Origin of the sequence: Paenibacillus nanensis, from assembly GCF_003583765.1 — a bacterium.
Classification (GTDB): domain Bacteria; phylum Bacillota; class Bacilli; order Paenibacillales; family Paenibacillaceae; genus Pristimantibacillus; species Pristimantibacillus nanensis.
Genome location: NZ_QXQA01000008.1, coordinates 1 through 57671 on the forward strand (window position 1 = coordinate 1; position 57671 = coordinate 57671).

At 50.9% G+C, this 57671-nt stretch carries 55 protein-coding genes (1 of these 55 running past the window's edge); 38 read left to right on the forward strand and 17 right to left on the reverse strand.

The annotated features are described in order from the left end of the window. The 4 genes from D3P08_RS13560 to D3P08_RS13575 all read right to left on the reverse strand — a co-directional run. On the reverse strand, positions 1-1174 hold a 1174-nt coding region (locus tag D3P08_RS13560), incomplete at its 3' end, for a GerAB/ArcD/ProY family transporter (RefSeq protein ID WP_119600239.1). Positions 1175-1199: 25 nt separating this feature from the next. After that, positions 1200-1424, reverse strand: a complete 225-nt coding sequence (locus D3P08_RS13565) for an uS13 family ribosomal protein (RefSeq protein ID WP_119600240.1) — start codon at positions 1422-1424, stop codon at positions 1200-1202. Continuing rightward, positions 1424-2602: a Ger(x)C family spore germination protein gene (locus tag D3P08_RS13570; protein ID WP_162848470.1), complete on the reverse strand. Its 1179-nt coding sequence runs from the start codon at positions 2600-2602 to the stop codon at positions 1424-1426. Before D3P08_RS13570 ends, D3P08_RS13565 begins: the two co-directional genes overlap by 1 nt. 7 nt (positions 2603-2609) lie before the next feature. After that, a complete protein-coding gene (locus D3P08_RS13575) occupies positions 2610-4157 on the reverse strand; it encodes a spore germination protein (protein WP_162848471.1) in 1548 nt (515 codons plus the stop codon). Between the two features lie 161 nt (positions 4158-4318). On the opposite strand from D3P08_RS13575, the gene D3P08_RS13580 reads away from it, so the two are divergent. The 10 genes from D3P08_RS13580 (at position 4319) to D3P08_RS13625 (ending at position 15291) form a co-directional block, all read left to right on the forward strand. Beyond that, positions 4319-5005: a hypothetical protein gene (locus D3P08_RS13580; protein WP_119600243.1), complete on the forward strand. Its 687-nt coding sequence runs from the start codon at positions 4319-4321 to the stop codon at positions 5003-5005. Positions 5006-5173: 168 nt separating this feature from the next. Further along, positions 5174-6739, forward strand: a complete 1566-nt coding sequence (locus tag D3P08_RS13585; RefSeq protein WP_162848472.1) for a M23 family metallopeptidase — start codon at positions 5174-5176, stop codon at positions 6737-6739. A 147-nt stretch (positions 6740-6886) separates the two neighbouring features. Further along, positions 6887-7375, forward strand: a complete 489-nt coding sequence (locus D3P08_RS13590; RefSeq protein WP_119600245.1) for a MerR family transcriptional regulator — start codon at positions 6887-6889, stop codon at positions 7373-7375. Positions 7376-7392: 17 nt separating this feature from the next. After that, on the forward strand, positions 7393-7833 hold the full coding sequence (locus tag D3P08_RS13595; protein ID WP_119600246.1) for an SRPBCC family protein: 441 nt from the start codon (positions 7393-7395) through the stop codon (positions 7831-7833). Then, positions 7830-9395 carry an MFS transporter gene (locus tag D3P08_RS13600; protein WP_240647502.1) on the forward strand — a complete coding sequence of 522 codons (1566 nt, stop codon included), beginning with the start codon at positions 7830-7832 and terminating at the stop codon, positions 9393-9395. Before D3P08_RS13595 ends, D3P08_RS13600 begins: the two co-directional genes overlap by 4 nt. 154 nt (positions 9396-9549) lie before the next feature. Beyond that, positions 9550-10296 carry a response regulator YycF gene (yycF, locus tag D3P08_RS13605; protein ID WP_119600247.1) on the forward strand — a complete coding sequence of 249 codons (747 nt, stop codon included), beginning with the start codon at positions 9550-9552 and terminating at the stop codon, positions 10294-10296. Next, the gene (gene walK, locus D3P08_RS13610; protein WP_119600248.1) at positions 10293-12140 is read left to right on the forward strand and encodes a cell wall metabolism sensor histidine kinase WalK; all 1848 of its coding nucleotides are present in this window, start codon (positions 10293-10295) and stop codon (positions 12138-12140) included. The genes yycF and walK overlap by 4 nt, the downstream gene beginning before the upstream one ends. Next, entirely contained in the window at positions 12137-13555 is a 1419-nt protein-coding gene (locus D3P08_RS13615) for a YycH family regulatory protein (protein WP_119600249.1), read from the forward strand. Before walK ends, D3P08_RS13615 begins: the two co-directional genes overlap by 4 nt. A 24-nt stretch (positions 13556-13579) precedes the next feature. Next, positions 13580-14347 carry a two-component system regulatory protein YycI gene (gene yycI / locus D3P08_RS13620; RefSeq protein WP_119600250.1) on the forward strand — a complete coding sequence of 256 codons (768 nt, stop codon included), beginning with the start codon at positions 13580-13582 and terminating at the stop codon, positions 14345-14347. A gap of 137 nt (positions 14348-14484) precedes the next feature. Next, complete coding sequence (locus D3P08_RS13625) at positions 14485-15291, forward strand: MBL fold metallo-hydrolase (protein WP_119600251.1); 807 nt, start codon at positions 14485-14487, stop codon at positions 15289-15291. Here D3P08_RS13625 and D3P08_RS13630 read toward each other — a convergent pair. Then, a complete protein-coding gene (locus D3P08_RS13630) occupies positions 15260-15481 on the reverse strand; it encodes a hypothetical protein (protein WP_119600252.1) in 222 nt (73 codons plus the stop codon). The two genes, D3P08_RS13625 and D3P08_RS13630, sit on opposite strands and share 32 nt — an antisense overlap. A 169-nt stretch (positions 15482-15650) precedes the next feature. Between D3P08_RS13630 and D3P08_RS13635 the strand changes: the two genes are divergently transcribed. Then, a complete protein-coding gene (locus D3P08_RS13635) occupies positions 15651-16994 on the forward strand; it encodes a S1C family serine protease (protein ID WP_119600253.1) in 1344 nt (447 codons plus the stop codon). An 82-nt stretch (positions 16995-17076) separates the two neighbouring features. On the opposite strand, the gene D3P08_RS13640 is transcribed toward D3P08_RS13635, so the two are convergent. Next, positions 17077-17838 (reverse strand): MBL fold metallo-hydrolase, encoded by a 762-nt coding sequence (locus tag D3P08_RS13640; RefSeq protein WP_119600254.1) that lies wholly within the window; start codon positions 17836-17838, stop codon positions 17077-17079. Between the two features lie 202 nt (positions 17839-18040). Between D3P08_RS13640 and D3P08_RS13645 the strand changes: the two genes are divergently transcribed. Then, positions 18041-18640: a TetR/AcrR family transcriptional regulator gene (locus D3P08_RS13645; protein ID WP_119600255.1), complete on the forward strand. Its 600-nt coding sequence runs from the start codon at positions 18041-18043 to the stop codon at positions 18638-18640. 81 nt (positions 18641-18721) lie between these two features. On the opposite strand, the gene D3P08_RS13650 is transcribed toward D3P08_RS13645, so the two are convergent. After that, positions 18722-19480: an SDR family oxidoreductase gene (locus D3P08_RS13650; protein ID WP_119600256.1), complete on the reverse strand. Its 759-nt coding sequence runs from the start codon at positions 19478-19480 to the stop codon at positions 18722-18724. A gap of 229 nt (positions 19481-19709) precedes the next feature. On the opposite strand from D3P08_RS13650, the gene D3P08_RS13655 reads away from it, so the two are divergent. After that, entirely contained in the window at positions 19710-20303 is a 594-nt protein-coding gene (locus tag D3P08_RS13655; RefSeq protein ID WP_119600257.1) for a TetR/AcrR family transcriptional regulator, read from the forward strand. A 155-nt stretch (positions 20304-20458) separates the two neighbouring features. Then, positions 20459-20626, forward strand: coding sequence for a CxxH/CxxC protein (locus D3P08_RS13660; RefSeq protein WP_119600258.1), 168 nt, complete (start codon positions 20459-20461; stop codon positions 20624-20626). Positions 20627-20677: 51 nt separating this feature from the next. Here the strand turns inward: D3P08_RS13660 and D3P08_RS13665 are convergent, their stop codons facing one another. Continuing rightward, positions 20678-21058: a DnaJ family domain-containing protein gene (locus tag D3P08_RS13665; RefSeq protein ID WP_119600259.1), complete on the reverse strand. Its 381-nt coding sequence runs from the start codon at positions 21056-21058 to the stop codon at positions 20678-20680. Positions 21059-21251: 193 nt separating this feature from the next. Between D3P08_RS13665 and D3P08_RS13670 the strand changes: the two genes are divergently transcribed. The 3 genes from D3P08_RS13670 to D3P08_RS13680 are packed head-to-tail and all read left to right on the forward strand — an operon-like array spanning position 21252 to position 23423. Beyond that, a complete protein-coding gene (locus D3P08_RS13670) occupies positions 21252-22067 on the forward strand; it encodes a lipoate--protein ligase family protein (protein ID WP_240647505.1) in 816 nt (271 codons plus the stop codon). A 56-nt stretch (positions 22068-22123) separates the two neighbouring features. Then, positions 22124-22603 carry a 23S rRNA (pseudouridine(1915)-N(3))-methyltransferase RlmH gene (gene rlmH, locus D3P08_RS13675; RefSeq protein WP_119600260.1) on the forward strand — a complete coding sequence of 160 codons (480 nt, stop codon included), beginning with the start codon at positions 22124-22126 and terminating at the stop codon, positions 22601-22603. A gap of 55 nt (positions 22604-22658) precedes the next feature. Continuing rightward, positions 22659-23423 carry a formylglycine-generating enzyme family protein gene (locus tag D3P08_RS13680; protein ID WP_338068722.1) on the forward strand — a complete coding sequence of 255 codons (765 nt, stop codon included), beginning with the start codon at positions 22659-22661 and terminating at the stop codon, positions 23421-23423. Positions 23424-23864: 441 nt separating this feature from the next. Here D3P08_RS13680 and D3P08_RS13685 read toward each other — a convergent pair whose 3' ends face one another. The 3 genes from D3P08_RS13685 to D3P08_RS13695 form a co-directional block, all read right to left on the reverse strand. Further along, positions 23865-24758 carry a CPBP family intramembrane glutamic endopeptidase gene (locus D3P08_RS13685; protein ID WP_206098962.1) on the reverse strand — a complete coding sequence of 298 codons (894 nt, stop codon included), beginning with the start codon at positions 24756-24758 and terminating at the stop codon, positions 23865-23867. Between the two features lie 149 nt (positions 24759-24907). Further along, a complete protein-coding gene (locus D3P08_RS13690) occupies positions 24908-25555 on the reverse strand; it encodes a response regulator (RefSeq protein WP_119600261.1) in 648 nt (215 codons plus the stop codon). Continuing rightward, positions 25542-26717, reverse strand: coding sequence for a sensor histidine kinase (locus D3P08_RS13695; RefSeq protein WP_162848473.1), 1176 nt, complete (start codon positions 26715-26717; stop codon positions 25542-25544). Before D3P08_RS13695 ends, D3P08_RS13690 begins: the two co-directional genes overlap by 14 nt. Before the next feature lie 221 nt (positions 26718-26938). Between D3P08_RS13695 and D3P08_RS13700 the strand changes: the two genes are divergently transcribed. The 14 genes from D3P08_RS13700 (at position 26939) to D3P08_RS13765 (ending at position 39537) form a co-directional block, all read left to right on the forward strand. Beyond that, positions 26939-27910, forward strand: coding sequence for a hypothetical protein (locus D3P08_RS13700; protein ID WP_119600262.1), 972 nt, complete (start codon positions 26939-26941; stop codon positions 27908-27910). 28 nt (positions 27911-27938) lie between these two features. Beyond that, entirely contained in the window at positions 27939-28661 is a 723-nt protein-coding gene (locus D3P08_RS13705) for an ABC transporter ATP-binding protein (RefSeq protein WP_162848474.1), read from the forward strand. After that, a complete protein-coding gene (locus tag D3P08_RS13710) occupies positions 28658-29380 on the forward strand; it encodes an ABC transporter permease (RefSeq protein ID WP_119600264.1) in 723 nt (240 codons plus the stop codon). The genes D3P08_RS13705 and D3P08_RS13710 overlap by 4 nt, the downstream gene beginning before the upstream one ends. Positions 29381-29383: 3 nt before the next feature. Next, positions 29384-30865, forward strand: a complete 1482-nt coding sequence (locus D3P08_RS13715; protein WP_119600265.1) for a sensor histidine kinase — start codon at positions 29384-29386, stop codon at positions 30863-30865. A 1-nt stretch (position 30866) separates the two neighbouring features. Continuing rightward, the gene (locus D3P08_RS13720; protein WP_119600266.1) at positions 30867-31583 is read left to right on the forward strand and encodes a response regulator transcription factor; all 717 of its coding nucleotides are present in this window, start codon (positions 30867-30869) and stop codon (positions 31581-31583) included. A gap of 347 nt (positions 31584-31930) precedes the next feature. Next, entirely contained in the window at positions 31931-32149 is a 219-nt protein-coding gene (locus D3P08_RS13725; protein ID WP_119600267.1) for an acyl carrier protein, read from the forward strand. 225 nt (positions 32150-32374) lie between these two features. Then, complete coding sequence (locus D3P08_RS13730) at positions 32375-33427, forward strand: ketoacyl-ACP synthase III (RefSeq protein WP_119600268.1); 1053 nt, start codon at positions 32375-32377, stop codon at positions 33425-33427. Continuing rightward, positions 33420-34181 carry an SDR family NAD(P)-dependent oxidoreductase gene (locus D3P08_RS13735; RefSeq protein WP_162848475.1) on the forward strand — a complete coding sequence of 254 codons (762 nt, stop codon included), beginning with the start codon at positions 33420-33422 and terminating at the stop codon, positions 34179-34181. Before D3P08_RS13730 ends, D3P08_RS13735 begins: the two co-directional genes overlap by 8 nt. Before the next feature lie 16 nt (positions 34182-34197). After that, positions 34198-34953 carry an SDR family NAD(P)-dependent oxidoreductase gene (locus D3P08_RS13740; protein ID WP_119600270.1) on the forward strand — a complete coding sequence of 252 codons (756 nt, stop codon included), beginning with the start codon at positions 34198-34200 and terminating at the stop codon, positions 34951-34953. A 17-nt stretch (positions 34954-34970) separates the two neighbouring features. Next, positions 34971-36509 (forward strand): amino acid adenylation domain-containing protein, encoded by a 1539-nt coding sequence (locus D3P08_RS13745; RefSeq protein ID WP_119600271.1) that lies wholly within the window; start codon positions 34971-34973, stop codon positions 36507-36509. Between the two features lie 198 nt (positions 36510-36707). Continuing rightward, on the forward strand, positions 36708-37604 hold the full coding sequence (locus D3P08_RS13750; protein WP_119600272.1) for a formyltransferase family protein: 897 nt from the start codon (positions 36708-36710) through the stop codon (positions 37602-37604). Continuing rightward, positions 37588-37818 (forward strand): phosphopantetheine-binding protein, encoded by a 231-nt coding sequence (locus D3P08_RS13755; protein ID WP_119600273.1) that lies wholly within the window; start codon positions 37588-37590, stop codon positions 37816-37818. Before D3P08_RS13750 ends, D3P08_RS13755 begins: the two co-directional genes overlap by 17 nt. Next, positions 37815-38888 (forward strand): 3-oxoacyl-ACP synthase III family protein, encoded by a 1074-nt coding sequence (locus D3P08_RS13760; RefSeq protein WP_119600274.1) that lies wholly within the window; start codon positions 37815-37817, stop codon positions 38886-38888. Before D3P08_RS13755 ends, D3P08_RS13760 begins: the two co-directional genes overlap by 4 nt. Further along, positions 38839-39537, forward strand: coding sequence for an MBL fold metallo-hydrolase (locus tag D3P08_RS13765; protein WP_147381807.1), 699 nt, complete (start codon positions 38839-38841; stop codon positions 39535-39537). The genes D3P08_RS13760 and D3P08_RS13765 overlap by 50 nt, the downstream gene beginning before the upstream one ends. Before the next feature lie 86 nt (positions 39538-39623). Here the strand turns inward: D3P08_RS13765 and D3P08_RS13770 are convergent, their stop codons facing one another. Next, positions 39624-40748, reverse strand: a complete 1125-nt coding sequence (locus tag D3P08_RS13770; protein ID WP_119600276.1) for a hypothetical protein — start codon at positions 40746-40748, stop codon at positions 39624-39626. 465 nt (positions 40749-41213) lie between these two features. On the opposite strand from D3P08_RS13770, the gene D3P08_RS13775 reads away from it, so the two are divergent. Next, on the forward strand, positions 41214-46397 hold the full coding sequence (locus D3P08_RS13775) for a rhamnogalacturonan lyase family protein (RefSeq protein WP_162848477.1): 5184 nt from the start codon (positions 41214-41216) through the stop codon (positions 46395-46397). Positions 46398-46486: 89 nt separating this feature from the next. On the opposite strand, the gene D3P08_RS13780 is transcribed toward D3P08_RS13775, so the two are convergent. Next, positions 46487-47578, reverse strand: coding sequence for a GntR family transcriptional regulator (locus D3P08_RS13780; protein ID WP_119600278.1), 1092 nt, complete (start codon positions 47576-47578; stop codon positions 46487-46489). Between the two features lie 352 nt (positions 47579-47930). On the opposite strand from D3P08_RS13780, the gene D3P08_RS13785 reads away from it, so the two are divergent. The 3 genes from D3P08_RS13785 to araA are packed head-to-tail and all read left to right on the forward strand — an operon-like array spanning position 47931 to position 51713. Then, complete coding sequence (locus tag D3P08_RS13785) at positions 47931-49547, forward strand: xylulokinase (protein ID WP_119600279.1); 1617 nt, start codon at positions 47931-47933, stop codon at positions 49545-49547. A gap of 2 nt (positions 49548-49549) precedes the next feature. Next, entirely contained in the window at positions 49550-50245 is a 696-nt protein-coding gene (locus D3P08_RS13790; RefSeq protein WP_119600280.1) for an L-ribulose-5-phosphate 4-epimerase, read from the forward strand. A 43-nt stretch (positions 50246-50288) separates the two neighbouring features. Next, the gene (gene araA / locus D3P08_RS13795; RefSeq protein ID WP_119600281.1) at positions 50289-51713 is read left to right on the forward strand and encodes an L-arabinose isomerase; all 1425 of its coding nucleotides are present in this window, start codon (positions 50289-50291) and stop codon (positions 51711-51713) included. Between the two features lie 170 nt (positions 51714-51883). Here the strand turns inward: araA and D3P08_RS13800 are convergent, their stop codons facing one another. The 3 genes from D3P08_RS13800 to D3P08_RS13810 all read right to left on the reverse strand — a co-directional run bounded on the left by D3P08_RS13800 (position 51884) and on the right by D3P08_RS13810 (position 53610). Next, a complete protein-coding gene (locus tag D3P08_RS13800) occupies positions 51884-52267 on the reverse strand; it encodes a VOC family protein (RefSeq protein ID WP_119600282.1) in 384 nt (127 codons plus the stop codon). Between the two features lie 47 nt (positions 52268-52314). Continuing rightward, positions 52315-52593, reverse strand: coding sequence for an ArsR/SmtB family transcription factor (locus tag D3P08_RS13805; protein WP_119600283.1), 279 nt, complete (start codon positions 52591-52593; stop codon positions 52315-52317). Positions 52594-52752: 159 nt separating this feature from the next. Continuing rightward, positions 52753-53610, reverse strand: coding sequence for a class II fructose-bisphosphate aldolase (locus D3P08_RS13810; RefSeq protein WP_119600284.1), 858 nt, complete (start codon positions 53608-53610; stop codon positions 52753-52755). Positions 53611-54015: 405 nt separating this feature from the next. Here D3P08_RS13810 and D3P08_RS13815 point away from each other — a divergent pair, with 405 nt between their 5' ends. From D3P08_RS13815 to D3P08_RS13825, 3 genes are read left to right on the forward strand one after another with little or no spacing between them, the layout of a single operon-like run. After that, complete coding sequence (locus D3P08_RS13815; RefSeq protein ID WP_240647509.1) at positions 54016-55020, forward strand: TAXI family TRAP transporter solute-binding subunit; 1005 nt, start codon at positions 54016-54018, stop codon at positions 55018-55020. Continuing rightward, the gene (locus D3P08_RS13820; RefSeq protein ID WP_119600286.1) at positions 55017-55583 is read left to right on the forward strand and encodes a DUF1850 domain-containing protein; all 567 of its coding nucleotides are present in this window, start codon (positions 55017-55019) and stop codon (positions 55581-55583) included. Before D3P08_RS13815 ends, D3P08_RS13820 begins: the two co-directional genes overlap by 4 nt. Positions 55584-55614: 31 nt before the next feature. Next, entirely contained in the window at positions 55615-57540 is a 1926-nt protein-coding gene (locus tag D3P08_RS13825; RefSeq protein ID WP_240647530.1) for a TRAP transporter permease, read from the forward strand. A gap of 89 nt (positions 57541-57629) precedes the next feature. On the opposite strand, the gene D3P08_RS13830 is transcribed toward D3P08_RS13825, so the two are convergent. Next, positions 57630-57671, reverse strand: the 3' end of a protein-coding gene (locus D3P08_RS13830; protein WP_119600288.1) for a MarR family winged helix-turn-helix transcriptional regulator. Its footprint extends 414 nt past the window's final position; the window shows 42 of its 456 coding nt (coding positions 415-456); its start codon lies beyond the right edge, outside the window; its stop codon occupies positions 57630-57632.

Below are 57671 nucleotides of genomic sequence, written 5' to 3' on the forward strand. Positions count from 1 at the left end.
CCGAACCCCCCGAACCCCCAGAGCTGCCTGAACCGCCTGAGCTTCCAGGCCCCCCAGAACGACCAGAACCTTCGGCATTGCCTGACTTAGCCGGCTTCCATTTGCCCCTTGCCAAGGCGACGACAAATAGGAGCATCGGAAGCGCGAAGTGGGCGCTGAAATAGATAAACGTGAGATGCGGCCCGTTGGTGACAAAGTCGGAGAAGCGCGGGATTCCCCAGAAGCTGACGGCGATGACCAGAACGGCCGTCGGCACGCTTATCACTTTATAGCTGGGGAGATTCATCCATTGGGCGAGGCCAATCGTCAGCCCATATAACGTGACACATGTGCGCACGAACACGTCAACGACCCAAAAAAACATAATGACCGCGTCAAACTGCTCAATGAATTCAAATAACGTGAGATAACGGGCCAAGGTCATAAACGGAAAGCTGAACATCGGCGTCGCATTGTTCAGAATAAAAATAATCAACATCAATATCCCCGTAAGGGTGAGAATCGTAGCCGCCAAAGATTGCAGCAATCTCTTCAAGGCATGCTGACTATCGGACAGAAACGGCAGATAAAAGGTCGTGTAAATATACATAGGCAGCCAAAGCTGCAAATACGCCGAGCTTCTTAGGATCGGCAGGATGCCGTTGCTCATGACCGGAAGCAAACGTCTAACTTCGATATCCTGGAAGAAAGGCAAGGCGAAGGTCAGTACAATGGTAAGCAGGAGAGGCATATAGAGAATGGCGACTCTGCCGATGACTTCGGCGCCGAGTCGAACCGCAAAAACACAGACGAAAAACAAGGAACAAATAATAAAAGCATGAGGGGTTTCTTTGAAAAAAAATTGGTTCATTAATTCGCCGAACTGCCTTGCCTGATATGCGTTTTCGAGCAGCGTGACAATTAGAAAGTACAAGCCGAGCAGCTTTCCGAGCCATTTCCCAAGGAGGAGAGGACTGTACTCGATCAGCGATTTGCCTGGGAAGGAGCGGTGGAGGCCGACAAGCACCATAATTAACAGCATAGGAAGAATCGCGGCGATTATGGGTGACAGCCACATATCGTTACGGGCTAGCCGGTAACAGAAGGATGGGGCGCCCATGATTGAAGTCGCGATAACCGCAAGAAACATTAAGCAAGCGAGCTGTACGGAAGACAGCTTCCCGCGTTCAAGCATAGGCGTAACGCCCCTTTCCTTGGAATCAGATGGTTTTGAAAACGATTTTAACGATAGGATCCATCATGTAATGAATCAACTGAATAGGTCCCGGCAAGTCGCGATTGAGAATCGAGAGAATAGCGATCACAAGACCTATTCCGTACATGGAGAAATAAGCGACGGCAACGCGTTTATTTTTCAGTGAATGGTAATCAAAATAGACCGTTACCGCCGCAAGGCACACAACAAGCAAGCAGAACAAAAGCATTATGGATTGTCCTCCTCCACAAGAGCGTCAGCCCAGCCTGTTAAGCCGGTTCTTCGTATGCGCAGCTTGATATGGTATTCGACTTCAACGTCACGAAGCAGTTCCCCCCAATCCGCTTTATCCGACAGCCACTCACTCGGATATTTTTGATGGAAAGCTTCCGCAAAACCAAGCACATCCGTCTGAGACTCCTTCGCCAGCTTGACCGCTTTTTCGATTCTTTGCTGCAAAAGCGCCGTAAAAGCATTCTCAATTTTTTTTATATCCTCGGGGCTCTGCGCGTTCAGAGTTGTCGAATTTTCCGTCAAATTACCGGCCGCCTCAAGATGCAGCTTAATTTTCCATTTGCCGTTATGTATGACCGGGGTTATCTTAGATCTGCTTTTGAAAATATTGATGGACGCGTAACCCTCGTCATTGATACGGCTGGTAATCGTCGCTTCATTAATCTCGTCACGCAGCCAGAGAAGACCGCGGGTCGCTTTTACGGAGTAAGTCTGTTTCATCTTCAAACCGTGAAAGGCCGCGGATCCTAATAATGCCGGGCTTTGTTTATTGCCGCTCTTTTTCATGCCGACGATCGGAATGAGCGCAGTGTGGGCTTCCTCCGACAAGCTGACCATCGTCTCGAGCAGCGTAATGTTCAAGCCGGTTTGAATGACGGCCATCTCGCGCAGCATTTCACCACTGTTACGTTCAATATCGGGCTGCCACTGTAAAATTTCCTCGGGCGAGCCTCTGCTCACGTACAAATTGGTCCGTTCCCTCGGTTGAGGATGGCGAGACAAGTAGTCTAGCGGCTCCGTGATGCCATGCCTGGCAAGTCTTTCGCTAATGATGAAGACATCCGCATGTCCCCAAAACAAATTTCGTGACAGCAGCTCCTGTAAACTGGCGGCAGCGTCTGCAGTGTCTTTTCCGACCGCGCTCTCGACGAGCGCTTTTGGCATGCCTTGCTGCTGTTCCCCCATTGAGCTTCCTGATTGGGAAGGATTGCCTGGCGAGAAGATTTGGACGGAGAGCCTGATCTGGTTGTTCTCCGTCAGATCAAAGCCTGCCGCCGTTACGATGGCCAAGTCGTTCACCTCAATTCGGTCCCAGCAGCCGGTCGTTAAAAGGGTGAAGGATGCACATAAAAGCAAAGTCATGATTTTGCGCAAGCCTGATGTCGTCAGCATGTTGACTTCATCCCTTTGTCTGTGGTCGTTTTGGTCTTGGGGCTTTAAGGCGCACCTTGTTCCGAATACCGCCGGTAAAGTGCGGTCTTTGATCATGCATCCATCGAGGCGATCTTACGATGGTATCTCCGAGCTGCGAGAAATGCAGAGGAGATAGCGGGGATAAATAAGGAACGCCGAAGGAACGCAAGGCGAGCAGATGAATCGTAATCAGCATCGAAATAAGCACGATGCCGTACAAACCAAGAATGCCGGCTCCGAACATGATCGGAAAGCGGATAATACGAAGCGCCATGCCAAGCGGGTAGCTTGGGATAAGGAACGAAGCGACGCCGGTAATCGCGACCACCATAATCATCGGCGACGAGACGATGCCGGCCGATATGGCCGCTTGCCCGATGACCAAAGCGCCGACGATACTGACAGCGGAACCGACTTGCTTCGGAAGCCGAATGCCGGCTTCCCGCAGCCCCTCGAAGGTGACCTCCATCAGCAGCGCCTCGAACAGCGCCGGGAAAGGAATCTGCTCCCGCGATTTCGCAATCGACAGCATGAGTGTGGTCGGCACCATCTCCTGGTGATAAGACAATACGGCGACGTAGATCGAGGGCATAAATACGGCAATAAACCCGAACATCATCCGAATCCATCGTATAGCGGTCGAAACGGGCGAACGCTGATAATAATCTTCAGGCGACACCATCAGAATAAACAGGGTGGTCGGCGCAATGAGAGCGATGGGAGAGCCGTTCACAAGCACGGCAACCCGCCCTTCCATCAGCGCGGCAGCCACAACATCGGGACGTTCCGTCGTCTGCAGCTGCGGGAAGGGAGAGAGAGGCTCATCCTCGATGAACTCCTCCACGAGCGCGTTGTCGGCCACAGCGTCAACGTCAATCCGTTTTAACCGTTCCTCCATCTCCGCGACAAGTCCGGGGTCCACGATGCCTTCCATATAAGCGATCGCGCAGGTCGTTTTTGTATAGCGCCCGATTTTTAGCTCCTTCAGCTTAAATGCAGGCGATTGCAGCCTGCGGCGCAGCATGACGGTGTTGGTGCGAAGCGTCTCGACAAAGCCCTCCCGGGGGCCGCGAATGACGCTTTCCGCCTCCGGTTCGTCAACGGAACGCGATTCCCATTTCGGCAGATTGAAGATATAAGCGGTTGACTGGCCGTTCATCAGCAGCAGCGTGCTGCCTTCCGCGATGTGATCGGACGCCTCCTCAATGGTCATGATGGATTGCGAAGGCTCAAGCGTGACCTCCATTAGAATGGAAGGCCATTCGGCGGGCGTATCGTCGCTGGTTCTCTGCTTAAGCGGCCTAACCAAAGAAGCGTCGATTTCTTGAATATTCGTCATACCGTCCACATACACCATGGCGAGCTCGGCCCCGTTCACCAGTTTGAAGGGACGAAAGACAATATCCGCTCCGTTCGCATACAGCTGTCTAAGGACGCCGATATCCTGATCAAGCTTGCCGCTTAGCTTCTGAGCCAGCAGCTCTCTTTGCTGCTGCAGAGCCTTGTCTATAGGTTGAGGAGGCTGAGAAGACATAACCAAATCCCTCCAAGTGGACATTTGCTGACAACTAGTGTGTGCTGAGTGCATGAAAAACATGTAATAATTTTCTTGCATCGCCAAAATATTCGGAATGCCTGTGTACCGAGTTGACCATAATGGTAGATAGAAGAGCACTTTTAGGAGTTGAGAGATGCATGTTTAGAAGATTAGCGTGGCTCGGAAAACTGATAGCGGCAGGGTTGATTATTAGCTTCCTGTCCATATGGACGACAGGTTATATTGTGACGAGCTACGTCGAAACGCTGCTGAAGCAATTCAATTTGCCGGTAGAGGTGCCGCCAATGGCGATGTCGGGTGTTTGGGGCAACCTATGGGGTAGCGACCCTCTCCTCGTGTCCGACGTTGAGAGCAAGGAAAACCAGACCGCGGATGAAGAAGCGGCGGGCGAACAGGCCGAGCCGGAGGCGGAAGAAGCGTTCGGCGAGATCGAGGAGGCGCCCATTACGGATATCGGCGGCGGCGGCGGCAGCCAAGCGGCAAGAGAAGCGGCAGAGGAGGCGCCCGTTGCGGGAACCGAAGAAGGCGCTGCCGGTGTGCCGGGGGAGGGTGCTGGCGGAGCTGAGGGTGAACCGGACGGCAGCGAGACGGCCGTTACGACGGAGGAGCTGGAGGCGGCGAAGGATGAAATGAGCCAAGAGGACAAGGAGCTGCTCTTCGATTTGATCATGTCCAAGCTGCCGGAAGAAGCCTGGCTTTCGATCTCCGAGTACATGGAAGAAGGCCTGACGGAGCAAGAATTGACAAGCGTCGAGCAGATTATGGCGCAACATCTCGACACGGAGGAATACGAGCAAATGATGGAGATTCTGAAAAAATATTAATATTACGTTATGATGGCAAAGGTTGCCCCATTTGTTAGGGCTGTGTTAAAGTATTAGGCGAGTGATCCGACGGGAGAATTCGCCTTTTTTCATGTCTGGAATACTCAAATTTCTAAGCACAAGTGCAAAAAGGAGACAATCATGACCGGTTTCAGGGACATGAGTCGCATGAAGAAAGTATGGGAACGTTCGGTTCAGTACTTTCGGAATATGCGCTCGAAAGACTTGAATGGGAAGACCGAGCAAGAAGCGGCAAACGTGATCGTTTCTACCTCACTTTGGCGGAAAAAGTCGACTCTGTGGATAGGCGGAGCGGCAGTTTTGGTCACAGTTGCCGGAGTAATCGGCTATCAGCAATATACCAAGTATGTAGAAAGCAATACATTCGAGTTTTATCACGTATATATGAACGGCGAAGTCATAGGAACGGTCGGAGCCCCGGATGAAGTGGACAGCTTGATCGCGGCCGAGACGGAGGAATTGAAGAAAGCGAATCCGGACATTAACATGGTGCTGGATACGGGTGAGATTACATACGAGGCTGACAAAGGATTCAAAGCAGTACCGGAGACGGAAGCGACGCTCGCGAAGCTGGAGGGGAAGTTCACTTCGCACGCGGTTGGCGTAGAGGTCAAGATTGACGGCAAGCTGATCGGCGTCGTGAAGGACCAGGCAACGGCCGACAGCATTCTGAAGCGGGTGCAGAGCAAGTTCGCACCGGAGCTGGCGGCTGCCGCGAAGAGTACGACAACCGTTTCGACATTGTCCTACAGCGAGGACGGCAAGGTGCAGGCATCTGCGGACGAGAAAGCAGCCGCGGAATTGACGGAGCCGGGCCGAGTGGTGACGGAGGTTAGTTTCGTAGAAGAAGTACAGGTTTCCAGCGTCGATGTCGCGCCAACCGAAATCGCGGAAGGCGAAGATGTCTACAAGAAAATTGTCGAGGGAAGCACGAAGCCGACCAAATATGTGGTCCAGGCGGGCGATTGTATCGGATGTATCGCGCAGAAGTTCGATATTTCCCCTCAAGTTATTTACGAGAACAATCCTTGGATCGAGGATGACAAGATTACGATCGGCGACGAGCTGGATTTAACGGTTCTAATGCCGGAGCTGACCGTCCGCACTGTGGAGAATGTGGTCGAGCTGGAGAGCATCGCGGCGCCGGTCGAGGTTCGCAAGAACGATAAGATGCGGGTTGGCGAGTCGAAGGTGATTAAAGAGGGCGTCGAGGGGACGCAGCGTCTGACGTACCGAGTGGAGAAGGAGAACGGCTACGTCGTCACCGAGGAGCTCACGAACAAGGAAGTGATCGTAGAGCCGATCACGGAAATCGTGGAGAAGGGCACGATGGTCGTTCTGGGCGAAGGCACGGGCAAGTTCATGATTCCGGTGAAGAATTACCGCATTACGAGCCGGTACGGCCAGCGTTGGGGCCGCCTGCATTCCGGTATCGACTTTATCGGCAACAAAAATATTCTCGCGTCGGACTCCGGGGTCGTCGAATTCGTAGGCAATCGGACAGGCACGGGCAAGACCATCATTATTAACCATCAGAATGGCTACAAGACGCTTTACGGTCACCTGAACTCCTATAACGTGAGCAAGGGCGACAAAGTCGAGAAGGGCGACAAAATCGGCATTATGGGCAACACCGGCAACTCGACCGGTACGCACCTGCACTTCGAGATTCACAAGAAGGGCACGCCGCAAAACCCGCTTAAGTACTTATAATATCTATTATAGAAGCGAAGAGAAGCATGGCTTGGACGCGAGGTCCGGGCCGTGCTTTTTTTGTTGCGCCCATACTTGAACCTTACGCGACGTCATGTTTTATAATACAAATACCGGTATATGTCGCGCGAAATAAAGGGGATGGTCATGAAACGGAATTGGAAAGTCGGGGGAGTTGCCCAAATAGCGGGTTTAACGGTTCGAACCTTACGCTACTATGATCAGATCGGATTGTATTCGCCATCCGGACATACCGATTCCGGGCATAGAATCTATACGGATGCCGATATAGCGCGCCTTCAGCAAATTTTAGCATTGAAGGAGCTGGGCTTGTCTCTGGAAAAGATTAAATCCGTGATGGATGGCAATCAGTTCAGCCTGCTCGATATCGTAACCATTCAAATTGCCAGCTTAAAAGAAAATATAAGCAGGCAGCAAAATCTTTTGCAGGAATTAGAGCACTTGGCTTGCCTGATACAGAAAAATGAAACGTTGTCTGTTCAAGATTTCACGACAATTTTGAGCGCCATGAGGACAAGCCATCATAATTACTTTGCCGAGCGGCAAGCGAGCTGGAACTCCTATCTCGATCAGCTCGGCGATTATCTTGGCGAATCATCGGAAGACGCTCCTTAAGGGAGGACAATACCGTTATGAACGAACGATCTGTAAAGCACAATACCTTTGTTATCGAGAAGCATTATAAAGCTACGCCAGAGCGGGTGTATTTCGCCTGGTCAGACCCGGCTGCAAAAGCCCAATGGTTTCCGAAAGCCGAGTTATTCGAATTTCGGGTTGGAGGCCGGGAATTTAACCGTGGCGGACCTACGAATGGTCCTATTTATACGTTCGACGCTTGCTACCAGGAGATTGTCCCCAATAGCCGCATCGTCTACACGTACACAATGGATCAAGGAGACATACGAATTTCAGTATCCATAACGACGGTCGAAATCAAGCAGTCCGGGAGCGGCACTCATCTCATTTATACGGAGCAAGGAGCCTTTCTTGACGGGTATGACACGCCGGAGCAGCGCAAGCACGGGACAAACCTGATGTTAGAAGCGCTGGGTAAACGGCTGGAGGAAGAGTGACAGAAGCGGGTCTTGGGAATAAGCGGTATGCCGGCGTAAGAGAATGGATAGGGCTAGCGGTACTTGCTCTGCCTGCGCTTCTTGTCTCCGTTGATCTATCGGTCATGATTCTTGCTTTGCCGCATATCAGCGCGGATCTAGGAGCCGATAGCGCCCAACAGTTGTGGATTATGGACATATACGGATTTATGCTTTCGGGATTTTTAATCACGATGGGCTCGCTGGGAGACCGGATCGGCCGCCGCAAGCTGCTGTTAGTCGGCGGGGTAGCCTTTGCGGCAGCCTCCTTGCTTGCCGCGTTCTCTGAGCATGCGGAGATGCTCATCGCCGCGCGCGCACTGCTCGGCATTGCAGGAGCGACTGTTGCGCCCTCGACTTTGGCTTTAATCAGCAACATGTTCCACGATCACAAGCAGCGCTCCCTCGCCATCGGGATATGGATGATGTGCTCCATGGGCGGCATGGCGCTAGGGCCGGTAATCGGCGGAATGATGCTGAACCACCTTTGGTGGGGCTCGGTATTCTTGCTTGCAGTCCCGGTTATGTTGATTTTAGTCCTAACCGGTCCGTTTCTGCTGCCCGAATATCGGCATCCGGCATCCGGACGGCTTGATTTAGGAAGTGTCTTATTATCGCTTCTGGCTATATTATCGGCGATATACGGGCTCAAAGAAATGGCTAAGCAAGGTCTGCAAATCGTGCCGTTGCTTCTTCTCTTAGCCGGTATCGTCTTCGGGGCGGTATTCGTTGCGCGGCAGAGAAGGCTCGCAGTTCCTTTACTGGACATGCGTTTGTTCGCGAACCGAGGCTTCAGCTCCGCGCTGGCTGGCATGTTCGGGATTACGCTGACGGGGGCTGTCATGCTTTTTATCGGGCAGTACCTTCAATTTGTACGAGGGATGTCGCCGTTTGAAGCAGGGCTCCATATGCTTCCGGGGGTCATTGCGTCGATGGCCGGGATGCTGCTATCCCCGCTCATCGCGCGCAGGATTCGCCCGGCTCGTCTCATCGGCACCGGTCTATTGCTTTCGGCTCTGGGATGCCTGCTGCTTACCCAGGCGGGGACTCAGGCGGGGCTCGCTTTTCTGGTCATCGGGTTTATTGGCTTTAACCTCGGTTCATCTCCGCTGCCCAGCCTGTCAAGCGATCTGGTTGTCGGCTCGGTGTCTCCCGAGAAGGCGGGATCGGCAGCCGCTATGCTGCAAACCAGCGGAGAATTTGCATTCGCGCTTGGCATCGCAGTCTTTGGCAGTATCGGAACAGCTGTGTACCGCAATCAGGTGGCAAGCGCGATTCCTGCGGACTTGCCGGACTCCGCGATTCAGGCTTCCCGTGATAGCTTGGCCGGCGCGGTAAGCGCGGCGAACGGGCTTCCCGAGGGAGCATACACGGAGCTGGTGAACGGAGCGCGCGAAGCTTTTATCAGCGGGATGCATGCCGTCGCGCTCTCGAGCGGCGTTATCATACTCGGCATTATCGTTCTTGTCGCGACACAGCTCCGTCATTTAAGGCCTATTGGAGAGAAGTCTGCTAACCAAGCTGACCGCATGCAAGAAGCATAGGAAGACAATAGAAAGAACCTCCCGCGCGGAGGTTTTTTCTATTGCGGGAGCGGCTTCTTTTAACTTGGAGATGAGGGAAGATTCATTGTGTAGGCGGTTGCTCCTTATGTTAGAATAGAGACAACAAATAGGACAACCGATAGGCGGTGAAACGATGCGCGGGAAAATACTAGTGGTCGACGATGAACAGCCGATAGCGGATATATTGAAGTTTAATTTGGAGAAGGAAGGCCATCAGGTGATCTGCGCGTTCGACGGCGGAGAAGCGGTGCGCCTTGCATTCGAGGAGCAGCCGGATTTGATTCTGCTCGATCTGATGCTGCCGGTGAAGGATGGCATGGATGTGTGCCGCGAGGTGCGGACGAAGCTGCATATGCCGATTATTATGCTGACGGCCAAAGATACGGAGATCGACAAGGTGCTTGGCCTTGAGCTTGGAGCGGACGATTATGTGACGAAGCCGTTCAGCACGCGGGAGCTGCTGGCGCGGGTGAAGGCGCATCTGCGGCGCCAGCAGAAGAACGGGCAGCATGACGCCGCGGCGGAAGGCGCACAGGAGGAGCAGTCCGAGCAGCAGGGGCTCCGGCTATTCAATTTGTTTATCGATACGGATATGTACGTTGTCTACAAAAACGGCGAGCCGCTCGACCTGACGCATCGGGAGTTCGAGCTGGTCCATTACATGGCGCGCAACAGCGGCAAGGTGATGACGCGGGAGCATCTGCTGCAGGCGGTATGGGGCTTCGAATATTTCGGCGACGTGCGCACGGTTGACGTGACCATTCGCCGTCTTCGGGAGAAGATCGAGGATGATCCGAGCCGGCCGGAATACATTATGACCAGACGAGGTCTTGGCTACATGATGCGCAATCCGAAGTCGGGAGGCTTCGGTTACGGATGAAGGCGCGGAGCTTCTTCCGCACGATTCAGGTCAAGCTGGTCATCATCTACCTGCTGCTTATTCTTGTTGCGATGCAGTTAATCGGCGTCTACTTCATCAGTACGGTCAAAAACTCGCTTATTACAAGCTTTACGAACAACCTGAAGGAGCAGGCGGACATCCTGTCCAAGTTCGCGGCGACAAGCCTTGCTCCGAATATGGAGGGCGAAGGCGGCTCGGCGGAAAATACGACCGAGGACTTGAACCTGGTTGTGCGCAACCTGTTCAGTATAAGCGGCGCGGAGGTCCAGGTGCTGGACGCGAACGCGACAGTCGTCGCGACGTCGGTGCAGGGGCATCAGTCGTATATCGGGCAGAAGAACAAGTCGCTTGCGGTCAGCCGCGCGCTGCAGAATATTCCCGATAATGAAGAAGAAATTATTGACGAGAACAATACGCGGAAGAAGATGGTGGCGCTTCCCGTTACGTATAACGACAAAGTCGTCGGCGCTGTCTATGTCGTCGCGTCCATGACGGAGCTGTATGAGACGGTTAACCGGGTGAACCAGATCTTCTTCTCGGGCACTTTGATTGCGCTTGGGCTGACGGGGGTGCTGGGCATCGTGCTCGCTCATACGATCACAAGTCCGATCCAGGGTCTGACCCGGCAGGCGGAAGCGGTGGCGGAAGGGCGGTTCGATCTGAAGGCGCCCGTTCTTGGCGATGACGAGATCGGCCGGCTCAGCATGGCGTTTAACGAGATGACAAGCCGGCTGAAAGAAGCGCTCTCGGCGAACGAAGAAGAGAATGAGAAGCTGGTATCGGTCCTCTCCAATATGAGCGACGGCGTCGTCGCGGCGGATGAGCGCGGCTATATTATTGTCTGGAACCGGCGCGCGCTTGAGCTGCTCGACGTCGAGACGTTCCAAGGCGTCGAGATGGCCAGTCTGCTAGGCCTCTCGCGCGATAAGCTGGCGGAAGTGCAGGCGGGCCGCGCCCGCACGATCCTCATTAACAGGGAGACCGCCGAGGAGGAAGAAAGCGGCGCGGACGGCAGCCTGCTGAAGGTAACGTTCACGCCGATTCATCGCAGAGACAAAGGCATCACAGGCACGATTGCGGTCTTGCAGGATGTCACCGAGCAGGAGAAGCTGGAGCAATCGCGCCGGCAGTTCGTTGCGAATGTGTCTCATGAGCTGCGCACGCCGCTGACCACGATTAAGAGCTACGCCGAAGCGCTCGAGGATGGTGCGCTTGAGGAGCGGGAGCTGTCGGAGCGGTTCGTCGGCGTGATCAGCAACGAGACGGAGCGGATGATTCGGCTTGTAACGGATCTGCTGCATCTGTCGCGGCTCGATTCCAACCAGGCGCCGCTGCGCCGGCGTCAGACGAATGTCCACGAGATGCTTGACGAAGTCGCGGACCGGTTCTCGTTCCAGCTGCGGCAGAAATCGATCAAAGCGACGGTTCAGGTCGACCGCGGCTTGAAGAAAGCTTGGCTCGACCGCGACCAGATTGACCAGGTTCTCGATAATCTGATCTCGAATGCGATCAAATATACGCTCGACGGCGGGAAGATTTATATGACTGCGAGAAAGACGGAGGATGACAGCCTGCTCGAAATTAGCGTCAAGGATACCGGCATCGGTATTCCGAAGAAGGATCTAAGCCGCATATTCGACCGGTTCTATCGGGTAGACAAGGCGAGGTCCCGCAATATGGGCGGAACGGGTCTCGGCTTGTCCATTGCGCGGGAAATCGTAAAGGCGCATGGCGGGACGATCTCGCTCCATTCCGAGCTGAATGAAGGCACAACCGTTACGTTTACGCTTCCGCTGCTGCAGGAAGGGGGCGAGAGCGCATGATGGAGAAAGTGAAGACGGCAGCGCTAATCGTGCTTGTCGCGCTCAGCCTGCTGCAGAGCTATCTGCTCGCGTACAGCATGCCGGGTCTCGGAGCGGCGGTACGGAGCGACTTGGACTATGTGAACGATGAGCAGTTAGGCACGCCGTCCAGCGTGGAGAGCGTTATTTTTCCGGAGGCGCTTGTTCTGCATAAAGGCGGGGACAAGCATACCGTGCTGTATCCCGGCACGCAGTTCTATGAGATGATCTTGAACCAGCGCATCGTCGGGCGAGAGTTCAAAGGCTTCCAGCGCAGTCCGGCGGATGTGCTCGATTGGGAGGACGTGCGCAAGAACGATATTGGCATCGAGCTGCTGTTCGAGAACGGGATCTCGATCGAGCTGCTGCAAAAGCTGTTGAAGCTGGAGGGCGATCTGCTGTTCCTGAACGAGCGAATCGACCGAATCTGGATATTGAAGACGGAGGGGACGGAGGAGGTCCGCACGTTCTTCTTCAGCAGCGAGGACGATATTGTCTATGAGTCTGTCCGCGCGGATTTGACGGTTAGAGACGTGCAGGATTACGTCGGCTTTGGCGAGCATCTTCCGGAGTATAAGGTGACGGCCGACGGGCTGTATATTCCGGCCGAGCCGTTCATGGCGACCGAGATGGTCTACCCGTACGAGACGTATACGCCGGAGCAGATGCAGCGCAGCTTGTTCTTCGACTCGAGCACGACTCGGGTATTCGAGGACCGCAGCGGCTCGCAGATCTTCACTGACGGCAAGCGCGGTCTGAAGGTGGAGCAGGACGGCATGTGGATCAGCTATACGAACCCGGCCGCCACAACAAGCAATGACACGCCGCTTAGCGAAAATGTGTATGCTTCGGTTGATTTTATTAACCAGCATGGCGGCTGGGACGGCATGTACCGGCTGGTCAGCGCATCGCCGGAGGAGAATCAGAAGGTGGTTTCCTTCCGCAAATATATTGAGCAGTATCCCGTTATCGACAGCTTGGCGTTCCAATACGGGTATATGAATCTGACGCTGCAGAAGGGCGTCGTGTCGGAATATGCGCGTTCGCTCATAACGCTGGGCTCCTTGTCGGAGTCGCGCACGCCGCGCTGGCTGCAGGGCGGCAAGATTCTGGAGGATACGCTGGAGAGCTATCCGCGGCGGGGCGAAGTAACCGCATTGTTCCCGGCGCTAAGGACAATACACATGGAAGAGAACAAGCTGCGATTCGTGCCTGTGTGGGCCGTCCGGCTGACCAGCGGCGCGGAAGAGGTGCTACTGGAGGCGTATCCGGCCGGCTATAAGCCGGAGCTCACGAATGACCAGCAGGCGGAAGGAACGGCGGATTCCGAGGATGCCAGCGCGTCAACCGCTAGGGAACAAGGAGATCGCGTCAGCGAAGAGTCAGAAGCGCAATAAGTAGCGTAAAGGGGGTGCAGGCGAATGGATTGGAGCCGGGCGAAAAGCGTGTTGATCATATCGTTCCTGATGCTGAACGTGCTGCTGGGTTATCAGCTGTGGCTCGATATCCGCGAGCAGCTGAATGTGAACATGAATACGGACGAGCTGCCGCAGGATAAGGTTCAGCTGATGGGACAGAAGCGGATTACGCTGTCCGCCAATCTGCCTGCCGGCACTCCAAAGCTCAGCGATTTAACGTATTTGCTGATCTCTGACAGCCGGAAGCTGACTCAGCCGGTTCCGCTGAAGGAGCCGATCGACAGCGCGCTCAACTTCAACAAGGCGGAGCTGGCCAAGGCGCTGGACGGTCAAATTCCGGACATCGAGTCTTACGCCTATGACCTGCATAACAGCAGAGACGGCGTGTTCGTCTGGTACCGGATCGTGGACGGACGGCCGATGTTCAATGTAAAGCTGGAGCTGTATACGAGCAATTTGAAGATTACGGGCTTTAAACAGGATCTCGTTGCGGATATTATCGAAGGCGAAGAGAAGCAGGTCATTCCCGCGGCGAAGGTCGTGGCGTCGCTGATCGAGACGTATTTGGAGGAAGGCTCGGACATTACGGATATTGAGCTCGGCTATCACGGCCAAATCTTCGATTCGGAGAAGCAGGTATCCGCACCTTCGTGGCGCGTTATTCTGGAAGACGGGGAAATCTTCTACGTGCATGCGATAAGCGGCGAGGTAGCGACGGAAGGCGGCGAGGAGGATTCGGCGGTGGGGAAGATGGGACAGCCGGGCCTTTAAAAAAAGCCAGAAATCTACAGCAGAAATTTGGGGAAATCAAGGTTACAATGGAGACAGGCAATGAAGTGTGAGTTCAGAAGGTCAAAAGCGGTCTTTTTGGACAACCTCTAAGTGGCCATGGGAGAGGACTGGACGTTTTGGGATTACAATTCACAGTATTAGCTAGCGGTTCAACCGGGAACGCCACCATCGTGAAGGGCAGCGAAAAGACGGTGCTGGTGGACGCGGGACTTAGTATGAAAAAAATCGAGGAGCTCATGAAGGAGCGCGGCGTATCCGGCCACGAGCTGGACGCGCTGTTCGTGACGCATGAGCATTCCGATCATATAAAAGGGCTCGGCGCGTTCGCGCGCAAGTATGAGCTCGCGATCTTTGCGAACGAGGCGACATGGGGCGCGATGGAGCGCCATATCGGAACGATCGAGCCGGAGAAGCGGGTGATTATGGAGACGGGCGAAGCGCTGGACTTCGGTCCGATGCGCGTGCAGTCGTATCCGATCTCCCATGACGCGGCGGAGCCGGTCGGCTATTGCTTCGAGGAGCATGGGGAGAAGCTGAGTCTGGCAACGGACCTTGGCTATGTCAGCGAGAAGGTGAAGCGGCAAATTATCGATTCCGACGTGCTCGTGCTGGAGTCCAACCACGATACGGAGATGCTCCGCATGGGCCGTTACCCGTGGAACATTAAGCGTCGGATCTTGAGCGACGTCGGCCATCTGTCCAACGTAGCGGCGGGCGAGGCGCTGATCGAGCTGATGACGGACCGCACGAAGCGGGTCTATCTGGCCCACCTGAGCTTGGATCACAATCAGATGGACCTGGCTATGCTAACCGTCAATTCTATATTGGAGAACCACGGAATATTTTATAAGCAGGATGAGTTTCCGCTTCGCAAGACCTTTCACGACCGGCCTACGCCATGGGATGAAGTGAAGCGGAAATAAGCGATTCAAGCTGGTTATCAAGCGCTTCGGCCTTGGCGGTAAGCTCCTCGCGGCTTAAGATGCCTTTCTCTATGAACAATTCTAGCATCGCGCTTAACGTGAGCACGGTGCGGTATTGATCCTCCTTCAGATCGGCAAGCTTAGCTGCCAGCTGCACATGCTCCCAGGCGGGCGACGGCATGGATTTCATCGATAATCGCTCCTTTAGCTTTATTTTTTAGCGGAATCGGCTGGACAATTTGAAAAAAATGTATGGCTATGGCTTTGAATCTATTATTATTGTAGTCATTTCTTCCGAAAACATTCCTAGATTAGAAAATTAGACTTAACAGGTCCGGAGCAGGGAGAGGAGCGATTCCATGAGCATTTTCGATGATGATTTTTATTCGACCAAGGTGTCCAGGCGTGCGGTGCGCGATAGCCAGCGCAGGGATAACCGAATGTCGTTCGGGGGCGGCGACCGGAAATGGTCGAGCCTGCGGATCGCTTTTATCTCCTCCTTCACCAGCGCCATTGCGGCTACGGTGTTGTTCGGCATCTTCACGGGCGGCTTCGGCGGGTTCGGGAGCGGCGGAGGCGGGTCTTCAGCGACAGCGGAAGCGGCTTTGACGGGAGATCCGTCAGAGAGAACGATCGTCGCGACGGCGAAAGTGAAGCCGGCTGTTGTCAGCGTCATCAACGAGCAGACCTTCGGATTCGGGCTCGGCGACGGATTACCGGAAGGGGAAGAAGAGGGCTCGGGCGTGCTGCGGGAAGCGGGCGTCGGTTCGGGCTTTATTATAGAGAAGAAGGACGGCAAGGCGTTTATCGTCACGAATTATCATGTGGTCACGGGCGCCGAAAGGGTGAAGATCGTCCTGACGACAGGAGAAGTGCGCGAGGCGAGCGTTGTAGGGCTTGACCAGATTACCGACCTGGCGGTGCTGGCGATTGACGATAAAGGCATCGAGACGGTCGCGGAGGTCGGCGATTCCTCGACGCTGCGCGCGGCGGAGTTCGTCATGGCGATCGGCAACCCGCTAGGCATGGGCGAGTCGATTACGATGGGCGTCGTCAGCGTCATCAAAGAGGTCGTGCCCGTCTCGCTCAACCAGAACGGCGTCATTGACTGGGAGCAGGAGGTCATACGGGTAGACGCGGCGATCAACCAAGGCAATAGCGGCGGTCCGCTGATCGACCTGAACGGCCGCGTGGTCGGCATCAACAGCATGAAGATCGCCGACTTCGGCGTCGAGAGCATCGGCTACGCCATTCCGATCAACAATGCGATGCCGATTGTGGAGAGCCTCATCGAGAAGGGCCATGTATCGCGCCCATACCTTGGCGTCTATACAATGGATCTGGAGCAGTATTGGGAGCAGCAGGATATGGAGGACTTCCTTGGCGAGGAAGCCGAGGGCTCGGACGGGGAGGGCACCGGAGAGGAAGCGGATGGCGCCGCTTCGGAAGATATCGTGCTGCCGGATGAGGTGCTCTCAGGCATTATCGTGCTCGAGGCTGTCGGTCCTGCGCTCGAAGCGGGGCTGCAGTTCAACGATGTCATCGTGAAGCTGGACGATCACAAGGTTGGCAGCACGAAGGAGCTTCGCAAATATTTGTACGGTTCGAAGGAAATCGGGGATGAGCTGGAAGTGACCTTCTACCGGGACGGCGAGTTGAAGACCGTGAAGGTGAAGCTGGCGGAAAGCGAGAAAGAGGAGTAATAGCACTCATTCGATAGAAGAGTATGGCCGGGAAGGAGCGTCTGGTAAGGCGCTGCTCCCGGCTTTTTTGTATCGCGATAAATTACTGAAAATGAATCGTCTCCCCATCCTCCGGAATGAACACGGACTCGGACAGCTGATGAGCTTGAACGTATTGCGACAGATCTTTTCGCGTGAGCGTGCAGTGGCTGATGGCGTCCAGATGGACGGCAACCATTTTGGTGGAAGGCGAGATTCGATGAATGCGGCGAATATCCTCGGGCGTCATCGTAATAATCGAGCCAAGCAGCAATTGTGCTCTGGGCGTATTCAGAATGCAAACTTGGGGCTTGTAGTGTTGGAAAACCTGCCGTATGGGCTCGGTTAATAGGCAGTCGCCTGCGATATATAGCGAGCCGTCATCAGGCGTGCTTAGTATAAAGCCGGATACAGGACCCAGCAGCTTCGCAACGATTCCTTTGGCATGTTGCCCGCTGATTCTCCGGAAATCGATTCCGCTCCATTGCTTTGTTTCCTCAATGGGATGGATGTGCAGGAAGCCGTAGGATGCGATCTTCTTCTGATCGGCGGGCTGGCAAAACACGGGGATGTCTTTGCGCAGCAGCTCTTTTGCCGTCTTATCAAAGTGGTCAAAATGCAGGTGAGTAATGAGAATCGCATCAATGCGGTCGAAAACATCCATCGCGACAGGCAGCGGCACAATCGGGTTTCGGCGTAAGGTTCTAGTAAAGGGAACCGGAGGCAGCCCTTCCTTTTCGCTCAGCATAGGGTCAACAAGGATGGTTTTGCCGTTTAACGTAATCAAGGAAGTCGCATTGCGGATGTGTTGAATCGTCAGGGTCATGGGCAGCATCTCCGTTATCTATAATGGGATTGTCTTAAAATAAGACCGACCGGTCTGTCTTTTAAGTTAACAGATATCCGCCGGCTATGCAACCTATTTTTGGCAGAGTATTTAAGGGATAGAGCTCTTCATGCTTGTCATCCTTATGCGCCTATGCTATTTTAAGACCAATCGGTATTTTTTTTGAATGGGGGTTCGGGGCGTGCGGAAAGGTCAAATTACTAAAGAAAGTATCATACGCGAGTCCGCGGTTTTATTTAATACAAAGGGTTATAACGGCGCTTCGTTGTCCGATATTATGGAGAAATGCGGGATACGCAAAGGCGGAATTTACAACCATTTCGGGAACAAGGATGAAATCGCGATCGCGGCGTTCGACTATTCGTTCTCGCAAATCGTGAAGTTTTTATCGGATGAGCTGGGGAATGCTTCGAACGCGAGAGAGAAGCTGCTTGCCGTGTGCCAGGTCTATATCGATTTGATCGAAAAGGATACGATTGCGGGAGGTTGTCCGCTGCTGAATACGGCCGTCGACAGCGATGATGGACATCCTGCTCTGAAGGAGCGGGCTCAGCAGGCGATGGGTTATTTTCTGGATGCGTTAAACAAGATTATTCTCGAAGGCGTGGACAGACAGGAGTTGAGAAAGGATATCTCCGTGGAGGAAGCGAGCACGTCTATTGTGGCCCTCATCGAAGGGGGCGTTATGCTCAGCAAGCTGTTCGGGGATAGCAAGTATATTAGGAGCTGCGTCAATCATGTGATGCAGTTTGTAGAGGATCGGTTGACCGTCAAGCCATAACGGTATGACGAATAAAAAAGAGCGAAACGGCACGTCTTGCAAAAACGAGCCGTCGCGCTCTTCCAAGTTAATGGCCGGCGATTAATAAGCGGTCCAGCCGGCGTCCGCCGTAATAACGGTACCGTTCACGAAGCTGGAATCGTCCGAAGCAAGGAACAGCGCCACTTTCGCGATCTCAGCAGGCTCGCCCGTGCGCGGGTTCAAGTTGATGCCGGACATAGCGCGTTCAGCGCCGAACGGATTCGGAGCCGTCATCGAAGCGGCAATATTCGTTGCCACGCCGCCTGGCGCAATCGCGTTGCAGCGGATGCCTGTTTTCGCGTATTGGTAGCCGACGTTTTTCGTGAGGCCGACAACGGCATGCTTAGCCGCCGTGTAGGCTGCGCCCGCTCTGGAGCCGAACAGACCGCCGGCGGATGCGACGTTGACGATTACGCCGCTTTGCTTCTCCAGGAAGATCGGAATCGCTTTGCGGATGGTGCGCATTGGGCCTGTAGTATTTACCGCAAAGACACGGTCCCACACCTCGTCCGTCAGGTCGCCTGCAGGGACGAAGTTGTCCATGATGCCCGCGTTGTTAATGAGGATGTCGAGCGTGCCGTACTCTTTCACTGCTGTATCGATCAGGTTTTGCACGTCGTCTTCTCTTGCCACGTTCGCTGCGACGGCAAGAGCCGTACCGCCTTTGGACGAGATTTCTTCCACAACCTTGCCTGCGGACTCCACGTTCAGGTCGGAGACGACAACCTTAGCGCCTTCCGCCGCGAATAGAAGCGCGATTTCTTTGCCCATGCCGGATGCCGCGCCTGTTACGACTGCTACTTTGCCTGCTAATTTCATGTTTGTTCCTCCTCATTCATTCGTGATTCGTGTTCGCTAAAAGAAGTTGGGATTATGAGAGGTATATAAGATGTTCAACAGTTGTACAATAGAGTACATCTGTTAATAAAATTATAATAGAATAGAAGAAAACGAAACAATATATAAAACGTTTTCAAATGTGCGATAACGGACAACTTGGGATGAGTTGTTGAATATTTTTTTGTGGAAAATAAGGGGGATCGAGCCTATGGTGAAGTCGGTGACGGACCGCCGCGTCCTGCGCAGCAAGCAGGCACTCAAAGAAGCGTTGTTATCGCTCATGGCGCGCAAAAGCTTTTCGTCTATTTCGATCACGGAAATCGTGGAGCTGGCGAACTATAACCGGGGGACATTTTATACCCATTACGAGAACAAGGAAGCGCTGCTGGATGATGTGCTGGGGGAGCTGATCGACGAGCTGATCGCGGCGTTCCGCGCGCCTTATGACAAGGTGGAGCTGTTCCGGGTCGATGAGATGTCGGCGAATTCGGTTAAGATCTTCGAGCATATCTACAGCCGAAAAGAGATTTACAGCGTGCTGTTCCACAGCGACGTGCTGCCGATGGTGAAGGAGAAGATGTTCGCCGCGATCAAGCGGATATCGATTGAGGATCTGGAGCATGCGCCTCAAGGCAAGCTCAATCCCGAGCTGATGCACGCGTATTCGATGCACGCGCTGATGGGGCTTGTTTTTTATTGGATTGAAGGCGGGTTCCAATATCCGCCGGAGTATATGCAGGAGCAGCTGGTGGAGATCCTGCATTATCGGCCTACGGCGGCACGGACGCATTTGAAGAAATAAGGGATGCGGCTTGTTGAAAGCAGATGGTTCGGGGAAGACTGAGGAGTGGAGCTTGCTTGGAGAAGAGAGCTTCACAGAAGCGGACAAGTTCTGCTATGCTGTTGGATAGGATACTTAGCCATCATACTAACTGAAGAATAGGAAGCGAATGTTGTATGTATTGTGTATGCAAACCGTGTATTGAATTTGCTTTGGAACGTTTCGTGGACGAATATGAAGACGCGCCGGACGTGGTCGATCTGAAGGAGACGCAGTTCGCGAACTGGGATCCGCCTCGGAAATGCGATTTCTGTGAAGATAAGGCGGCTTATTTGGTGGTTTAGCCGCAGGTGAGAGAAGGAACAACGGGGGGCCCGCGTTGTTCCTTTTGCTTTTTAGTCCATTCCCGTCAGCTTGTCGTGAATCTTATGCTCGTAATCGGCGAAGGCGGCAGACGCCGTCCATCCGCGATCGGACATGAGGGTCTGATAGCGGAGCTTCTTGGCCGACAGCTCTCGCTGAAGCTTCTGCCGTTCGTTATCGTTATGGCAAGCGGCAATGAGGTCGCCGAGCGTGATCATCTCTTTGCGAAGCTGCATTTCCTCTGGGAGCGCTCCGGCGTTTTTCAACAGCTTGTAGCTGAGACGAAGCTCCTCGGGAACGCCGGCCATATCATCGGGCGGCAGCGGCTTGCCTTTGCCGGGCAAATTATCGAATTCGCCCTTACGTTCGGCTTCGCGAATGCGTTCCTCCGCAATCATGCGTAAAATGTCCATCGGTTATCAGCTCCTTTGGCAACATTTTATCACATCAAGGGGTTGTTTTATGCGGGTGGCATTCATTGTAACAAGTACAATTTTTTACGTGATGAGAAGAGGACTGGGCGAGCCGTCTGACCGAATGGCGCATTTTGAATTTTTTGTTATACTGACACTACATAATCGTTTTCGGGGAGAGAAGGTGACCGCAATGAGCCAATTGCCGCAAAATATGATGATTCTGGACCGGATGAATGAGCTGGGATTATCCGATCCGCTATACGCCTTTGCGTTGGACGAGCTGCTATGTCGCAGGGCGGGACAGGGCGGACCTCCGGTTTGCCATATTTGGCGGTATCCGCAGGCCTTCGTGCTGGGCTCGCAGGATGTACGGCTGCCATACGCGCGGGAGGCGATGGACTGGCTGGAGTCGAACGGCTGGCCTGTCGTGGTGAGAAACTCAGGAGGAGCGGCCGTTCCGCTGGATGGCGGCGTGGTCAACCTGTCGCTTATATGGCCTAGCTCCAGTGAGGGGCATGCGGGTTATCGCTACGACTTCGAGACGATGTTCGGGTTGATTCGGGAAGCGCTGCTCGGCACGGGACGGATCGTGGAGAAGGGGCTAGTTGAGGGCGCATATTGCCCCGGCGACTATGACCTGAGCATAGAAGGCCGTAAGTTTTGCGGCATCGCGCAGAGGCGGCAGGTGAACGCTACGATTATTCAGGCTTTTGTTGTGGCGGAGGGTTCAGGGAGCGCACGCGCTGAATTCGTTCGCGCTTTTTACGACATCGCCTCTGGAGGGGATGATTCGCTGGGGCATCCTATTGTGGTGGGGAGCAGTACGGCCAGCTTGGAGGAGCTTGCGGGACTTGGGCCGATGGCGGCGTTTTCTTTTGCAGGTGCAATTAAGGATATCATTAGCGGGGGCTTAGGCGGGGCTGCGTTGGTTGATGCGTTGCATCTCCCGGAGCGGGATGAGGTTGAGGCAATTGTTGCTTCGATACGCGCTCGTTACTTAAAGTGAGTTATGTGCAGGCAAGGAATGGACATTACATAATAGATGATGGCGGTGCTGATGAAATGCATATACAGATTGTTGCGGTAGGCAAGCTGAAAGAAGATTATTTGGTCAAAGGAATCGCGGAGTATGCGAAGCGACTGGGTCCGTACATTAAGCTGACGATCAGCGAAGTCCCGGACGAGAAAGCGCCGGAACAGCTGAGCGCCAGCGAGGAAGCGCAGGTGAAGCAGCGCGAGGGCGAACGTATCCTGGCACAGATTAAGCCGGACACGTACATCATCGCCGCAGCTATACAGGGCGAGTTGATGACGTCGGAGAAGCTGGCGAGCCATATTGAGGATCTGGCTACTTACGGACGGAGCCAGATCGCATTTGTTATTGGTGGGAGCCTGGGGTTGTCCGATGAGGTGTTGAAGCGGGCTCATTTGAAAATTTCGTTCGGGCGGTTTACCTATCCGCATCAGCTGCTGCGGTTGGTTCTTGTGGAGCAGGTTTATAGAGTGGTGAAGATTATGCGGGGGGAACCGTATCACAAATAGTGGGGAAGCGGAAAATAGAATTGAATGTTGAAGTAGGCAGGGGGTTGCTTTGGTATTGAAAAAATACGAAGCCAACAGAGAGCATTTGCAAAAAGAAGTAATGAATATGATGATACTAATCCAAGGTGGAACTGTTGAGTTGCGTGATTATATTAACACGAACAAATGGCTTAGTTCTAATTATAGGTTATCAGACCCTGGAAGAGGAACGGATAGGAAGGTTATTACATGGACTGAAACGATAGAATCTTTCTACGTAATGAAGTATCCGGTAACACAGCATTTATATCATTTTGCCATGTACGAGGAAGTTCTGGAATCTAATACAAGTAACCTACCCGTTACGGAAGTTTCATGGCTAGATTCGCTTGTCTTTTGTAATAAGCTGTCCAGAATACTTGGCAGGGATGAATGCTACACCATCAGTAACGAAAGTGAGAATACGATATATGACAAAACAGCGAATGGCTTTCGATTACTAACAGATGCTGAATGGCAGTATGCGTGTAAAGCGGGAACAAAGGGATATCGGTATGAAAGTATTGAGAAGATTGCATGGTATAAAGAGAACTCCAGTGGATCAGCTCAACCAGTCGGAAAACTGCTTTCTAATCCATGGGGGCTTTATGACATGGTGGGGAATGTATGGGAATGGTGCTGGGATCTATATGATGCGGAACGATACGGGGATTATAGAGTTTTTCGGGGAGGCAGTTGGGCTGAAGTTGAAAACAACTGCGGTTCTACGATTAGAAGAAAGAGCATGCCGAACCTTAAGATAGACGACCTTGGCTTTAGAATTGCGTGCGGAAGGCAATAAGAAGTTGCAAAAGCCTAGGATACTCGCTTTACCATTAATGTCACGGTGAACCGTATCACAAGTAACGGCAAGTTTTTTCTGAAAAACGCGCAGCAGGCTTGGAAAGGTGCTTTGCCGGGCTTGGGTATGGAATGGGTCACGCTTGGCTGCAAAGCCGGTACAGACAGGTTTCTGCGGGCTTTTTGGCGTTACAAAATAGTGCGGTTTCTGGAGGGAAGTGTCGGGTCGAACGCAAGTTCAATGCCAGAGACTTTACGCCTGTTCTTCATGTGGATTTACTTGACCACAGCCTGAAGGAACGTCTTCTGCGTTTTATCCAAAAACAAAAAACTGGCACAAGTATGTGCCAGTTATGCGTGTGCCCAAGTGCAAAGATGAATATCTCTAAAAAAGACACGGATACATACTATCCTATAAAAAATAAACAAATGAAAGCTTTATTTACTTCGATACGGGAAGGTTCCGGGCCTCAACCCTTCGATACCGCGCAGCTCCAATTAGCATAGGAATGGAGATCAGAAGACTGGCCACGACCGGAACAATGGAACCCTCAAGTCCAAAATCGCCCCCTGTGAGAAGTGCTGCACCGTTTAGCTCTACAGTAAATAGACCGGCTGCTGAGTGCCCGGAAACAGGAAAGCCAAGCAAGCCCTCAATGGCATTCCAAGCAAAATGCAGTCCCATGGCAAACCACAAGTTCCGCCGCCACAAGAAGGCGGCTCCGAGCAGAACACCTGCTTCTAGGGCTATGGCGAACGCGCTCCATAACGTTGCCCCTGTATTTCCAAGATGGGCAACTCCAAAGAATAAAGAGGTCACAGCGAGTGCGAGCGGTTTCCCCCCCAATCGATCAATAGCTTGAAACATAAGCCCACGAAAGATAAGCTCCTCGACAATGGCCGCTCCCAAAGCTGCTTCAATGGAGAGTATTAAAACAGAACCCGCATTCGCAGAACTTGCCCACTGAAAGGAGTAACCTCCCAGCGCCATAATAATTAAGACGGACCCTGCGATAAAGATTGTCCCGGTAAGCATGCCAAGGACAGCTTCAATTCCTGCGCGTTGTCTGGCTATCTCTGGAGTGGAACGCCGGGCCAGGTATGTCAGCGTGAACTTATAAACCATAATGGCCAGCAACCCCATCACTAGCGTAAGGGCAAGGGATATCAGTCCATCTACTCGTTCTGTCAGCTGCCGGAATAACGTATCTATGAGAACAATACCGATAGCTCCCACAAGCATCCAGACGATTGGAAAACGCCAAAATGGACCCCGAGCACTTAACTTCCTGCCATTCTGCAGCAGCTCTTTATTTTCAGATGTTTTTCTCTTCATGTCTTATATTGCCTCCTCAGTTGCTTGATGCTATGAGTATAGGCTGAAAAAGTCATAACGAGACAGTGCCCTTTTGTCATCATTTATTCGATGGCTACATTCGAAAAAAGCCGGCAACTCTATAGAGTTACCAGCTTTTTGGGATCGGCTTATGGATGGTCCAAAATTCCCGAATCTCGGGCTTTACGGGCGGCCTCCCGCCTTCCTTTCACATTCAGCTTTGAATAGATCGTTGAGATATAATTTTTAACCGTCCCCTCGCTAAGATACAGCGCCTCGGCAATGTCTTGATTACGCAGGCCGGAAGCCAGCTTATGCAGCACTTCTATTTCACGGGGAGTGAGCCCGAATTCATTATGTTTCGCAGGGGTGGTATTGTTGATGCTCTTGATCATTTTGCTCGCCATTTCCTGTGTGATTAAAGTCCCTCCCGCCTGAACCACTCGTATGCCTGCAGCCAGTTCTTTGGGATGAAGGGCTTTGAGCAGATAACCTTCTGCCCCACAGCTCAACGCCGCTAATACATATTCAACCTCCTTATAGGAGGTCAGCATGATGATTTTGATTGCAGGTAATCGCTCTTTAATCAAGGCCGTTGCGGAGACGCCGTCCATGACGGGCATATTAATATCCATCAACACAATATCCGGCAAAAACTGCTCGCAGCCCTTCAGTGCCTCCTCGCCATTCTTGGCTAAACCGACAATTTCCAAATCTTTTTCCATGGACAGCACGATATGTAAGCTTTCGAGAATCAATTCTTGATCATCGGCAATCAGCACCTTAATTTTCTCCATGCGGCATCACTCCTTTCAGCGGGATCTCGCATCGGACTTCGGTCATTGCTGGGGTTCCCTCCCCAGACAATAGCTGAAGGCGACCACTGAGCCGCTCGACCCGCTGTTTCATCGTGGTCAAGCCGAAGCCGTAATTCAGCTTGTCGATCGGGTTCCCGTTATTTCGAACGGACAATTGCAGATCGCTTTCGGAAAATTGAAGCTCCAGATGAAGCTGAGATGCCTTTCCATGCTTTAGTGCGTTTGTAAGGGATTCCTGGATGACCCGAAGGACCGCTTGCCGAACTTCAAAACGTATGTTGCGTTCTGTCTCCGGCAGACTCAAAGTCAGGGGCGTACCCGTGTGTTCCCGGAAACGGACCGCAAGGGATTCAACCTGCTTGATCAGACTTGATTCCTCTTCTTCTCCCATCTCGTGAACGATGTTTCTCATTTCGTCCAGATTGTTCTCAGCCAATGTTCTTAAGCGAATTAACCGATCTTTGGCCTCGGCAGGCTTGCTATCCATAAGGGCAATAGAGGCATCAAGGCTCAGAATAAGTGAGATAAAGGAATGTCCCAGTGTATCATGAAGCTCCCTCGACATGCGGTTGCGCTCTTCAAGCAAAGTCATTTTCTCGACTTCGGCCGAGTAGTGAGTTAACAGTTTATTTTGACGTTCCACTTCGGCCGCCAGTGTATTCTTCTGAATATACGCCTTTGCGACAAAGCTTGCCCACATACCAATGAAGCAGAACAGCAGATTGTCTGTTCCGATACTCAGGGCTTGCTCCCAAGATAATCTGAGGTAAGACTGAAAGGAAAATGGAATGAAAACAACGACGGGGGTGATCCAAAGGGTTTGCTTAGTCAATGAGTACCCCATTGTAAGACTCGGCAGCAAATAGTCCGCTTTTGAAGTCAGTTCCGGATCAATCACAGAATGCACGTAATAAGAACCGCCAAGTAATAGCTCCAGTATGCAAAACCAGACTTTGTTCCTCCGGCGCCCAGGAAACCAGAACAGCAAAGGGACGACAAAAGCTATGCTCAGCCAGATTACGTCTAATAACGTTCCGATCGAAAACTCACTTACCGCCAGTGCCTGGGACAACAGCAAAATATAATGGTACAAACGAAGAGCGAATATACCCCAATCCATGAACGATAATATTTTTTTCATATCATCATTTTACAGGAAATCTATAAACTTGGAACCTCCATTCCAGCCAGTAAAATAGAACTCGGCATAGACAGTAGCGAAGGCGGCAAAGGTTACGAAATGGCCTCATTTCCGATTTTAGAAAAATTTTCGAATTGCTTTCGAGGGACTTTAGACTCCTCCTTTAGACTAAGGTTGTAGGCAAGAAAGAGACCATACAACCTTAAAGGAGAGAATGAAAAATGAAAAAGAAAAACAAATTCATCATGATCGGCGCGGCGGTGGGTGCCATGACTCTATTTACGGCGACGGCTTTCGCGTATAGTCCGAATACAGCAGGCTACGATGCGTTCAAGGCGGTGTTGAAAGCGAACCATGCGTCAGAGGCCGCCATCGAGAGCGCGACGGTGGGCGGAAACTTCAGCGTTACGGTTGACGGCCAGACGGTGCTGAAGGCGGACGGCTCGGCGAAGATGGGGGAAGCGGGCGGCGAGCACAACGTCAGCGGCGACCTCGACTTTACGCTCATGGGCGTTGAACGACAAGCCAGCCTGTACAGCAGTGGCGATGATGAGGTTTATCTCGTAGACCGGACGCATGATCTGCATTATCAGGTGATCAACTTGGACGATGAGCATGCCGGCGAACACCGCAATTGGTCTGAAGAGGAAGACTCCCAGGATCGCCCGATGAACAAAGCGGAAGAAGCGCTTCTTGATTTCATGGTCGGTGACCTAAAGGACAACTTCAGTGTGGCGAACCAAGCGGACGGCTCGAAGACGATTACGGTCGACATCAGCAAGGAGGACATTCCGCTACCGCTGCGTTTACTGATGGACGCGGCATCAGCTGAGGACAAGGTAGGACGCGCGCATGCGCCGGAAGCCCATGCGGGGTGGGAGCAGATTAAACAGCTTCCTTTCTTCCAAGGACTTGAGGGGATTGACCTGGAAGCGCAATTGCCGGAGTTGACGGAAGACGTTGCCATTGAACATGTAAGGCTGCAAATGACAGTCGATGCGAATAACGTGGTACAAGGTGTGAAAGGCGAGCTTGAAGTAAGCGGCAAGGATGAGGCAGGCGTCACCCACCGAGTGGAATTGGAAGGCGCAGGCAACATTAGCGGCATCAATGCCACGACGCCGGATGCGTATGACCCTGCCGGCAAGTCCGTGGAAATGATCGACGCGGCAAATTTCGACGACCGCAGCTAACACAATTGACCTCGGGAGGACCATGCGTATGTTCGAAGTAAACGATCTGACGAAGGTCTACCCCGGCGGTCGCGGCATTCAAGGGCTGAACCTCACCGTGCAAACCGGTGAGGTTGTCGCCTTACTGGGGCCGAACGGCGCCGGGAAGACGACGGCGCTGCAGGCGATGGCCGGCTGGCTCGGGACAGACCGCGGGGAAGCATGCTGGAACGGCGCATCGGTCGCCGACCGGCCCGAGCTGACAAGGCCGTACATGGGCCTGATGATCGGAGAGCCGTCCCCGTACCTTTATCTCACGGGATATGACTATCTGAGATGTTACCATAAGCTATACCCGGGCGTTGACGAAGCGCGCATCCGGCAGACGCTGGAGCTCGTGGGCATGACGCAACATCAAGACCTGAAAATCAAGAAATACTCCACCGGCATGAAGCAGCGGATCGAGCTGGCCAGCGTGCTGCTCCATCGACCGAAATTGCTGCTGCTCGATGAGCCATTCTCGGGCATGGACATCGAGGGCAGGCGGGAGATCGCGACGATGCTGCGCGGACTTGTGGAGGGCACGGGGATGAGCGTCATTGTGTCGTCTCATCAGGTACACGACATTGAGGACTGGATCACGCATGCTTGCATCGTTTACGAGGGGCGGCATGTCCATACGGCGGGCATCGCGCAGATCCGGGAGTCGTATTCAGGCGTGGAGGAGTATTATTTGCATCATCTCGCACAGGAAAGGAGCGAGGCCGTATGATCGCGCAGATGAATTATCTCGCAGCAGAGGAGCTGCGCAAGCTGTTCCGTGGAAGCAAGCTGAAGGTCCTGCTGCTTCTCTCCTTCATCATTGGCGTCCTCTTCGTTTTTATCGGCGACCGTCTTGGACTGGATGACAACCTATCGCTGACGGCAATCGAGCTGCTGCTCGCGGTCTTGCTCCCTTTTCTCATGGTGGCGCTCGGCAGTGACCTTATGATCGGCGAGTGCAAGGGGACAATCAAGCATGCGCTGAAGCTGCCGATCAGCCGGGAGTTTCTCTTCATGGGGAAATTGTTCGCGGGGTGGGCGGCTGGTGCTCTGATCGTACTGTGTATGTTCGTGCCGACATTCATTGGAGACCTAATTCTTCACGGCTTGCCTGCGGCGTCCTCGCTAGGAGCGAGTATTGCGGGGCTTGGCGGCGCGATCCTGTTCAGCGGCTTGCTGCTCGTATTGGCGAACAGCGTGTCCCTATGGGTGGGAAGCAGCGGTGTTGGGCTGGTAGTGAGCGTCGTGCTGTGGATGGCAATGAGCGTTGTCGGATTTCTCGAGCCGCAGCTGAATCGATTTTTCGTCACGGACTACGCGGATTGGCTGCAGCCGCTCCTGTACGGGGAGGATGCCAGTATGACCGTTTCATCGTTGCTATTTATGACGGCCTACTATATCATTGGCACTATATTGGGCTTGCTAGCCTTCCAAAGGAAAGAGTTATGACGTATGTCCATTCGATTGAAACTCATTTTAACGTATTTATTTAGCACTATACTGACGGCGATTATTATTGCGATGACCGGAATCGGACTCGTCACGGCGATCCTCTCGTATCTCGCAAGCGGTATCGTGAAGGATCAGTCCCCGCATGAAGCGTTCTCCCGCGGCATCGATCTGTTCGTGGACCTGCGCTATGCGGAGAGGTACACGCCGGAGGAGTTGACGTCTCCGACGTTTGCAGCCTCCATTGGAGATCGGCTGCAGCCGTTCGGGGGCTTCCTTGTCGTCCGGCAAGGCGAGCGCTGGGAAAGCTATGGCGCGCTTAGCGAAGGGGAAGCGTTCCTGAGGCAGCTGCGGCAGGATGTGTCCGCGGCTAGGCTAGACGAAGATGACGTGTTCGTCACGAGTGCGTGGAAGGGACGAGACTTGCTTTCGCTGGCATACGATTTCCCTGAGATTGACGATCCGTTAACGTATTATCTGGTCGCCGATATGACGGCTGCCGAGTCCAAGACGAATCGATTCGAGCAATTCGTGCTGCTCGGGATCGCGATTCTAGTCGGTATCATTCTTATCCCGCTGCTCTGGATCACGACAAAGGATATCGTAAGGCCGCTGCGACAGCTCGAACAGGGCTCCCGGCGCATTGCCGAAGGCGACTTGAACTTCCGTCTGGAATCCAAGGTGCGCAACGAAGTGGGAAGCGTCATCCGCTCGTATGAGAAGATGCGCAGCGAACTGCAGCGATCAATCGACACTCAGCTAGCGCTGGAGGAGAACCGCAAGGAGCTGATCTCGAATATTTCGCATGATTTGAAAACGCCGCTTACTTCCATTAAGGGTTATGTGGAGGGGATTCGGGTAGGCATCGCGGACGATCCGGAGAAGCTGAAGAAGTACATCGACGTGATCTATGCGAAGGCACTCGATATGGACCGGATGATCGACGATCTGTTCTTATTGTCGAAGCTGGATCTTGAACAGGAGCGTTTCCACATGGAGAAGGTGCCGCTGGAGTCGTTCTATCGGCAGACGATGAGTGAGCTTCAAATGGAGTGCGAGAGCGTGGGCGTGCAACTGACGAGCGAATATGAGGCAGGGCAAGATGATGTTGTGACGATGGATGTCCAGAAGATGAGGCGCGTTATGCTGAACCTCGTTGGCAATTCGGTGAAATTCATGGATAAGAAGGAGCCCCATATCCACGTTTATTTCGGGCGGCAATCGGACGATTGGGTATTCGCGGTTACGGACAACGGACCCGGGATGGGACCGAACGAGCTGGAGCGGATCTTCGATCGATTCTATCGTGCGGATGTGAACCGGAATCAGAACGTGGCCGGCTCCGGGTTAGGTCTTGCCATTGTGAAGCAGATTATCGCGAATCATGGCGGAACGATCCATGCGAGAAGCGAACCCGGGCAGTCCATGACGGTGATGATTAGCATTCCGATGAAACGGGATAGCAATGAAGCGGGGAGAGCGTGAGATGTCGAAGCGGAAAGTATTAATCGTAGAGGACGATCAAGCGATCGCCGAGCTGGAGAGGGACTTTCTTGAGGTGCACGGCTACGAGGTGACCCTTCGGGCAGACGGCCGGAAAGCGCTCGAGGAGGCGCTGGAGGAAGAATACGATCTGATCATTCTGGACGTCATGCTGCCGGGCATGGACGGCTTTGATCTATTGCGACGGATCCGGGAGACCAAGTTTATTCCGGTGCTCATGGTATCCGCCCGCAAGGAGGATATCGACAAGATCCGAGGCCTCGGCTTAGGAGCGGACGATTATGTGACGAAGCCGTTCAGCCCAACGGAGCTCGTGGCGCGGGTAAAGGCGCATCTCGAACGATATGACCGGTTGACCGGTGTCGCGGCAGGCACCGGCCACTTGCATGCCCAGAAATCGCGTGAGCTGAACATTCGCGAACTCACGATCCAGATCGATGCAAGACGGGTGACGCTGCGCGGGGCGGAGGTTACGATGACGGCAAAAGAATTCGATCTGCTGCTATTCCTCGCGGAAAACCCAGATCGGGTATATTCCAAGGAGGCGCTGCTGGATAGGGTCTGGGGGATCGATAATTATGGCGATACCGCCACGGTCACGGTTCATGTAGGGAAGATCCGGGACAAGATCCAGAAGGACCCGTCGGGGCATCAGTTTATCGAGACTGTATGGGGAGCGGGATATCGCTTTAAGGTGTAATGCGAAAGTAGTCGCCGTAATTCGCGGGGACTTTTTTTCGCCATTGCGATAAAATTCGCCGTAAGAGTGATACGGAGAACCGTACCATAAGTGAAAGCTATTTTTGAGGAACAATCACAGTAGAAAAGTTGGGTTTGTGTATATCTAAGAGACACGATAACTAATTATGCTCTGTGGTGCAACCAATCGGCATTAGCGTATTAAATGATATTCAAACCAGTTCAGCTAAGTATAATCTTTTTGCTAAATTTGCCGATATTAAGATTATAGATTTTTGTGTTCGATTATCGTATAGTTTAACCGTCACTGTATAGTACAATGAACCGAAGCCAAGGGGGATTTTTTAAATGGATTTACAAACAAAATTAAACTTATTAGAGGATATGCTAGATCTTGATCAGGGTTCATTAGAGGTAACGACAGAGCTTGAAACATTGGCAGATTGGGATTCTGTTGCCGCGATATCTTTAATTGCTCTAGTTGATGAACACTTTGATAAGATAATTACTGGAGCAATGATTAAAGAGTTTAAAACGGTACAGGATATCATAGAGATTATGGAATAATGTTTCAATTCGGAATTGGAATGCGGTAACGTTTGCATAATGAGCATTCCGTTTCAACATTGAATGGATGTATGGGTTTTCCAGAATGGTGCTCTTATTTTTGAGTAATGTTGTTGAAGAAACATCATTGCAGCAAAGAATTGGAGCACTTTTCATATTATTAAAGAAATATTTTTCGTAACTAAAAATATTAATCAGGTTGTTAATTTAAAGGAGTAGAGTCTAGTGGCAAATGCTGTTTTTAATAATATATATATTGGCGGCATTGCGTGTGCTGTGCCTGAAAAGGTTGAGAAAATTACCGATTATATAGATGAGTTAGGGGAAGATGAAATAAATAAGTTTATCGATACAACCGGAGTCAGAGAACGTCGTGTTGTAACGGGCAACCAGACCACTTCGGATATGTGCTTTGTCGCAGCGGAACAGTTAATGAAAGAGAAACAAATTGATAAGGATAGTATCGATGCAATAATATTTCTTACACAGTCTGCGGATTATATCCAACCTGCGACATCACATGTCATTCATAAAAGACTTGGATTATCAAAGAATTGTATAGCGTTTGATATTAATTTAGGCTGCTCGGGGTATGTATATGGAATGTATTTAGCTTCTACCATGTTGCAAGGTGGAAGTTTTAGGAAAATATTGTTTCTTGCAGGAGAGATGGCAGTTGAAAATCCGGAAACCTCCATCAAAGATGTAATCCTTTTTGGACATGCTGGAACAGCTACGCTTATTGAACGTGGAAACACGGAAATGAAATGCTTGCTAAAAGCTAATGGAGAAGGCTACAGTTCGTTAATCATACCGGGTGGAGGCATGAGAAAGCCGATTACGAGTAGCACAAACTTTTATAAAGATACGGCCTATCACATGGATGGGGCAGAAGTATTTGGATTTACCATTACTGAAATACCAAGAGCTTTTAAAGAGTTTTTCGATCTGTACGGCGGGAATATTGATAATTATGATTATTGCGTATTCCATCAGGCAAATTTATTGATTCTTAAACAACTTGCAAGAAAAATAAAAGTACCTCTAGAAAAAATGCCAATCTCCTTGGATAGATATGCTAACACAAGCAGCGCATCTATACCATTAGGGATTGTTGATTTATGTGAGAGAGAACAAGTGCCGGAGACACTTAATCTCATTACTTCCGGATTTGGCGTTGGACTATCGTGGGGAGTAGTAAGCTTCGAAGTGGAGTCTAAGAATGTTCTGCCTATGATATATACCAGTGATTATTACAAGGAGGCATTCCGTGGATAATCAGGGTACCTTTAATCCATTAGATTTATCGAACAGAAAAGTTTTGGTCACAGGAGCATCTTCCGGGATCGGACGGGCAACCGCCATATATTTATCAAAATTAGGGGCCAAATTAGTCATTACGGGAAGAAACCAACAGCGATTGAATGAAACCATGCGGCAATTAAGCGGGAGCGGTCACCTACAGATCATTGCCGATTTATCGGAAGTGGAAGAAATGAGTTCCATCTTTGATGAAGCAACGAAAGATGGAGTTAAGCTAAACGGTTTGGTTCATTGTGCAGGTATTGCTAAAGTGATACCGTTAAATGGGCTAAGCAAATCAAAGATGCTTGAGGAAATGAATATAAATTACTTTACGTTCATTGAACTTGTCCGTCAATACTCGAAGAGGAAATACAGTGATGCGGGAAGTATTGTAGGCATATCCTCAATTGCAGCGGATAAAGCTGAACAATGCCAAACAAATTATGCCGCATCCAAGGCGGCTATGGATATAGCCGCTCAATCGTTATCCATTGAGTTGGCCAAAAAGGCAATTAGAATCAATACGATATTACCCGGTGTGATTCGTACAGAAATGGTCGAAGGTGCTGAAGATGCCGGCATTGATCTGAATCAATTAAATAGAATACAATTATTGGGAATGGGTGAGGCTGATGATGTCGCTAGTGCATGTGCATTTCTAATCAGCGATATGTCAAGACTCATTACCGGACGACGGCTATTTGTTGATGGTGGTAGGTTCCAGTAAAAAATTGAGGTGTAGGATGGATTCTGGAAAGTTACTTAATGGAAAAGTGTGCCTCGTTACAGGGACAAGTAAAGGTTTAGGTAAGGCTACCATCGAGGCTTTTGCAAAAGCAGGAGCAATTGTATATGCCAATGATATTGAAAGTGGCTCTATAGACGAACTTACGAAACAATTGTCTAACGACTATCAAACTAAATTGTTTCCATTATATTTTGATGTCGCCGATGCACAAAAATGTAAGGAAGCTATTCTGCGTATCAAAAGGGAACAGGGCAGGCTAGATGTACTAGTCAATAACGCTGGTATCATGAAGGATGCACTGATAGGGACGGTTACTAGACCACTAATCGACAGAACCTTTGATGTCAATGTGTTTGCAACAATGGAATTACTGCAATTAGCGGCAAAACTGATGATGCGAAGTGGTGGAGGAAGCATTATTAATATGACCTCTATCGTTGGCATAACAGGAAACTCTGGGCAACTTGTTTATTCCGCTACCAAAGGGGCAATTATTTCGCTTACAAAAACGGCTGCTAAAGAGCTTGCGGCCAAAAATATTCGAGTGAATGCAGTAGCGCCTGGTATGATTGACACGGAGATGATGCGCTCCATCGGGGAAAAACATCTAGCGGTTCATCTTTCCAATATTCCTCTGGGCAGATTGGGGAGACCGGAGGAGATTGCACATGCTTGTGTTTTCTTGGCTTCCGATATGGCTTCTTATATTACGGGGCATATCCTTTCGGTGGATGGTTGTGTGTTAGTCTAAGGAAAGGAGTTAAAATCTTGCGCACCAACTTACTGGACTACTTAAAGGTTACGTCCGATAAAGTACCTAATAAAACTGCGGTGATAGATGGGGAACGAAATATTTCGTTTCGAACTTTAACCGATCAAGCAAAAAAAATGGGCTGTATCATAAACCGAAAAATATCTGGAACCATTCGCAAACCGATTGCTGTATTTTTGGACAAGCGGTTCGAATTGATTATGTCAGATATCGCAATTATGTATTGCGGAAATGCTTATATGAACTTGGACACTAAATCCCCGATTCAAAGAATAAGAAATATTATTGAGTTAATTGAACCGGAACTCATTATAACCAACCATCAACACATAGCTAAGTTAGAAAAGGTCTTGCCAAGCGAGAAAATACTAAATATCGATTTGATTGATTTTGACAATGAAATTTACTCACAAGATGTGCTTGATCATATATTGAATAGTGTTATTGATACTGATCCGCTGTGTATTATTAATACTTCCGGATCAACGGGTGTTCCAAAAGGTGTTGTTTTAAATCATCGAAGCTTTATAGACTTTACGGAATGGTCGATCAATACGACGGGGATTGATGATAATGAGGTCATTGGGAGCTTATCTCCCAGTGTTTTTGATATATACAGCTTTGAACTATGCATGTTAATGGCGCTTGGAAGTACGATCGTTATCCTACCTGATGGACTGGCAGCATTCCCCACACGTATATTACAATTACTGCAAGATCATCATGTAACGTTTATTTTCTGGGTACCGACGATCATGGTCAACATTGCAAACCTGGATTTATTGTCCAGAATACAGTTACCTGCCTTACGATCCATTTGGTTTGCCGGGGAGGTATTTCCTACTAAACAATTTAATTATTGGCGGAAGTTTTTAAACCAGAGTAAGTTTATTAATTTGTACGGACCAATCGAAATTACACTAGATTGTACGTATTTTATTGTAGATAGGGAATTATCCGATGATGAACCGATCCCTATTGGAGTTGCTTGTAAGAATACTGATGTGTTTATTCTTAATGATCAAGATAAGCTATGCGGCGTGAATGAGGAAGGAGAATTATGTGTTAGGGGCTCATCTTTAGCTATGGGATACTACAATAATCCGGAGAAAACAGCTGCTGCTTTTGTTCAAAATCCGTTAAATCGTTCATATCCTGAAATCATCTATCGGACTGGTGACATCGTACTCGAAAATGATAGAGGGGAACTGATATTCAAGGGTCGTAAGGACAGCATTATAAAGCATTCCGGATATCGTATTGAGCTCGGTGAAATTGAGCATGTTATAATAAATACATTAAAAATAGTGGAAAATGGATGTGCTGTATATAACCACGAAAAGAAAGAAATTATTTTTTACTATGAATCCAATGAGGAATTTCAAGCAGCTGAGTTTAAAAAACGTGTTGGAGAAATGTTGCCGAAGTATATGATACCGTCTGTTTATTACAAAATGGATCAATTGCCCCGGAATACAAATGGAAAAATTGATAGACTTAAACTGAGGGAAAGCTTGAGTGAATTGATAAAATAGTGTAAACGGCTTTTGCCCCACTATTGAACGAGGCCAGTCCATTTTCTTACCACGTCCACCGTGGCAAGATTGAGCATCTTCAACATGGGAAGATGCTTTTTCTTATGGGAACTATGCGGAGCAGGAATTGTGCTTCAGACGGTCTTGAGTATCACCTGACGCTAGGAAAATAATAATTAGAGATTCAGGAGCATATTCATGAGTTATAAATTTGAACAAGTCATCATAGTTGGGTCGGGTTCACTCGCATCGAAGTGCATTATGCATATGCTCCAACTTGGTCTTCCGAACCCAATATTAATTTATGAAACAAATACTACAACGATATCGACATTGGGAAACTTAGCAAAGTATCAAGACATTCATTATATCAATGTTCCAAAAGAAAAGATCATTCAAGATTTAGTTGCCATTAGGAAGAGGACAGTTATCTTTTTACTCGGGTGTAATTATATTATTCCGAGGATAGTGGTTCAAAATGAGTACCTAACAATTATTAATTATCATAATTCGCTACTTCCCAAACACCCAGGAAGGAATGCAGAAGCATGGGCTATCTATGAACAAGACAGCATGACTGGGGTCACATGGCATTATGTTGAAGAGAGAATTGATTCAGGGGATATCATTTTTCAAAAGGAAATTCAATTAGATGATTCATTTTCTTCGTTTTCACTCTTAAGATTACAAAACCAGTTAGCCTTCGATACATTTAAAATATTTATAAATGATTTGTTATTTGGAGAAGTCAAAACCTATAAACAAAATGAGGATTTGAGGGGAAGGCTGCATTTATCCACTGATATACCAAATGGCGGTTTTTTGGATACGACCTGGGATATTTTTAAGATCAAAGCTTTTTTAAGGGCTATGGACTATGGCGCTCTTCGAAGAATGGGACAACCCAAAGTAATAATTAATCAGGGTATATATACGTGGGACAAAACGGTGTTCTTGAATCATGATGAAATTAGAGATGAGTCAACAGTCAATGTTGAGGAAAACTATCTTTTAATAAGTAGAGATGGTGAAACTATTAAACTGTTGGGCTTACATCAGATATTGGAGGAATCGGAAGATGGAGAAAATCTATAGACTGTTAGAAGAGTTGCATTCTGAATATGATTTTGCTGCCAACGATGGTGTCATTGAAGAGGGAGTTTTGGATTCCTTCGATATCATTTCTTTGGTGACTATGATTGAAGAGGAATATGATGTTATTATCGATGCGCTAGACATTGTTCCTGAAAATTTCAACAGCGTTGAATCAATAGCTAATGTAATTCGAAAAAGTGGGGGAGTGATATGAAAACCATTTTTCGAGGTAAGAAAATAACAGGTATGTTGGGTGTGCTTCCACAAACCGAAGTAAAGTTTGAAAATGAGGTGCATAATTATAATTTTCCGGAACAGCAGACCCTGCGATTAAAAAAAATCATGGGGTATGAAAAACATCGGATAGTGAAGGAGACTACAGCAAGCTCTGATTTCTGTGTCTTTGGCTTAAAATATATGTTAGAAAATAATCTTGTGGAAAAAGATGAAATTGGAGGCATTATAGTCGTCACAACGACACCCGATTATCTTCTCCCTCATGTAAGCAACGTCATCCATGGTGAATGTGGCTTGGCGAATAACGTAATCTGCATCGATACCAATCAGGGCTGCGCTGCATTCTTGCATGGATTGATGCAGGCCTTTATGTTGTTGGAGCATGTGGGTGATAAAAAGGTTATTCTCTTTACGGTAGATACGCTAAGCAAAAAAGTATCGGTAAAGGACAGAAATAGTTATCCATTAATAGGTGATGCGGCAGGGATTATTGTTGTAGAGAATGACCCGAATGCGAAGGATATACATTATATTATGTATAATGACGGAAGTCGCAGAGAAGCATTGATTATTCCTGCTGGAGGGTCACGATTGGCAAGTTCTGAAGAAACGGCTATCCTTAGGGATCTAGACAATGATGGGAATCTACGTAGTCTAGACAATTTAAAGATGAAAGGTTCTGAAGTTTTTACTTTTGTGCAGGCAGAGGTCCCGGCCTTAGTCGATGAAACACTACATTTTGCTGGGCAACGAAAAGAAGATATCGATTGGTTTTTATTTCACCAGCCAAATAAGTTTATGCTGAAAAAACTGGCGGATAAATTAGAAATCCCTTATGAGAAGACTCCTATGAATATTGTTGAGAATTTTGGGAATCCAAGCGGTGCATCCATCCCTATAAACATCGTGCATAATTTGGGGAAAGCCGTCGTGGACAACACCTATCAGTGTTGTTTGTCTGCATTCGGATCCGGTTTAACCTGGGGAGCCATGACGATTGAGCTTGGGGGAATGGATTTTTGTGAAATGCTTATTTCAGATTACTGATTGCGAAACGTACAGTTACGCTTTTGCTCCTGTAGACTCCAGAATGTATGTCGTTATATCCAATGATAAGGCACTTATTATTGATCCTTGCGTGGATGCCGATGCACTGCAATTGTTGAAGAAAAACAATATCGCGGATATCATTGTGCTGCTCACTCATGAGCATTATGACCACATATCAGGGATTAACTGGTTAAGAGAAAATATCGGATGCAGGGTAATAGCCATAGATCAATGCGCACAAAATTTACCGGACTCTAAACGCAACTTTTCATCTCATTTTGATGCAATCGTGCCCTTTTTCTCACCCGAGCCCAAAATAGAAAATACGAAAATCCAGCCTTATAGCTGCAATGCTGATGAAACATTCAGTGACTATAAGTGTTTTGATTGGGAAAATCACAAAATAGAAATCTTTCATTCGCCGGGCCACTCTGATGGAAGTGTATGTATCTTAATAGACGATATCTTCGTATTTTCCGGGGACAGCCTTATTAAAGGGAAGCAGACCATTACAAGGTTACCTGGTGGAAGCAAGAAAAAATTTGCGGATATCACATTGCCTTTTTTGAGATCCTTACCTAAGGCTTCTGTTATTTTTCCCGGACATGGGCCTGCAGGCTACTTACATGAATTCTCAATGGAATAGCTAGTATGTCAGGTACGATAAAATAATGAAACCCAGTACCGTGCGGATACTGGGTTTGTTGTGTTTAGCCTAATTAGGTCCTTAGCCTAATTAGGTCTATCCTGGTCGGAGTCACCTTTTGTAAAGTAGATATTGTTATTTAATAGATTCATTTTTCTTACTTTCTTTCCGTAAAAAGATAAGCATGCATTCAGGTTAACAACGGATAAATCCACAGGCTGGAATCTGGATGGCAAGACAATCTTATCATCATCCGAAGTAAACTCTCTTTTAAAGCCAACCGATTCTAGTCCAAAATTAAACATATCCGTCGTGCAATAAAAATCGGCGAAAAGAACAGCCTCTTTCGTTCCGATTTCCACGATTTTGTTCGCCAATGCGATGGAAGCATCCTGATTCTTGGAAATAAACTCAACGATACGCAAAATTTTCGCGGTGCCATTGACGATGCTTTCAACTCTCGCGACCAATAATCCTTCATAGTTCCCAGCTTGATCTTGGGCAGTATACACCAAGTAGTTAAAAGTCGGATGGTTTATATATCTCCAATTCAAGAATGCAAAGCTGCGCGAAATACTGATCGTCTTAGGGGCAATATGTGTGTAGTAAAAGCTATTCCATTTCTCTTCTGCCAACTCCTGCCGAACTGCCTTGTCACCATATTGCGGTACCATGCGCACCTTACCATAATTCCTTAAGTAATGATCATTGCCTTCAAGCAACATTTCGGTTGTTTTTTCCTTATCAAAAATGCCGACCATCCGGTCTAGTTTATTTATAGGTTGCGTTATAATATCTTTTGAAATAGTAGCTGGTGAAACACGCATTGAAAATGTACTCAGACCTATTCCAAAATTGCAAAAGAAAGGATACAGGTCAAAGGGTTTTGCATACAGTAATAAGCCCGCCATTGAGCTCCGATATTCTTCTAATACGATAGAATTGGTTACGTTACAAGCTGCCTCCATCTGGCCGTTTAAGTTAAACTCAAAAAGCATAAGGCCGCCAAGCCCTACGATTTTTCCATCCTCCCAAATACCGATAGCACCGTAGTTTTCTTTCCCAATATACTTTTCATGATGAGGGGTATTATAAAACATGAAGTCGGCTAGAGCCTTATCCCGACTTAAAATGTGGCCCTTCTTCCATATTTCATCTATCGCTTTCATATATAGATCAGTTTCATCTCTTCTGAAGAGCCGTATTTCCATAGTCAAACTACATCCCCTTAGCATCGTTTTAAACCTAAAAGTGAATCAGATGTTCTTTGTTTAAACTCATTATCGACAAATGATAGGAATAACTTAATACACAGTTCCAGCCGATTTTCACGGTTAAACTCCACGATGAAAATCTACAACCTGGCGCGGTTGTGGATTTTTTTGCTCTATATATATTTGAGTGCAAAAATGTTGAAGTGAAATCAAAAATGACAAAGACAATCAATAGTCATGATTTACGGTGAAGTCGGCGATTGGCTATAATGCAGACAATTGCTTGCCATTGTGAGAACATCGATATTCGGTTGAGTACGTACCCCTACAAAAAGCGAGGTGAGAGTGCAAAAGATAAAAGCGTTTCACTTCAAAATGAAAGCGCTTTATAGTGTGGGGAACCGAGAAAGAGCTTTATGCGTCGGGACAGGCAACTCTATCATGCTACGAGGAGTGAAGTGGATGAAGAGAAGGCTTAAGAAGTACATGTCCGTACTGCTCACAGCTTCCATGGTATTTATGCTTATGCCCTCGGCGGCTTTGGGCGCGGAAGAAGGGGAGGGCGGCACAACTGTCGCTCTGACACAAGTGGGCGATGTACTGGATTTTGAGGACGGCGAGCTTCTTGGAACGGTAACCGGCGCTCCGGCAGCCAGCGGCTCCGGATCCATTATGGTAGCGGAGTTTGACTCCAAAGTCCTTCGCGTTCAGCCTCCGGGAATAGATGCCGATTCGAGTACGGCCAAACAAGCAAGCTATTGGTGGACGCTTCCCCTTGATAGCGGCGAATATGACCTTACAGGCAAAGATCAGGTTGAAGTAAGCTTTGACTGGTGGGTTGATATTACCCGCCCAAGCGCGAACTCGCTTGATGTTCGTCTTAACAATGGTGCGGATCAAGTCGTAACGCTTCGGACGGCCGGAGGCGGAACGAATGCGAACTCGCCGGCGACCATATCCTACTACGCCGGCAACATGACCGCCAATAACGCTCCTGCAATCGGAACTGCCGTTACCGCGCTAGCAGGTGTACCGCGTCTGACAAAGCTTTCGGCGACCATAACCGTTGATCTTCTTGCGCAAGCAGCATCCATTAGCCTTACCGACGGCGGTGCACTCACCTACACAACGCCAGAGCCAATAGCGTTAGGCTCCGATAAACTTACTAGCATGAGCATCGGCGCGAGCCGGGCAAGCGGACAAAGCTGGGCAAGGTTCAACGCGGTTACGGGTGTTGATTGGGATGAAAGCACCTATGGGATGCGCGTCGATAATATCCTATTTAAAGCTGCTGCGTCCGGCGGAGTGAAACCGATTATAAACCCAAGCGAAATTACCATATTTCCGAACTCCGCTGCTCACTTGGAATATGGAGAAGGCGCGCTTGCCGATAAGCATACCGCCACATTCGGCGCGGTTGTTATGCCCATTAATGCAACCGACAGGACGTTTACATGGTCGATCAGCGACGATAGCGTTGCTTCTATAGCCGTAAACGAGGATAAAAGCGTGACGGTCACCGGTGTCGGCGCAGGCGAGGCCACGCTTACGGCTGTGTCCAATATGGACGGCACCATTACGAACAGCGTGCAGATCCACGTAAAGCATGTCCCGCGGATTACGGAGCCTACTCCGGACTTTTCCTCCCTGTTGGCGGAAGGGTATACCCAAGAGTTCGGGAGCAATTTTGCCGGTAACGATGCAACCCCGCTTTGGATATTCGCCGGCGGCACTTACCATACGCTTGCCAGAGAAGAGGCTCCTCAAATCAATCATTATTTCCGATTTGACGCGTCCGGTTCGGGGAACCGCGGCGGTAAGGGGGATTTACCGTACGCCGTTTCCGGCAGTAAGGTATATGCTCATTTCGACTGGAAGGTTCCAGCGGTGACCACCGCGCAAAATACGTTTAACCTAAGCTTTCAGGATGGAGCCAATGTGCTTCTGAGTTTAAGAACAGGCACCTATAACGGCGAAAGGACAATAGGCGCGTTTGCAGGGGCTTTACCGGGCCCTACCGGTTCAAACCCGGCTAATTTCTGGAGCAGTGACCGTTACCATGCGTTTAGTTATAAAGAGGTTAATATATGGTATACGGTAGGCATAGAATTTGATTTTGATACGATGGAGGCTGCGGTTTCCCTTGTTCCGAGGGATAATGATGCCGCAGTGCCGTCAGTGCTGACGGTTCCTTTTGAGGGAAGTCAAATAAGCTCATTCCTTCTTACTGGCGAGCGCGCCGGAGGAAATAATCTTGGCGTTGTCGATAACGGCGTTGATAATTTGTATTTCTTTACAAAGCCGCTTTCATCAGACACGATAACGGAAGTGCTGCCGTATGACTTCTTGCCGGAGCGCCCAGTAACAGCGGACAGTAATACATGGCAAAGCTGGTTTAAGACGATTTACATCGGGGATGTGGCAGACGAAGCAGGGCTTAACCTGCCGGCAACCGTTAAGGTTAAAGTGGCGGGCGGCAGCACCGAAACGGTAGGCGTAACGTGGGAATTAACGGAAGCCCCATGGTCAAGGGATGCCGTCGATCTCGTCTATGACCCGAACAAGCAGGGCGTATTCTCCTATGTAGGAACGCTTACCAGTGTTCCCGACAAAGCGGTCAACCGAATGGGAGTAAAAGCGAAGCTTTATATTGAGAACCGCCATCAGAACAAAATGACTTCCGAACCGATCTCCATGGAGCGGTTGGACAGAGGAGTAGTAGCCGTTCCAGAAAATAGCGGAGAAGGCATTCTTGTAACATGGCGTTTGCTCGCCTCGGAATATAACAAAGGTTTAACATTTAACGTGTACAGAAACGGCAATAAAATCAACACGGCACCGGTTACTACGCTAGATTATATTGACGCAGACGGTACAACCGGGGACAAATACGTAGTCGAGAAGATAAGTACCGGCGCCAAAAGCAAAGCAGCTACAGCATGGGCCAATAATTATATGGACATTCCCATGCAGAGACCGGCGGATCGTCCAAACCCGGCGCTTGCCTACGGCGCGGCATCTAACGCCGACCCTATTACCTACACGGCTAATGACACCTCCGTAGCGGATGTGAACGGCGATGGACAGTATGAGATTCTTGTCAAATGGTATCCGTCTCAAGCTCAAGACCCGGGCCTTACGAACAGGCATACCGGCGAGACGATATTCGACTTGTATACCCTTGAAGGCAAGCTGCTCTGGAGAATTAATCTGGGTATCAATATCGTGTCCAGCGCACACCACAGCGCATTCAACTTCTATGATCTGGATCAGGACGGAAAAGCGGAGTTCTCCATTAAGACAGCTGACGGAACTAGGGGTTATCTGCCTAAAGCGGATGGTACGATCGACGACCTGACTGACACTCCGGCATGGGTATTAGGCGATCCTGAGGCGGTATGGGTTGGCGGCCTTCAAAACCCGGCAAAAGACAACCAGGTCAACAACACGGCGCTTGGCAGGGTTGCGTCCGGTCCTGAAACGTTTACGGTATTTAACGGTGAAACGGGTGAGCCGATTGATACGGTCGATTATTTTGCGCCGTACAATATTTCCCCGAACTGGGGCGACAACAACAATAACCGCAGCGACCGCTTCAACGGGGCAGTGGCCTATATGCCGAAGAACGGCGTAGATGGCGCGGAGCCTTATCCAACGGTTATCGAGGTGCGCGCCCACTATGGTCCGGGATTTGCAGCTGCCTATCAGTTGATAGACGGTCATATTGTGGAAGTTTGGAGGTTTACGCTGGCGGAGTGGAATGCCGGCAGCAATCAGGGCAATCATAATGTGAAGGTTGCCGATGTAGATTTTGACGGGTACAGCGAGGTTGTGCTTGGCGGCATTACGCTGGACCAGGATGGAACGATCGTATGGAGCACGAATGGAACTAGGGGCACGGTAGCTGCGGGCCACGGCGACGCCCTGCACGTAGCAGCCATGGTACCGAACAGTAACGAAATTTACGTGTTCCAGCCGCATGAAGCCGGACCTCCGAACAATGTAACCTTGGTGCGCGGATCCACAGGGGAGCCTGTGTGGACGTACGCGGCGAACCTAGGCGATGTTGGGCGCGGCGTAGCGGCCAATATAACGCCTTTGCCGGGTTTCGAGGTTTGGGCAATCGGAACGCCTATGTACAATATGGTGAGCGGCGAAATGATTACCACCGACGTCGGAGGCATTGGCGTAGCTGGCAAGGCTCCCGTTAACTTCATCCTGTATTGGGACGGAGACTTGCTTAGCGAGTTCTTTGACGGCCCGGATAACTATAACTCGACTGAAGCGCCATCCATTACAAAGTTACATTATGATGTTGAGACCGGGGAGAGCGAGCTTGCAACGCTACAGACCTTGACCGGAGCTTATTCCAACAACGGGACAAAGGCGAATCCAAGCCTAATTGCCGATATCTTCGGGGACTGGCGTGATGAGGTTCTTGTTCGCACTAGCGACAATCATGCATTAAGAATCTACACGACGGATATTCCGACGGACAATGTCATTTACACGCTGATGCACGATCCGCAGTATCGTTTGGCGGCGAACTCGCAGAATGCGATGTACAACCAGCCGGCGCATTTGAGCTTCTACCTGGGTGAAGACATACGCGATGAGGTTCAGGCTATGCAGCTTCCAGTGCCGAATTTCTACTATACGGTAGAGAATTCTACGCTCTCGGCGGCTACGGCGACGTTCTATACGAATGCTAGAGCCGACATTACGGTGACAGTGGCCTTGAACGGTAACACGCTGACGGGAATTAAGAAGGGCGATACTATGCTTACCGAAACGGACTACAGCCTCGCTGCAGCAACCTCGGATGGCAAACAAGCGGTTACGATCAAAAGCAGCTACTTGGCAACGCTGTCGAATGAAGATGTCCTCACCTTCATGTTCAGCGCAGGCGAGCCTGCGGAGCTGAAGGTTACGGTAACGACGCAGCAGATCTATATTCCGGCACCGAATCCGGGAAATCCGACGGATGAAGATTCGGAGACGGATTCCGGCGCGGGGGTAGGCAAGCCGGCATTGAACAGCGCCATCGCCAACGCTGAGGAGATAAAGGCTAGTGTGCGGCAAGCGCTGCAAGCGAATTCGCCGGTCACCTTCTCCGACGTATTAGCGACGCATTGGGCTGCTAAAGCAATTGAATACGCTTCGCAGCTTGGTATTGTCGAAGGCAAGCCTGGAGGCGAGTTCAAAGGCACGGATCACGTAACAAGAGCTGAATTCGCGGCGATGATCGTCCGTGCGTTAGGCATGGATACGGCAGGAGAGGACGGTTCCTTCTCCGACACGGACAGCCACTGGGCGGATGCCTTTATTAGAGCCTTGCATCGTGCAGGAGTCGTGAAGGGTACGGGCAATGGCGCGTTTCATCCTGACCAAGAGATTACCCGCGCCGAGATGGCTGCAATTCTGGCTCGCGTGCTGAACATGGGCGCGGCCACCGGAGCGCCGCAGTACTCCGATATCAACGGCCATTGGGCTGCAGACGATATCAGTCAGCTTAGCCAAGCGGGTATCGTAAGCGGTGTTGGCGATGATGAGTTCGCGCCAGAGGATACCGCTACCCGCAATCAGTCGGTAACGATCATTATGCGGATGCTGAACATTGTACTTGACCTCGGTCTCGATCTGTAACAGGTTCTATCTGCAACAAAAGAGGCCGTTCCAAAGTCATTCGACTTAGGGACGGCCTTCTATATTCCCTACAATAAGCAAAACGGAAACTACTCCACTTCAATCGCCCTCACCGTCTCCCCCTCAACCAACACAGGCTGATAGTACGTCTGGTTAGGCAAGTCCCTTTTCCCCTGCAAGCTCTTAATGACCCAGTCCGCGGCGTCGCGGCCCATTTGTTCTTGGGGGTGGGTGAGGGTGGTGAGCTTAATATTGGCATTCTTGGCGATGTAGGAGTTGTCCTGGCCGATGACGGAGAGCTCGTCCGGGATGGAGATTCCCAGTCTGCGGCACACATGAACGACTTCCAAGCCGACCTCGTCGTTGTAGCACACAAGCGCCGTCAGTTCATCCCGATTGTCATGCAAAAACTGCTCCAAGTTGGCAGACAGATGCGGCTTCGTATCCGTATCGAACGAAAGCAGATGCTCGGGCTGGAACCGCAGCTTGGCTTCTCCAAGCGCTTTGATGTACCCCTTCATTCTGTACTTCCCCTGCAAGTCATCCATCTTCGCGATAATGCCGATCTGGGTATGGCCTTTGGCAATCAGCTCCCGGGTGGCGAGATAGCTGGACTGCACGTCGTCCAGGCAGAAGAAAGGCACCTCCAGCTCCTCATAATAGGCGTTGATCATGACGAACGGCACCTCCTGCTCCTTGAAGGACAGGTAGTACGCGATATTCGGGTTGTACTCGTTGCTTCGGGTAGGCTCAATAATAAGGCCGTCCACGCCGTAGGACAGCATCATCTCCAACGCCTTTTTCTCCTGCGCGATATCATTATTGGTGCTGGCCAGCAGCAAGGAGTAGTTATCTTCATTCAACCGGCTCTCGATGCCGCGGATAATGGAAGGGAAGATGTAGTCCGAGATATAGGTCGTGATGACGCCGATCGTTTTTTTCATGGCTTTGCCGCCCGACCGGGAACGGTACTGGTTGCTGACATACGTGCCGGATCCTTTTTCGCTTCTTAGGAAGCCCTCGTTGGACAGCTCCAAAATCGCTTTCCGAACCGTCTGCCGGCTGACGTTGTAGCTCTCCTGCAAGGCGGATTCCGTCGGAATTTGCTCGCCTGCCTTGTATGTTCCGGATAGGATATGACTTTTTATATCATCAATAATGACTTGATATTTGGGCTTCACGCATTCCACTTCTTTCATCATTGTTCGAAAAGTTGTACGTACACATTTTAGCATGAATCGTATGGAATGCAAGTGCGGCGCTATTTATGTATGTGCGCGATGGTACAACTTTTATGTCCGATCTCATAAAGACGCGAAATATGACGACTCACAATACTATTGTGACTTATGTAGGTATAACTATTAGACTATATTGACAAATGTACGTACAAAAAAATATACTAAGGCTGTCAGTACAGGAAAGCGCCTTCTTAATGAAAACCTTCCGACTGTCACAACAAGCGGATGGCATGACCGGAAACAGCAATTATAGGAACCGTTAAGTTTAAATAGAGAGGGGACATGCGGGCTCATGAGTCAAGTGGACTGGAAAGAAGCAATTACCAAGGGCGAAACGTCGCTCGGTATTGAATTGGGGTCGACGCGGATCAAGGCGGTGCTGATCGACCGTCAATTCCAAACCATCGCATCGGGCAGCTACGAGTGGGAGAACAAGCTGAAGGACGGCTATTGGACGTACGATCAGGAGGACATCCTGACAGGCCTTCAAGCGGCTTACCGCGAATTGAAGCAGGAAGTGGAACGCCATTACGGCATCACGCTCCGGACCATGGGCTCGATCGGCTTCTCCGCCATGATGCACGGCTATTTGGCGTTCGATAATAAGGGCGAGCTGCTGGTGCCGTTCCGGACTTGGCGCAACGCAACGACCGGCGCGGCAGCGAGGGAGCTGACGGAGCTATTCCAGTTCAATATCCCTGAGCGCTGGAGTATCGCGCATCTGTACCAAGCGATCTTGAACCAAGAGGAGCATGTGCCTCGCATTGATTTTGTTACGACGCTGGCCGGCTATATTCACTGGCTGCTTACGGGCAACAAAGCGCTGGGTATCGGCGATGCTTCCGGCATGTTCCCGATTGATGAAGCAACCCATAACTACAACGCAACGATGATAAACCAATTCGACGAGCTCATTGCCGCCAAGGGTTACCCGTGGAAGCTGGAGCAGCTCCTACCGAAAGTGTATCTCGCGGGCGAGCAAGCCGGCGTGCTGACGGAAGCGGGAGCCGCTCTCCTAGACCCAGCCGGTGATCTGCAGGCGGGCATTCCGCTCTGTCCTCCGGAAGGCGACGCCGGAACAGGCATGGTGGCGACGAACAGCGTGAAGAAGCGTACGGGCAATGTCTCCGTGGGCACTTCCGTTTTTGCAATGATCGTATTGGAGAAAGAACTGTCCAAGGTGTACCCGGAGATCGATATGGTGACGACGCCGGACGGCAGTCCCGTCGGCATGGCGCATGCCAACAACTGCTCCAGCGATCTGAACGCGTGGATGGGCTTGTTCCGCGAATTTGCCGTGGCGATGGGCTACGAGGCGGATTCCGGCAAGCTGTTCAGCGTGCTGCTGAACAAGGCGCTTGAAGCCGATCCGGATGGCGGCGGCTTGCTCAGCTACGGCTACCTATCGGGCGAAAATATTACGGGCATCGAGCAGGGGCGGCCGCTCTTCGTCCGCTCGCCGGAGAGCAACTTCAATCTGGCCAACTTCATGCGCACGCACTTATTTACTGCATTCGGGGCGCTGAAGCTTGGCATGGATATTTTAACCGAGAAAGAAAACGTAGCGATTGACAGCATTTTGGCTCATGGCGGTCTCTTTAAGACTCCGGTAGTCGGGCAAAGAATCCTCGCCGCCGCGCTGAACGTGCCGATTTCGGTCATGTCTACGGCAGGCGAAGGCGGGGCATGGGGCATGGCGCTGCTCGCCTCCTACCTGATTAACAAGGATCAAGACGAGAGCTTGGACAGCTTCCTCGCGCAGCAGGTATTCAAGGATGTCGAGGGCCAAGAGCTGGCTCCGGACGCGAAGGATGTTCAAGGGTTCCAAGCCTTCATTGAACGCTACAAAGAAGGGCTCGCCATTGAGCAGGCCGCTGTTGAGCATCTGCTAGAGAACGGGAGGGGCTAACGTTGTTAGAACAGCTGAAGCAAGAAGTATATGAAGCGAATCTGGAATTGCCGAAGCATGGACTCGTGAAGTTCACTTGGGGCAATGCGAGCGCGATCGACCGGGAAAGCGGTCTGTTCGTCATCAAGCCGAGCGGAGTCAGCTACGAAAAAATGAAGCCAAGCGACATGGTCGTCGTCGACCTTGACGGCAAAGTGGTTGAGGGAGACTTAAGACCTTCATCGGATACGGCAACTCACGCCGTGTTGTATAAACATTTTCCGCAGATCGGCGGCATCGTGCATACGCACTCAACTTGGGCCACGATCTGGGCGCAAGCGGGACTCGACGTCCCTGTTATGGGCACCACGCATGCGGACACCTTCTACGGCGCCGTTCCTTGCGCGCGGTTTCTGAACCAAGAGGAAATTGACCGCGGATACGAAGCGGAGACGGGTCATGTCATCATCGAGACGTTCAAGCAGCGCGGCTTGGACGTGATGGCGATTCCGGCCGTCCTGCTTCAAGGACATGCGCCGTTCACTTGGGGCAAAGACGTGAAGTCGGCCGTCGTGAACAGCGTCGTGCTGGAGGAAGTGTGCAAAATGAACCTGTACGCGCGGCAGCTGAACCATTTTGCCAAGGAGCTTCCGCAAGGCATACTCGATAAGCACTATCTTCGCAAGCACGGGAAAGATGCCTACTACGGGCAGAAATAAAGGCCTTATACCCTACCAAATAAAAGAAAAGAGGATGATTCGAATGACAGCAGCAGCAGCTAAACAGTTTTGGTTCGTTGTAGGTTCACAGCATCTGTATGGGGAAGAGGCGCTGGCTGAAGTAAAAGCTAACGCGCAGAAAATGACAGACGCTTTAAATAATAGCGGCGTATTGCCTTATCCGCTGGTCCTGCAAGACCTCGCGGTCAGCGCGGATAAAATTACAAGCATCATGAAAGAAATCAACTACCGCGACGAAGTGGCGGGCGTCATCACTTGGATGCATACGTTCTCGCCGGCAAAAATGTGGATTCGCGGCACGAAGCTGCTGCAGAAGCCTTTGCTTCACCTGGCAACACAATTTAACGAAAGCATTCCTTGGGCAACGATCGACATGGACTTCATGAACCTGAACCAAGCCGCTCACGGCGACCGCGAATACGGCTTCATCAATGCCCGCCTGAATAAGCAAAATAAAATCGTCGTCGGCTACTGGGAGCGTCCGGAAGTGCAGAAGCAAATCGCGGACTGGATGGACGTTGCGGTTGCTTACAACGAAAGCTTCAACATTAAGGTTGCCCGTTTCGGCGACAACATGCGCAACGTTGGCGTAACGGAAGGCGACAAGGTTGAGGCGCAAATTCAGTTCGGATGGACTGTGGACTATTACGGCATCGGCGACCTCGTGCAGTACGTAAATGCCGTTACCGAGCAGGAAATCGATGATCTGATGGGCCAATATGCCGAGCTCTACGAATTCGATTACGGCACCTACAGCAAAGAGGCTTGGGAAGCCAGCGTAAGAATCCAAGCGAGCTATGAAATTGCGATCAAACGTTTCTTGGACGAAAGAGGCTATAATGCCTTCACGTCGAACTTTGAAGATCTGCATGGCATGAAGCAGCTTCCGGGTCTTGCCGTTCAACGTCTTATGGCGCAAGGCTATGGCTTTGCCGGCGAGGGCGACTGGAAGACAGCCGCGCTTGACCGCTTGCTGAAGGTAATGAGCCGCAATCAGAACACGGGCTTTATGGAGGACTACACATACGAGCTGGCGGCCGGTCAGGAAGCGATCCTGCAATCCCATATGCTCGAGGTTGATCCGTCCCTGGCGGCGAACAAACCGAAAATCGTGGTGTCCCCGCTTGGCATCGGCGACCGCGAGGATCCGGCCCGTCTCGTGTTCGACGGCAAAGCAGGCGATGGCGTCGTCGTCTCCATGGCGGACTTCGGCACGCATTATAAGCTGCTGATCAACGAGGTTACCGCGTTCGAGCCAACAGTTCCAGCCCCTAAGCTGCCTGTCGCTCGCGTTCTGTGGACTGTGAAGCCGAACTTCCAGGATGGCGTAAAAGCTTGGATCGAGAACGGCGGCGGCCACCATACGGTCGTGTCCTTGAACTTGACGACCGACCAAATCGTAACCTACGCGAAGCTGGTTAATCTGGAATACGTCGTCATTAAATAATCCATTCTAAAAGTATAAAACCGTTTCTTTCGCAAAATGGCGGACTACCCGCACATTTTCGCCGGAGAAACGGTTTTTTTATCCCGCTGCATTGGAAGCCTTATTACTACCGGACATGATGCAGCGGCCAATAAATCCGAATCGCAAACCAACGATCACTCGTTATGCAGTTACTGTTGAATGATTTGAATCAGATTGCCGCATGTGTCATCAAATACGGCAATCGTGAATTCGCCCATTTTCGTCGGCTTCATCGTAAATTTCACGCCGTTCTCCAATAACCGGTCGTACTCTTTCTGAATATCGGCCACGCCAAACATAGTTGCGGGGACGCCATCGGCAAATATTTTCTTTTGATAATCCCTTGCGGCGGGATGATCGTTCGGTTCAAGGATAAGCTCCGTCCCATCCTGATGATCGGGTGAAACAAGCGCGATCCACCGGAACTTACCCATAGGCACGTCATGCTTTTTGACAAAGCCCAGCGTCTCCGTATAAAACGTCAAGGCCTTGTCTTGATCCTGCACGAATAGACTGGTCGCAATGATGTTCATGATGTTCTTCCTCCTTTAATGGTTAAACATAGTGCTCTGCTAAAATATTACTCTACCCACCCTTTCAGCAGATGTTTCAGCGGTTCGTTGTTGAATACAATCACGCGGTACTTTCCTTTCTTCTCCGACCTGACAAGGCCTGACTCTTCCAATGTGGAGAGATGTTTGGCGATCGCCTGCCGCGAAATCGAAAGGTGATGCTTCGTAATGAGACGCACCGTAAGCTCATACAACGTCATCTCGCTGCTTTCGGATAGTTCGTCCAGGATTCGCCGCCGAGTCGAGTCGCCGAGTGCGTTAAATATCGCTTCCTTATCCCCATTCATATACCGAGTATAAGCAACTCTAGAGTTGCGTGTCAAGCATAAGCAACTGCAAAGTTGCGCGAACAAGATGCTGAATGGCTTTCCGCCCGAGCAAAAAAAATCTGCCCGTAAATCCTGTCGCAGGATTCCGGGCAGACTGAAAGGCGTCAGCCTCTTCTATTAAGCTTTGTTGGAAGAACCGAACTCGCGGATCTTGCCGATAACCGTTTGCTTGATCGCTTCACGGCCTGGGCCGATGAATTTGCGCGGATCGTAAACTTCAGCGTTAGCTGCGATAACCTCACGAACAACCTTCGTGAACGCGATTTGGTTCTCAGTGTTTACATTGATCTTAGCTGTGCCAAGCGAAATGGATTTTTTGATTTGCTCCGTTGGGATGCCAGTGCCGCCATGAAGAACAAGCGGAAGCTTGATCGTTTGGCAGATTTCTTCCATCTCTTTGAAGCCCAGTTTCGGTTCGCCTTTGTAAGGACCATGTACGGAGCCCAGCGCAGGAGCAAGGCAGTCGATGCCTGTGCGTTGAACAAGCTCGAAGCATTCCTTCGGATCCGCGTAGATAACGCCGTCAGCGATTACATCGTCTTCTTGGCCGCCAACCGTACCAAGCTCGGCTTCGACGGAAACGCCTTTCGAATGCGCGTATTCAACGACTTTCTTCGTCGTCTCCACGTTCTCTTCGAACGGATGGTGGGAAGCGTCGATCATAACCGAAGTGAAGCCTGCGTCGATCGCAGCTTTACACTTCTCGAAGCTGGAGCCGTGGTCGAGGTGGATAGCGACAGGAACCGTAATGTTGCCCTCTTCGATCAGAGCTTTCACCATAGCTGTTACAACCTTGAAGCCGCCCATATACTTCGCTGCGCCTTCGGATACGCCGAGGATAACCGGGGATTGCTCGGATTGAGCGGCGTCGAGGATCGCTTGCGTCCATTCCAGGTTGTTGATGTTGAATTGACCTACTGCATAGCCTTCTTTGAGCGCTTTGTTTAGCATGTCCTTCATAGATTCTAATGCCATTGTTGATTGCCTCCTACACGGTTTGAATTGTATTGCTCTATGGTCTTGCCGTTAACCCCCGATCGGGATTCGGTCTGCGGGATTCTCCTTGTTATGTAGCTCCCAGCAGGCTCGTCCTCCAATCTCCTGTCCACTTGTCATTCAATTCTTTATTATACATGATCTTTCCGAATTTAGCCGTATTTCAGGGCGAAAAAACGAGATTTTTCCTGCATTTTTTGTGACAAAAACAAGTGTAAGCGCTATCTAATGGAAAATGAAGGGGATAGCCGACTGTTTGGCTTGAGCCAAAGAAATCCGCTGCGACTTTTTTTCTGATTTTTTCGGTATCGCCGACATATACATACTACCGGGGACTATGATCCGCAAAGCGGATGCTCGATATTAAGGATGGGGGGAATGACAATGATAGGGCGAGTGAGCAAAGGATTCGTTCTTGCGCTGGCGTTAATCATGGCATTGACCGCTTGCGGAGGAAATTCGCAGGAGGATCCGGCTCCCGGCGCATCGGATGGGGCGGCGGGAGAGAAGCCGTCCAGCCTGATCATTGCGACAGGCGGCACGGCGGGCACTTATTATCCGCTTGGCGGAGGAATCGCGAACCTCATACAAGACAAGACCGGCACGGGCGCCACTGCTCAGGTGACCGGCGCGGCGGTCGAAAATATGCGCTTAATCAGCAATAAAGAAGTCGATCTGGCGATTACACAGGGCGACATTGCGGATTATGCGGCCAAGGGCACGGAAATGTTCAGCGACGGGGCGGTCGCTAATTTGCAGGCGATCGGCGCTCTCTATCAGGAGACGATTCAAATCGTCGTTACGGAGAAAAGCGGCATTGCTTCCGTGTCGGAGCTGAAAGGCAAAAAGGTATCAGTAGGCGCGCCGGGAAGCGGGACGGAAGTCAACGCCAGACAAATTCTCGAAGCGTATGGCTTAACCTTTGACGATTTGAACACGGAGCGTCTATCCTTCGGCGATTCGGCCAAAAAAATGCAGGACGGCGGCCTTGACGCGGCGTTCGTAACGGCGGGCGCGCCGACGGCGGCGATTAATGAGCTGGCCGCGACGACCGGCATCCGGCTTCTGACGATCGAAGACGATAAGATGAAAGCCATCACGGATAAATACAAGTATTACAGTCAGCAAGTGATACCGCCGGGCACGTACCCCAAACAGGATGCCGAGGTCAAAACGGTCGCCGTGAAAGCGATTATGTCCGTACGCTCCGAACTCGACGCGCAGCTCGTCTATGATATCACCAAGGCGATTTATGAAAACACGGAGCCGCTTATTGCCATTAACGCTAAGGCGAATGAAATCCAAACCGATAAGGCGCTGGAGGGAATCAGTATCCCGCTGCATCCGGGCGCGGAGAAGTATTTGAAGGAAAAAGGCGTCGTCCAATGATGAACGTGACAAAGCGGGTGTGGGGGGCTGTCCTCACGCCTGTTTTTCATCGGGCAGGGGTGTGGCTGCTCGCTCTCGCAGCGGTAACCTTGGGGGTCGTATGGTTATGGGCCTCGACCGTTCCGGTCTTAAGCGTCACGCAGGTATCGGATGGCCAAGTCGTCTTCCAATCGCCTGTTCATCCAGGCAGCCGGTTCACGCTTACTTATATTCACTCGATTCACCGCACGCCGGTGGAAGAGATCTTTTTCGTGAATGAAAACAAACAAATGGTTCTCGACGCCATGGTCTTTGAATCCTATGGAGTCGGGATGCCGACTTCGCTGGAAGGCGAGGAAACCTTCCGAATGGCAGACGGAAAAATGCGGATTGAGCACATTGACCGCACCTTAGATACGTTCGAGCTTCGAATCGGGCAGGTGATAGCCGACCATAAGCTGCTGCTGCGAGGAGAAGAGATTCCGCTCTCCGCGCTTAGCGAGCCGGGCTCGGCGGTGCGATTTGAAATCGACCGTCTGCATGTCTGGGAGTATGTCAAGGGAGGGCTGCGCATTGACCGATAATCCGAAGGTATCACAACTCGAGAAGGAGTCCATGAGCCAGGCGGAAATCGAGGAGATGATCGGCAAATACGATCCCGATTTCAATTTTCGGCCGCTTGAAGGCATACTGAAAACCGTTACAGCCGGTTTTGCCGTATTGTTTTCCCTGTACCAGCTGTACGTCAGCTTTTTTACGCCGTTGCCGGATCAGGTGCACCGCGCGGTGCATCTGTCCTTCGGACTGGGCCTCATCTTTCTCTTATATCCTTCCACGAAAAAAGGAAAAAGCGGCCGAATCCCCTGGTACGATTATTTGCTGTCGATGCTGGGGATCGGTGTCGGTCTCTACTGGCTGCTGAACTATGAGGCGTTGTTTACCCGTATCGGTAATTTTACAACCGTAGATATGATCGTCGGCGGAATCGCGGTGCTGCTTGTTCTGATTGCCGCGCTCCGCGTGGTTGGGATTGCGATCGTGACGATTACCGTCATCTTTCTGCTTTACGCCTATTTCGGCGAATACATGCCCGGCTTTCTGGAGCACCGCGGCGTTTCACTGGAACGGCTGATCAGCCAGATGTATTTTACGCCGGAGGGGATATTGGGGACGCCGCTTATGGTTTCCGCCAGCTTTATCTTTCTGTTTCTCCTGTTCGGTTCGTTTCTGGATAAAACGGGCGTCGGCGAATATTTCAACGATCTCTCCTTAGTGGTAGCGGGAAGGCGGATTGGAGGTCCGGCGAAGGTGACGATCTTCTCAAGCGCCCTGCAAGGGACGATCAGCGGCAGCTCCGTCGCGAATGTGGTCACCTCCGGAGCCTTCACGATCCCGATGATGAAGCGAATCGGGTACAGGCGCGAATTTGCCGGAGCGGTAGAGGCCTCTTCTTCGACGGGCGGACAAATTATGCCGCCGATTATGGGGGCAGCCGCGTTTCTTATGGCGGAATTTACGAATACGCCCTATTACCAGGTGGCGCTGGCTGCGCTTATCCCGGCGCTGCTCTATTTTACGGGGATTTGGATTATGGTGCACTTCGAGGCGAAGCGGCAGGGGCTGAGGGGACTTCGATCGGATGAGCTGCCGAAGCGAAGAGCGGTTTTGAAAAACCTGTATTTATTGATCCCGATTGCGGCGATCATCGGCTTCCTCATGTCCGGGATGTCCCCCGAGCGTTCGGCGATCTATGGCATTTTGTCCGTTATCGCGGTGGGCGCCATCCGTAAGGCTACCCGGATGTCGTTCAAGGACATTTTATCCGCACTGGCGGCCGGGGCAAGATCGGCGCTTGGCGTCGTTGCCGCGACCGCCTGCGCGGGGATGATCGTTGGCGTCGTCACCTTGACCGGCATTGGACTGAAGTTTGCGAACGGTCTGTTAGATTTGGCGGGAGGACTGCTGCTGCCGACGCTCATTCTTACGATGCTGGCCAGCCTGGTGCTCGGCATGGGGACGCCGACGACGGCCAACTATATTATTACGTCGACGATTGCCGCGCCGGCTATTGTCGCGCTCGACTATCCTGTCCCGCTGCTCGCCGCCCACATGTTTGTTTTTTATTTCGGCATCGTGGCGGATATAACGCCGCCTGTCGCGCTCGCGTCCTATGCGGCCTCGGGGATAGCGGGCTCCAAGCCGCTGAAGACGGGCGTGGAATCGACGCGCGTCGCGATTGCCGCTTTTATCATCCCGTTCATCTTTGTGTATCAGCCGCAGCTGCTGCTCATCGATACGAACTGGATGGAGGCGGCCGGCGTAACGGTCACCGCGGTAATCGGCATGATCGGCGTCGGAGCGGGTCTGATCGGCTATTGGATTCGGCGGCTTCACGCTATTGAACGGGTAATCGCCGTCGCGGCGGGGCTTCTGCTTATTATTCCGGGACTCATAACCGATCTTATCGGATTCGGCGCGCTTGGCGCGATGCTGATTCTGCAGCTTGTCCAGAGGAGGAAGCAGGCGGGGGGACATGGCTGATTCCAGAGAAAAGGGAGGGCACCCATTGGGCGCCCTCAAAGTATAAAGGCGAAACCGCGTCTACAGCGGCAAGCTGGTTCAAAAATAAACTATTTCTTGCCGGCGGACAGCTGCTTGGCTTGCTCAAGCTT

Coding starts and splice junctions, on each gene's coding strand:
- D3P08_RS13635 (WP_119600253.1), top strand. CDS start 15,651: ATGAGCATTTTCGATGATGATTTTTATTCGACCAAGGTGTCCAGGCGT.
- yycI (WP_119600250.1), top strand. CDS start 13,580: ATGGATTGGAGCCGGGCGAAAAGCGTGTTGATCATATCGTTCCTGATG.
- yycF (WP_119600247.1), top strand. CDS start 9,550: ATGCGCGGGAAAATACTAGTGGTCGACGATGAACAGCCGATAGCGGAT.
- D3P08_RS13720 (WP_119600266.1), top strand. CDS start 30,867: ATGTCGAAGCGGAAAGTATTAATCGTAGAGGACGATCAAGCGATCGCC.
- araA (WP_119600281.1), top strand. CDS start 50,289: ATGACAGCAGCAGCAGCTAAACAGTTTTGGTTCGTTGTAGGTTCACAG.
- D3P08_RS13640 (WP_119600254.1), bottom strand. CDS start 17,838: ATGACCCTGACGATTCAACACATCCGCAATGCGACTTCCTTGATTACG.
- D3P08_RS13585 (WP_162848472.1), top strand. CDS start 5,174: ATGAAGAAAGTATGGGAACGTTCGGTTCAGTACTTTCGGAATATGCGC.
- D3P08_RS13655 (WP_119600257.1), top strand. CDS start 19,710: ATGGTGAAGTCGGTGACGGACCGCCGCGTCCTGCGCAGCAAGCAGGCA.
- rlmH (WP_119600260.1), top strand. CDS start 22,124: ATGCATATACAGATTGTTGCGGTAGGCAAGCTGAAAGAAGATTATTTG.
- D3P08_RS13805 (WP_119600283.1), bottom strand. CDS start 52,593: ATGAATGGGGATAAGGAAGCGATATTTAACGCACTCGGCGACTCGACT.
- D3P08_RS13815 (WP_240647509.1), top strand. CDS start 54,016: ATGATAGGGCGAGTGAGCAAAGGATTCGTTCTTGCGCTGGCGTTAATC.
- D3P08_RS13595 (WP_119600246.1), top strand. CDS start 7,393: ATGAACGAACGATCTGTAAAGCACAATACCTTTGTTATCGAGAAGCAT.
- D3P08_RS13660 (WP_119600258.1), top strand. CDS start 20,459: ATGTATTGTGTATGCAAACCGTGTATTGAATTTGCTTTGGAACGTTTC.
- D3P08_RS13715 (WP_119600265.1), top strand. CDS start 29,384: ATGTCCATTCGATTGAAACTCATTTTAACGTATTTATTTAGCACTATA.
- D3P08_RS13740 (WP_119600270.1), top strand. CDS start 34,198: ATGGATTCTGGAAAGTTACTTAATGGAAAAGTGTGCCTCGTTACAGGG.
- D3P08_RS13700 (WP_119600262.1), top strand. CDS start 26,939: ATGAAAAAGAAAAACAAATTCATCATGATCGGCGCGGCGGTGGGTGCC.
- D3P08_RS13580 (WP_119600243.1), top strand. CDS start 4,319: ATGTTTAGAAGATTAGCGTGGCTCGGAAAACTGATAGCGGCAGGGTTG.
- D3P08_RS13630 (WP_119600252.1), bottom strand. CDS start 15,481: ATGAAATCCATGCCGTCGCCCGCCTGGGAGCATGTGCAGCTGGCAGCT.
- D3P08_RS13575 (WP_162848471.1), bottom strand. CDS start 4,157: ATGTCTTCTCAGCCTCCTCAACCTATAGACAAGGCTCTGCAGCAGCAA.
- D3P08_RS13590 (WP_119600245.1), top strand. CDS start 6,887: ATGAAACGGAATTGGAAAGTCGGGGGAGTTGCCCAAATAGCGGGTTTA.
- D3P08_RS13750 (WP_119600272.1), top strand. CDS start 36,708: ATGAGTTATAAATTTGAACAAGTCATCATAGTTGGGTCGGGTTCACTC.
- D3P08_RS13725 (WP_119600267.1), top strand. CDS start 31,931: ATGGATTTACAAACAAAATTAAACTTATTAGAGGATATGCTAGATCTT.
- D3P08_RS13825 (WP_240647530.1), top strand. CDS start 55,615: ATGAGCCAGGCGGAAATCGAGGAGATGATCGGCAAATACGATCCCGAT.
- D3P08_RS13705 (WP_162848474.1), top strand. CDS start 27,939: ATGTTCGAAGTAAACGATCTGACGAAGGTCTACCCCGGCGGTCGCGGC.
- D3P08_RS13800 (WP_119600282.1), bottom strand. CDS start 52,267: ATGAACATCATTGCGACCAGTCTATTCGTGCAGGATCAAGACAAGGCC.
- D3P08_RS13665 (WP_119600259.1), bottom strand. CDS start 21,058: ATGGACATTTTACGCATGATTGCGGAGGAACGCATTCGCGAAGCCGAA.
- D3P08_RS13710 (WP_119600264.1), top strand. CDS start 28,658: ATGATCGCGCAGATGAATTATCTCGCAGCAGAGGAGCTGCGCAAGCTG.
- D3P08_RS13810 (WP_119600284.1), bottom strand. CDS start 53,610: ATGGCATTAGAATCTATGAAGGACATGCTAAACAAAGCGCTCAAAGAA.
- D3P08_RS13760 (WP_119600274.1), top strand. CDS start 37,815: ATGAAAACCATTTTTCGAGGTAAGAAAATAACAGGTATGTTGGGTGTG.
- D3P08_RS13570 (WP_162848470.1), bottom strand. CDS start 2,602: ATGCTGACGACATCAGGCTTGCGCAAAATCATGACTTTGCTTTTATGT.
- D3P08_RS13770 (WP_119600276.1), bottom strand. CDS start 40,748: ATGGAAATACGGCTCTTCAGAAGAGATGAAACTGATCTATATATGAAA.
- D3P08_RS13785 (WP_119600279.1), top strand. CDS start 47,931: ATGAGTCAAGTGGACTGGAAAGAAGCAATTACCAAGGGCGAAACGTCG.
- walK (WP_119600248.1), top strand. CDS start 10,293: ATGAAGGCGCGGAGCTTCTTCCGCACGATTCAGGTCAAGCTGGTCATC.
- D3P08_RS13690 (WP_119600261.1), bottom strand. CDS start 25,555: ATGGAGAAAATTAAGGTGCTGATTGCCGATGATCAAGAATTGATTCTC.
- D3P08_RS13755 (WP_119600273.1), top strand. CDS start 37,588: ATGGAGAAAATCTATAGACTGTTAGAAGAGTTGCATTCTGAATATGAT.
- D3P08_RS13615 (WP_119600249.1), top strand. CDS start 12,137: ATGATGGAGAAAGTGAAGACGGCAGCGCTAATCGTGCTTGTCGCGCTC.
- D3P08_RS13685 (WP_206098962.1), bottom strand. CDS start 24,758: ATGAAGAGAAAAACATCTGAAAATAAAGAGCTGCTGCAGAATGGCAGG.
- D3P08_RS13775 (WP_162848477.1), top strand. CDS start 41,214: ATGAAGAGAAGGCTTAAGAAGTACATGTCCGTACTGCTCACAGCTTCC.
- D3P08_RS13565 (WP_119600240.1), bottom strand. CDS start 1,424: ATGCTTTTGTTCTGCTTGCTTGTTGTGTGCCTTGCGGCGGTAACGGTC.
- D3P08_RS13820 (WP_119600286.1), top strand. CDS start 55,017: ATGATGAACGTGACAAAGCGGGTGTGGGGGGCTGTCCTCACGCCTGTT.
- D3P08_RS13695 (WP_162848473.1), bottom strand. CDS start 26,717: ATGAAAAAAATATTATCGTTCATGGATTGGGGTATATTCGCTCTTCGT.
- D3P08_RS13650 (WP_119600256.1), bottom strand. CDS start 19,480: ATGAAATTAGCAGGCAAAGTAGCAGTCGTAACAGGCGCGGCATCCGGC.
- D3P08_RS13670 (WP_240647505.1), top strand. CDS start 21,252: ATGAGCCAATTGCCGCAAAATATGATGATTCTGGACCGGATGAATGAG.